At 37.5% G+C, this 57,671-nt stretch carries 62 protein-coding genes, 1 pseudogene and 3 riboswitches (1 of these 66 running past the window's edge); of the genes and pseudogenes, 6 read left to right on the top strand and 57 right to left on the bottom strand.

What is annotated here, in order from left to right; translation table 11 throughout:
• Together LRP81_RS15505 and LRP81_RS15510 are read right to left on the bottom strand one after the other, a co-directional pair.
• On the bottom strand, positions 1-527 hold a 527-nt coding region (locus LRP81_RS15505), incomplete at its 3' end, for a transposase (RefSeq protein ID WP_230502686.1).
• A gap of 239 nt (positions 528-766) precedes the next feature.
• On the bottom strand, positions 767-1,351 hold the full coding sequence (locus tag LRP81_RS15510; protein WP_230502688.1) for an ECF transporter S component: 585 nt from the start codon (positions 1,349-1,351) through the stop codon (positions 767-769).
• Positions 1,352-1,512: 161 nt separating this feature from the next.
• Positions 1,513-1,649: riboswitch (FMN riboswitch) on the bottom strand.
• 198 nt (positions 1,650-1,847) lie between these two features.
• Between LRP81_RS15510 and serA the strand changes: the two genes are divergently transcribed.
• A complete protein-coding gene (gene serA / locus LRP81_RS15515) occupies positions 1,848-3,413 on the top strand; it encodes a phosphoglycerate dehydrogenase (protein ID WP_230502690.1) in 1,566 nt (521 codons plus the stop codon).
• A gap of 79 nt (positions 3,414-3,492) precedes the next feature.
• Here the strand turns inward: serA and LRP81_RS15520 are convergent, their stop codons facing one another.
• The 20 genes and pseudogenes from LRP81_RS15520 to LRP81_RS15615 form a co-directional block, all read right to left on the bottom strand.
• Positions 3,493-4,305 (bottom strand): histidinol-phosphatase, encoded by an 813-nt coding sequence (locus tag LRP81_RS15520; RefSeq protein WP_230502692.1) that lies wholly within the window; start codon positions 4,303-4,305, stop codon positions 3,493-3,495.
• Positions 4,306-4,369: 64 nt separating this feature from the next.
• Positions 4,370-4,648 (bottom strand): hypothetical protein, encoded by a 279-nt coding sequence (locus LRP81_RS15525; protein ID WP_230502694.1) that lies wholly within the window; start codon positions 4,646-4,648, stop codon positions 4,370-4,372.
• A 128-nt stretch (positions 4,649-4,776) separates the two neighbouring features.
• Complete coding sequence (locus LRP81_RS15530) at positions 4,777-6,057, bottom strand: hypothetical protein (protein ID WP_230502697.1); 1,281 nt, start codon at positions 6,055-6,057, stop codon at positions 4,777-4,779.
• Positions 6,047-6,583: an RNA polymerase sigma factor SigX gene (sigX, locus tag LRP81_RS15535; RefSeq protein WP_230502698.1), complete on the bottom strand. Its 537-nt coding sequence runs from the start codon at positions 6,581-6,583 to the stop codon at positions 6,047-6,049. Before sigX ends, LRP81_RS15530 begins: the two co-directional genes overlap by 11 nt.
• A gap of 478 nt (positions 6,584-7,061) precedes the next feature.
• Positions 7,062-7,613 (bottom strand): ECF transporter S component, encoded by a 552-nt coding sequence (locus LRP81_RS15540; protein WP_230502699.1) that lies wholly within the window; start codon positions 7,611-7,613, stop codon positions 7,062-7,064.
• Positions 7,614-7,617: 4 nt separating this feature from the next.
• Positions 7,618-8,034 (bottom strand): DUF4430 domain-containing protein, encoded by a 417-nt coding sequence (locus LRP81_RS15545; protein ID WP_230502700.1) that lies wholly within the window; start codon positions 8,032-8,034, stop codon positions 7,618-7,620.
• 143 nt (positions 8,035-8,177) lie between these two features.
• A riboswitch (cobalamin riboswitch) is annotated at positions 8,178-8,378 on the bottom strand.
• 92 nt (positions 8,379-8,470) lie between these two features.
• Positions 8,471-10,237, bottom strand: coding sequence for an ATP-binding protein (locus LRP81_RS15550; protein WP_399207858.1), 1,767 nt, complete (start codon positions 10,235-10,237; stop codon positions 8,471-8,473).
• The gene (locus tag LRP81_RS15555) at positions 10,234-10,953 is read right to left on the bottom strand and encodes a response regulator transcription factor (protein WP_230502701.1); all 720 of its coding nucleotides are present in this window, start codon (positions 10,951-10,953) and stop codon (positions 10,234-10,236) included. Before LRP81_RS15555 ends, LRP81_RS15550 begins: the two co-directional genes overlap by 4 nt.
• A 71-nt stretch (positions 10,954-11,024) precedes the next feature.
• Positions 11,025-12,188: a c-type cytochrome biogenesis protein CcsB gene (gene ccsB, locus LRP81_RS15560; RefSeq protein WP_230502702.1), complete on the bottom strand. Its 1,164-nt coding sequence runs from the start codon at positions 12,186-12,188 to the stop codon at positions 11,025-11,027.
• Positions 12,189-12,191: 3 nt separating this feature from the next.
• Positions 12,192-13,847: a cytochrome c biogenesis protein ResB gene (gene resB / locus LRP81_RS15565; RefSeq protein ID WP_230502703.1), complete on the bottom strand. Its 1,656-nt coding sequence runs from the start codon at positions 13,845-13,847 to the stop codon at positions 12,192-12,194.
• Positions 13,848-13,859: 12 nt separating this feature from the next.
• Positions 13,860-14,390 (bottom strand): thiol-disulfide oxidoreductase ResA, encoded by a 531-nt coding sequence (resA, locus tag LRP81_RS15570; protein WP_230502704.1) that lies wholly within the window; start codon positions 14,388-14,390, stop codon positions 13,860-13,862.
• Positions 14,391-14,805: 415 nt separating this feature from the next.
• Positions 14,806-15,534 carry a 23S rRNA pseudouridine(2605) synthase RluB gene (gene rluB / locus LRP81_RS15575; RefSeq protein ID WP_230502705.1) on the bottom strand — a complete coding sequence of 243 codons (729 nt, stop codon included), beginning with the start codon at positions 15,532-15,534 and terminating at the stop codon, positions 14,806-14,808.
• 245 nt (positions 15,535-15,779) lie between these two features.
• Positions 15,780-16,313: a spore maturation protein gene (locus LRP81_RS15580; RefSeq protein WP_230502706.1), complete on the bottom strand. Its 534-nt coding sequence runs from the start codon at positions 16,311-16,313 to the stop codon at positions 15,780-15,782.
• 3 nt (positions 16,314-16,316) lie between these two features.
• Positions 16,317-16,907: a nucleoside recognition domain-containing protein gene (locus LRP81_RS15585; RefSeq protein WP_230502707.1), complete on the bottom strand. Its 591-nt coding sequence runs from the start codon at positions 16,905-16,907 to the stop codon at positions 16,317-16,319.
• The gene (locus LRP81_RS15590; RefSeq protein ID WP_230502708.1) at positions 16,901-18,055 is read right to left on the bottom strand and encodes a D-alanyl-D-alanine carboxypeptidase family protein; all 1,155 of its coding nucleotides are present in this window, start codon (positions 18,053-18,055) and stop codon (positions 16,901-16,903) included. Before LRP81_RS15590 ends, LRP81_RS15585 begins: the two co-directional genes overlap by 7 nt.
• A gap of 225 nt (positions 18,056-18,280) precedes the next feature.
• Positions 18,281-18,907 (bottom strand): annotated as a pseudogene (locus LRP81_RS15595) (superoxide dismutase); the annotation flags it as partial.
• 484 nt (positions 18,908-19,391) lie between these two features.
• Positions 19,392-19,880 (bottom strand): YpuI family protein, encoded by a 489-nt coding sequence (locus LRP81_RS15600; protein ID WP_230502709.1) that lies wholly within the window; start codon positions 19,878-19,880, stop codon positions 19,392-19,394.
• Between the two features lie 80 nt (positions 19,881-19,960).
• Positions 19,961-20,404: a hypothetical protein gene (locus tag LRP81_RS15605; protein WP_230502710.1), complete on the bottom strand. Its 444-nt coding sequence runs from the start codon at positions 20,402-20,404 to the stop codon at positions 19,961-19,963.
• A 95-nt stretch (positions 20,405-20,499) separates the two neighbouring features.
• Positions 20,500-21,078, bottom strand: coding sequence for an SMC-Scp complex subunit ScpB (gene scpB, locus LRP81_RS15610; RefSeq protein WP_230502711.1), 579 nt, complete (start codon positions 21,076-21,078; stop codon positions 20,500-20,502).
• Positions 21,065-21,847, bottom strand: coding sequence for a segregation/condensation protein A (locus LRP81_RS15615; protein ID WP_230502712.1), 783 nt, complete (start codon positions 21,845-21,847; stop codon positions 21,065-21,067). Before LRP81_RS15615 ends, scpB begins: the two co-directional genes overlap by 14 nt.
• 124 nt (positions 21,848-21,971) lie before the next feature.
• Here LRP81_RS15615 and LRP81_RS15620 point away from each other — a divergent pair, with 124 nt between their 5' ends.
• A complete protein-coding gene (locus LRP81_RS15620; protein WP_230502713.1) occupies positions 21,972-22,505 on the top strand; it encodes a DUF309 domain-containing protein in 534 nt (177 codons plus the stop codon).
• A 168-nt stretch (positions 22,506-22,673) separates the two neighbouring features.
• Here LRP81_RS15620 and LRP81_RS15625 read toward each other — a convergent pair whose 3' ends face one another.
• The 27 genes from LRP81_RS15625 to LRP81_RS15755 form a co-directional block, all read right to left on the bottom strand.
• The gene (locus LRP81_RS15625) at positions 22,674-23,036 is read right to left on the bottom strand and encodes a GNAT family N-acetyltransferase (RefSeq protein ID WP_230502715.1); all 363 of its coding nucleotides are present in this window, start codon (positions 23,034-23,036) and stop codon (positions 22,674-22,676) included.
• Positions 23,037-23,204: 168 nt separating this feature from the next.
• Complete coding sequence (ribH, locus tag LRP81_RS15630) at positions 23,205-23,669, bottom strand: 6,7-dimethyl-8-ribityllumazine synthase (protein ID WP_230502717.1); 465 nt, start codon at positions 23,667-23,669, stop codon at positions 23,205-23,207.
• Between the two features lie 52 nt (positions 23,670-23,721).
• A complete protein-coding gene (locus LRP81_RS15635; RefSeq protein ID WP_230502719.1) occupies positions 23,722-24,924 on the bottom strand; it encodes a bifunctional 3,4-dihydroxy-2-butanone-4-phosphate synthase/GTP cyclohydrolase II in 1,203 nt (400 codons plus the stop codon).
• Positions 24,925-24,940: 16 nt separating this feature from the next.
• Positions 24,941-25,591, bottom strand: a complete 651-nt coding sequence (ribE, locus tag LRP81_RS15640; RefSeq protein WP_230502815.1) for a riboflavin synthase — start codon at positions 25,589-25,591, stop codon at positions 24,941-24,943.
• Positions 25,592-25,607: 16 nt separating this feature from the next.
• The gene (gene ribD / locus LRP81_RS15645) at positions 25,608-26,699 is read right to left on the bottom strand and encodes a bifunctional diaminohydroxyphosphoribosylaminopyrimidine deaminase/5-amino-6-(5-phosphoribosylamino)uracil reductase RibD (protein WP_230502721.1); all 1,092 of its coding nucleotides are present in this window, start codon (positions 26,697-26,699) and stop codon (positions 25,608-25,610) included.
• Positions 26,700-26,836: 137 nt separating this feature from the next.
• Positions 26,837-26,987, bottom strand: a riboswitch (FMN riboswitch).
• Positions 26,988-27,307: 320 nt separating this feature from the next.
• Complete coding sequence (locus tag LRP81_RS15650; RefSeq protein WP_230502724.1) at positions 27,308-27,745, bottom strand: peptidylprolyl isomerase; 438 nt, start codon at positions 27,743-27,745, stop codon at positions 27,308-27,310.
• A gap of 419 nt (positions 27,746-28,164) precedes the next feature.
• On the bottom strand, positions 28,165-29,490 hold the full coding sequence (lysA, locus tag LRP81_RS15655) for a diaminopimelate decarboxylase (protein ID WP_230502726.1): 1,326 nt from the start codon (positions 29,488-29,490) through the stop codon (positions 28,165-28,167).
• Between the two features lie 214 nt (positions 29,491-29,704).
• On the bottom strand, positions 29,705-31,195 hold the full coding sequence (locus LRP81_RS15660) for a spore germination protein (RefSeq protein ID WP_230502729.1): 1,491 nt from the start codon (positions 31,193-31,195) through the stop codon (positions 29,705-29,707).
• Positions 31,143-31,754: a stage V sporulation protein AE gene (locus LRP81_RS15665; protein ID WP_230502731.1), complete on the bottom strand. Its 612-nt coding sequence runs from the start codon at positions 31,752-31,754 to the stop codon at positions 31,143-31,145. Before LRP81_RS15665 ends, LRP81_RS15660 begins: the two co-directional genes overlap by 53 nt.
• 6 nt (positions 31,755-31,760) lie before the next feature.
• Positions 31,761-32,111, bottom strand: coding sequence for a stage V sporulation protein AE (spoVAE, locus tag LRP81_RS15670; protein ID WP_230502733.1), 351 nt, complete (start codon positions 32,109-32,111; stop codon positions 31,761-31,763).
• A 1-nt stretch (position 32,112) separates the two neighbouring features.
• Positions 32,113-33,123 carry a stage V sporulation protein AD gene (gene spoVAD, locus LRP81_RS15675; RefSeq protein ID WP_230502735.1) on the bottom strand — a complete coding sequence of 337 codons (1,011 nt, stop codon included), beginning with the start codon at positions 33,121-33,123 and terminating at the stop codon, positions 32,113-32,115.
• 12 nt (positions 33,124-33,135) lie between these two features.
• Positions 33,136-33,591 carry a stage V sporulation protein AC gene (gene spoVAC, locus LRP81_RS15680; RefSeq protein ID WP_399207868.1) on the bottom strand — a complete coding sequence of 152 codons (456 nt, stop codon included), beginning with the start codon at positions 33,589-33,591 and terminating at the stop codon, positions 33,136-33,138.
• Between the two features lie 18 nt (positions 33,592-33,609).
• Positions 33,610-34,032: a stage V sporulation protein AB gene (locus tag LRP81_RS15685; protein WP_230502737.1), complete on the bottom strand. Its 423-nt coding sequence runs from the start codon at positions 34,030-34,032 to the stop codon at positions 33,610-33,612.
• Positions 34,022-34,642, bottom strand: a complete 621-nt coding sequence (locus LRP81_RS15690; RefSeq protein WP_230502739.1) for a stage V sporulation protein AA — start codon at positions 34,640-34,642, stop codon at positions 34,022-34,024. The genes LRP81_RS15685 and LRP81_RS15690 overlap by 11 nt, the downstream gene beginning before the upstream one ends.
• A 174-nt stretch (positions 34,643-34,816) precedes the next feature.
• Positions 34,817-35,572 (bottom strand): RNA polymerase sporulation sigma factor SigF, encoded by a 756-nt coding sequence (gene sigF, locus LRP81_RS15695; RefSeq protein WP_230502741.1) that lies wholly within the window; start codon positions 35,570-35,572, stop codon positions 34,817-34,819.
• Positions 35,573-35,584: 12 nt separating this feature from the next.
• The gene (spoIIAB, locus tag LRP81_RS15700; RefSeq protein ID WP_230502744.1) at positions 35,585-36,025 is read right to left on the bottom strand and encodes an anti-sigma F factor; all 441 of its coding nucleotides are present in this window, start codon (positions 36,023-36,025) and stop codon (positions 35,585-35,587) included.
• The gene (gene spoIIAA / locus LRP81_RS15705; RefSeq protein WP_230502746.1) at positions 36,025-36,375 is read right to left on the bottom strand and encodes an anti-sigma F factor antagonist; all 351 of its coding nucleotides are present in this window, start codon (positions 36,373-36,375) and stop codon (positions 36,025-36,027) included. Before spoIIAA ends, spoIIAB begins: the two co-directional genes overlap by 1 nt.
• Before the next feature lie 134 nt (positions 36,376-36,509).
• Complete coding sequence (locus tag LRP81_RS15710; RefSeq protein WP_230502748.1) at positions 36,510-37,673, bottom strand: D-alanyl-D-alanine carboxypeptidase family protein; 1,164 nt, start codon at positions 37,671-37,673, stop codon at positions 36,510-36,512.
• A gap of 188 nt (positions 37,674-37,861) precedes the next feature.
• Positions 37,862-39,166 carry a pyrimidine-nucleoside phosphorylase gene (locus LRP81_RS15715; RefSeq protein WP_230502750.1) on the bottom strand — a complete coding sequence of 435 codons (1,305 nt, stop codon included), beginning with the start codon at positions 39,164-39,166 and terminating at the stop codon, positions 37,862-37,864.
• A 29-nt stretch (positions 39,167-39,195) separates the two neighbouring features.
• A complete protein-coding gene (locus tag LRP81_RS15720; RefSeq protein WP_230502752.1) occupies positions 39,196-40,011 on the bottom strand; it encodes a purine-nucleoside phosphorylase in 816 nt (271 codons plus the stop codon).
• Positions 40,012-40,023: 12 nt separating this feature from the next.
• Complete coding sequence (deoB, locus tag LRP81_RS15725) at positions 40,024-41,208, bottom strand: phosphopentomutase (RefSeq protein WP_230502754.1); 1,185 nt, start codon at positions 41,206-41,208, stop codon at positions 40,024-40,026.
• Positions 41,209-41,446: 238 nt separating this feature from the next.
• Positions 41,447-42,337, bottom strand: a complete 891-nt coding sequence (gene xerD, locus LRP81_RS15730) for a site-specific tyrosine recombinase XerD (RefSeq protein ID WP_230502756.1) — start codon at positions 42,335-42,337, stop codon at positions 41,447-41,449.
• A gap of 6 nt (positions 42,338-42,343) precedes the next feature.
• Positions 42,344-42,571 (bottom strand): YqzK family protein, encoded by a 228-nt coding sequence (locus LRP81_RS15735; RefSeq protein ID WP_230502758.1) that lies wholly within the window; start codon positions 42,569-42,571, stop codon positions 42,344-42,346.
• A gap of 105 nt (positions 42,572-42,676) precedes the next feature.
• Positions 42,677-43,144: a ferric iron uptake transcriptional regulator gene (fur, locus tag LRP81_RS15740; RefSeq protein WP_230502760.1), complete on the bottom strand. Its 468-nt coding sequence runs from the start codon at positions 43,142-43,144 to the stop codon at positions 42,677-42,679.
• A gap of 128 nt (positions 43,145-43,272) precedes the next feature.
• Positions 43,273-43,914, bottom strand: a complete 642-nt coding sequence (gene spoIIM / locus LRP81_RS15745) for a stage II sporulation protein M (protein ID WP_230502762.1) — start codon at positions 43,912-43,914, stop codon at positions 43,273-43,275.
• A gap of 100 nt (positions 43,915-44,014) precedes the next feature.
• Entirely contained in the window at positions 44,015-45,190 is a 1,176-nt protein-coding gene (locus LRP81_RS15750) for an endonuclease Q family protein (RefSeq protein ID WP_230502764.1), read from the bottom strand.
• Between the two features lie 8 nt (positions 45,191-45,198).
• Positions 45,199-45,750 carry an NUDIX hydrolase gene (locus LRP81_RS15755; RefSeq protein ID WP_230502766.1) on the bottom strand — a complete coding sequence of 184 codons (552 nt, stop codon included), beginning with the start codon at positions 45,748-45,750 and terminating at the stop codon, positions 45,199-45,201.
• Between the two features lie 73 nt (positions 45,751-45,823).
• On the opposite strand from LRP81_RS15755, the gene mciZ reads away from it, so the two are divergent.
• Together mciZ and LRP81_RS15765 are read left to right on the top strand one after the other, a co-directional pair.
• Positions 45,824-45,955 carry a Z-ring formation inhibitor MciZ gene (mciZ, locus tag LRP81_RS15760; RefSeq protein WP_230502768.1) on the top strand — a complete coding sequence of 44 codons (132 nt, stop codon included), beginning with the start codon at positions 45,824-45,826 and terminating at the stop codon, positions 45,953-45,955.
• Between the two features lie 64 nt (positions 45,956-46,019).
• A complete protein-coding gene (locus tag LRP81_RS15765; RefSeq protein ID WP_230502819.1) occupies positions 46,020-46,940 on the top strand; it encodes an aldo/keto reductase in 921 nt (306 codons plus the stop codon).
• 49 nt (positions 46,941-46,989) lie between these two features.
• Here LRP81_RS15765 and LRP81_RS15770 read toward each other — a convergent pair whose 3' ends face one another.
• Both LRP81_RS15770 and LRP81_RS15775 read right to left on the bottom strand, forming a co-directional pair.
• A complete protein-coding gene (locus tag LRP81_RS15770) occupies positions 46,990-47,526 on the bottom strand; it encodes a GrpB family protein (protein WP_230502770.1) in 537 nt (178 codons plus the stop codon).
• 1 nt (position 47,527) lies between these two features.
• A complete protein-coding gene (locus LRP81_RS15775) occupies positions 47,528-47,764 on the bottom strand; it encodes a YqkE family protein (RefSeq protein ID WP_230502772.1) in 237 nt (78 codons plus the stop codon).
• A gap of 375 nt (positions 47,765-48,139) precedes the next feature.
• Between LRP81_RS15775 and katA the strand changes: the two genes are divergently transcribed.
• Positions 48,140-49,591 (top strand): catalase KatA, encoded by a 1,452-nt coding sequence (gene katA, locus LRP81_RS15780; RefSeq protein ID WP_230502774.1) that lies wholly within the window; start codon positions 48,140-48,142, stop codon positions 49,589-49,591.
• 428 nt (positions 49,592-50,019) lie between these two features.
• On the opposite strand, the gene LRP81_RS15785 is transcribed toward katA, so the two are convergent.
• The 5 genes from LRP81_RS15785 to LRP81_RS15805 all read right to left on the bottom strand — a co-directional run bounded on the left by LRP81_RS15785 (position 50,020) and on the right by LRP81_RS15805 (position 53,842).
• Positions 50,020-50,379, bottom strand: a complete 360-nt coding sequence (locus tag LRP81_RS15785; protein WP_230502776.1) for a hypothetical protein — start codon at positions 50,377-50,379, stop codon at positions 50,020-50,022.
• The gene (locus LRP81_RS15790; RefSeq protein WP_230502778.1) at positions 50,361-52,079 is read right to left on the bottom strand and encodes a WG repeat-containing protein; all 1,719 of its coding nucleotides are present in this window, start codon (positions 52,077-52,079) and stop codon (positions 50,361-50,363) included. Before LRP81_RS15790 ends, LRP81_RS15785 begins: the two co-directional genes overlap by 19 nt.
• A 203-nt stretch (positions 52,080-52,282) precedes the next feature.
• Positions 52,283-52,552 (bottom strand): hypothetical protein, encoded by a 270-nt coding sequence (locus tag LRP81_RS15795; RefSeq protein ID WP_230502780.1) that lies wholly within the window; start codon positions 52,550-52,552, stop codon positions 52,283-52,285.
• Positions 52,553-52,586: 34 nt separating this feature from the next.
• Positions 52,587-53,321 carry a hypothetical protein gene (locus tag LRP81_RS15800; protein ID WP_230502782.1) on the bottom strand — a complete coding sequence of 245 codons (735 nt, stop codon included), beginning with the start codon at positions 53,319-53,321 and terminating at the stop codon, positions 52,587-52,589.
• Positions 53,321-53,842 carry a hypothetical protein gene (locus LRP81_RS15805; RefSeq protein ID WP_230502784.1) on the bottom strand — a complete coding sequence of 174 codons (522 nt, stop codon included), beginning with the start codon at positions 53,840-53,842 and terminating at the stop codon, positions 53,321-53,323. Before LRP81_RS15805 ends, LRP81_RS15800 begins: the two co-directional genes overlap by 1 nt.
• Before the next feature lie 221 nt (positions 53,843-54,063).
• Here LRP81_RS15805 and LRP81_RS15810 point away from each other — a divergent pair, with 221 nt between their 5' ends.
• On the top strand, positions 54,064-54,366 hold the full coding sequence (locus LRP81_RS15810) for a hypothetical protein (protein ID WP_230502786.1): 303 nt from the start codon (positions 54,064-54,066) through the stop codon (positions 54,364-54,366).
• 45 nt (positions 54,367-54,411) lie between these two features.
• On the opposite strand, the gene LRP81_RS15815 is transcribed toward LRP81_RS15810, so the two are convergent.
• Positions 54,412-57,671, bottom strand: partial view of a C39 family peptidase gene (locus tag LRP81_RS15815; protein WP_230502788.1) — the 3' portion only. It continues 967 nt past the right edge of the window; the window shows 3,260 of its 4,227 coding nt (coding positions 968-4,227); its start codon lies beyond the right edge, outside the window; it ends in the stop codon at positions 54,412-54,414.

Here is a 57,671-nt window from a genome sequence, read left to right on the forward strand (position 1 = left end):
AATTGTTCTTGATAACACTTTGTTTCTACATTCACGACTTCTTTCGTAAATTTCTTTTTATTGGCGTTGGCTTTCACATGAGTCGAATCAATAAAGGCTACAGAGGGATCAACGAATCCTTCTTTCATCGCTTCATTTAAGATGTGGTAGAAGATGTTTTCAAAGATTTCAGTATCTTGGAACCGGCGGATGTAGTTCTTACCGAAGGTAGAGAAATGAGGAATTGGTTGATCAAAGTCAAAACCTAAGAACCAACGGTACGCCACATTGGTTTCAATCTCTCGAATTGTTTGTCTCATAGATCGAATTCCAAATAAATACTGAATGAACACCATTTTAATTAAGACAACAGGGTCGATGCTTGGCCGCCCATTGTCCATAGAATATTTATCTTCCACCAAATCATAAATAAAGGTAAAGTCCATGGCCTTTTCAATCTTACGTACTAGGTGGTTCTCAGGAACAATTTGATCAAGAGCTATCATGGAAACTTGATAGCGCCCTTCCATCGATTGTTTTGATAACATCTTTAACACCCCTCAAACTGACTTACTATATTTATTCGACAAAAAAAGCCTGTAGACCTGCCTAGTAACTAGACTTTGTCTACAAGCTGAACCGAGATCCTAATGGATCTCGGTTTTTATTATGTTCCAACCTGCTTAGTGGGATAATATGGACATTCCTGATGTTTCAAATAACTAAACCTTATATCCCTACTAGCAACAAGAAGCCGTACCTCTCAAAGTAAGGTACGGCTTCTTGTTTATATATTTTTCACTTCCAGCTGTCGGTCGAGCCAGATTGATAACTTTTTGTATAGTAATAAGAATAAGAAAGTAACAATGAAACCTTTAATAATATTGAAAGGAAGAATTCCTGTTACAATTCCCTTAATCATTTGAGAAGATGATTCTGCAGGTACATTCAGGAAATAAGTGAATGCCGGTAGAAACACATAGTAATTTAGGATGCTCATGAAGATAGCCATGGACATAGTACCGGCTACTAACCCAATTCCTAACCCTTTTGTTGTACGTATTTTATTGAATATGAAATACGTCGGTAATATAAATAATACTCCAGCCGTAAAGTTAGCCAGCTGTCCTACTGGAACTCCTGTCATACTACCTTGCACAATATAGTGCAAGAGATTCTTAATAGCTTCCACTGTTATACCTGCCATTGGTCCAAAAATAATTGCTGCAAGTAATGCTGGAATATCACTGAAGTCGACTGATAAAAATGGTGGTAAAAGTGGTAACGGGAAGCTCAGCCACATGAGGAGGTAGGATATTCCACTTAGCATCCCTACTGTGACCATCTTCTTGATGCGTTTTGTTTGATTCATTTTTCTTTCTCTCCTTTTTCTTGGAGATCCACCTCGTATGAAAAAAAGAGTATTCAAGTTATTGTTGACACAAAAAATCCGTTTGTTTTTCAACAAACGGGAGTTTTGAAGGCATCAACAAATAAACATTAAAAACGTTATTGTTTTTAACATTCTTGAACCTCCATCTTCTCCCATCCAGACTGTACTGTCGGCTTTGGAATCGCACCAAATCCTGCCCCCAAAAAAAGGCTCGCGGGCTTAGAGGATGTACCTCATCACCGCCGGTCGGGAATTTCACCCTGCCCCGAAGATAGATCATGTTATTTATTCATTGCTATTATACTCTTAAAATAGTAAAAAAGAAAGCCCAATGAAACTCTGTTCACTATTTATAGGAATATAGAAACAATAAGCGCTTACATTGGTTCGACCTATCAAAAAATGATTGACAGTCCTATTTCTAGATGTTAAATTATCAGAAATTTCACACGTAATGATGAAAGGGGTTATCATAATGTTTCACGTATTAGTCACTGATGCAATAAGTGCAGATGGTCTTGCTCCCTTATTAGAAGCAGATAATATAAAAGTATATCGAAATAATGAAAACTATAACCCGAAGGATATACAGGCACTGTTAGTTCGGAGTGCTACTCAAGTAAACGAAGAATTGTTAAGTACCCTTCCTAATTTACAGGTGGTAGCGAGGGCAGGTGTAGGCGTCGATAATATCGATATTCAAGCCGCAACTAAACACGGAGTGGTAGTCATAAATGCACCTGACGGAAACACTATTTCCACTGCTGAACATACATTCGCGATGATTTCTTCACTAGTACGTCATATTCCACAGGCAAACAGTAATGTTAAAGGCTTAGAGTGGAACCGTAAAAAATTTATTGGCACAGAATTGTTCGGAAAAACCTTAGGAATAGTTGGTTTTGGAAGAATTGGAAGTGAAATTGCAAAGCGTGCATTAGCATTTCGCATGAAGGTAGTTGTATATGATCCATTTTTAACAGAAAGTCGGGCTGAAAAATTAAGTGTTACTTCCCTTCCACTCGAAGAAGTGATGAAAATGGCTGATATTATTACTGTTCATACCCCGCTAACAAAGGATACTAAAGGGCTACTAAACAAAAGTAATATTCACATGCTAAAAAAAGGCGTGTTCTTAGTAAACTGTGCGAGAGGAGGAATTATTGAAGAAGAAGGACTTTTACATTTTTTAAATAATGGACATGTTGCTGGTGCTGCATTAGATGTATTTGAGATCGAGCCACCAACGAACCGAGATTTGGTGCTACATGAACGAGTTATTGTCACGCCTCACCTAGGAGCATCCACAAAGGAAGCACAGTATAACGTTTCTAATCAAGTATCAAAAGATGTACTCGCCTTTTTAAATGGACATTCTGTAAGTACAAGCATTAACCTCCCTACTATTCCAAAAGAGATTTATAATAAAATTCAACCCTTCTTTCAGCTAGGAAAAAAAGTTGGCTCCATTCTTTCTCAGGCAATGAAAACACCTGTTGAGGAGATTACTGTCACATATGCCGGTAATATTACAGAGTGGGAAACCTCGATATTGACCAAAAGCATTATCGCCGGCTTTTTACGTAATAGAGTAGACACGACCGTTAATGAAGTAAATGCAGCCGCTATTGCTAAAGAACGAGGAATTAGCTACGGAGAAAAACACATCGATGAAAGTTATGGTTATTCTAATATCATTGAAGTAGAGGCTAAAGGAAAAGATATAAGGATGGTTGTTCGGGCTACCTTCATTGAAGGATATGGAGCCAGAATCGTCCATATGAATGGATTTGACATTGACTTTTCTCCAAAAGGACATCTCTTATATGTACAACACACCGACCGACCAGGTGTTATCGGTCAGCTTGGTAATATATTTGGAAAACACGAAACCAATATTGCCACCATGCATGTTGGGCGTATGTTACAAGGTGGGAAAGCCATCATGATGCTTTCATTTGACCAAACTTTGGACAACAGGCTAATTGATGAAATTCTACAAATTCCTGATATTTCTTCGGCTATTACATTAGATTTATAATGTCTTCGAAAGAAACTGGACACTAGATTTGTTCTGAAGAAAAATGTCCCGCCTACTGCAACAGTAGGCGGGACATTTTTTAGCCTAGGTCCTTTTCTAGACGTTCTCCCTTTGAGAAGGTCATGATTTTTGTATATCCAACCGACTGTGCTAGTTTTATCGCTTGATCAAAATCCGCACCTACATGCTCTGGTACATGTGCATCAGATGAAAGAACTATTGGAACACCTTTATTAAAACACATTTGCAATAACCTTTTATCTGGATAGAGTTCACGAACTGGTTTTCTGAGTCCTGCTGTGCTTATTTCTACACATGTTTTTGAATTAGCCAATGCAGTTGTTGCACGTTCGTATTGCTCTAGAAGAAAAGATTCATCTTCAGGTACATACTTGAAAATCTTCACGAGATCTAAGTGACCAATAATATCAAACAAATCTGATTCTGCTAAGGTAACCACTTGATCAAAATATTTCTTATACACATAATATGTATCTCGCCTGTCCCATTCTTTGCGAAATTCAGCAAGATCAATTCCGAAATCTTCCACCCAATGAATAGAACCGATCACATAATCAAAAGGATAGGCTTCCATAAATTTTTTCATTTCAGCGTGTTTTCCGGGAGTATAGTCCATTTCAATGGACATTTTAACAGGGATATCTTGATTCCACGCTTCCTGAAAGAGCTGCAGGTAATCAGCCATATCATAGTATCTTCGCTCTTCTACCCAAGGATTGCTTAATATATTTTTCGTTTGATAAAAATGATAGGCATGTTCGGAAATGCCAAACTCTTCAATCCCTTTTTTCGCTGCTGTATTAGTAAATTCCTTTAAATAATCAAGTGTTAGCGTTCCTCTTTCCAAGTGATTATGGTAATCTGTTTGCAAATGGAACCACCCTCTCCTTCTTTTTTGCCTATTATATCTCAAAAGAGGGGTAAATGGAGGTGAATTATTCTTTATTTCGATAAATAGTAAACGTATTTTTCAAGGAAGCATATAAACCAACAGCTGCATTTCCATAAAAAAAGCCCATAAATATCCCACTCCAAACGTTCCCCCTATGGGCGATAAAAACAGAAAGTAATAAACCAATTATGTTAGCCGTTGTTGGAATCCAAGCTTTAGATATAGGAGTGAGCTTTTTAATTAGTTCTGTGAGTAATAATGTTAATGGGACAGCATACAAAGCATCCCATATATTTGTATGAATGATTGGTAAAGTTTCCATTCTAAGTTCCTCCTTGAATCTATCCCTAATCATTTTTTTGAATAATAGTACTATTATTCACTTCTAATGTTGGAAGTATGTAGAAACATAAAGAAAAAAGCGCACATCAATTTGTACGCTTTTTTCCTTTATTCATTGTATGGAATTGGATTTGCTGCAGCCGGAATAGGCATTTCTTCATTCAATGTAATATTGCCTATTTGGACATCTTGATTTGATTCAAATACGATACCAGCTAATTGAAATTCCTTTGCTACCATCATTATTGCCTCAAGTGCAAAAATCGTTTCATCATTATTCTCTAAGACACTTGAATCCGCTATTTTTACATAAGCTACTTGGTTATCCGTATCCATCCTTATACTTTCAATTATAATGTTTTCAGGAATGGATGGTTCCAATTTACTCATTTCTGGTTGTATTGGAGCAACTTTCATCGCTCCAAGTGTATCTTTCAAAGTAGTATACCGCGTTTGGGATGGAATTAGTAAAGGGATCGCACCTACTTCATATTTGTAGTATGCTCTTTTCGAATTTGATTCAATTGGAATTGGCTTGTCATAAACCTTATTCCCTAAATCAAATAGTTTCTCGCCATTGTTACTAAGTTGAACTTGCATATATTTCCATCTAAACGTTTCTCTCAACTCATTTTCAAAGGTACTATTTTGATGGGATGATAAGCCTACATTCATACCTGCAATATCCACCATAGGCGTAAGAACATTTCCTACCATTTCTTCCGTAACACTTTTCCCTTCGTTCATCATTGGAGGAAGTGTTCCATATCTTTCATAGTTAATATTTTGACGAACTGCATTAAAAGCATCAATATATTTTGTCCCATCTTGATTTGCTACTAGTACTGTCAACGGAGCAATATATGTTCCATCATCCCCATCTGTTTCAAGTGCACGTGCACCAACTGTTACAACATAATTTTCTTGTTCATTAATGGATGGAACGATATATGTGGTAGCATTAGGGTCAATTACATGTTGCTTTGTATAAATTTCTTCATTGTCAATACGATCTGTTTTGTCAACATCATCATCCATACTATCTTCCGCTATCCTTGCTTCTTCAATCAATTCCTTGGATTCATCCACACCTTTTTCTTCTATACTCATGGTTGCCATATCACTATCTGCATCATCATGGACTGCGTTGCTCTCTGAACCACTTAAACCAAGATTCATTTGCATATCATTTATGATGAAAGGTGTGACCATTGCCAAGATTATCAGTGCTGCCGCTAGAGCAAGCGAAGGTATGAACCTTGATTTACGAGGTTTTTTATAGAGCTCTGGTTGAATTTTTTGATATATATCTTTCGGATCCCGATCATCTTTAACTCCAGGCATTTGGTTAAGAAGCTTTTCTAGTTGGTCTTTATCTCTACGACGCATTGCTGTTACCTCCTTTCTCTTGAAGCTCCTCCATGTAAGTCTTTAAGACCTTTAAGGCTCGGTGTTGAGTTGTTTTCACCTTGCTTTCCGTCCAACCTAATACACTTGCTGTTTCTTGGATAGACAAGGCTTGTATGTACCGAAGAACCAATACAAGTCGATGATCAACTTTACATTTATCCAAACATCGGTACATTTGTTGTACTTGTTCATTTTGTAATGCAATTTCTTCCGGCAATGGAGAACAATCCTTTACTTGTTGCTTGTTCCAATCAAAGGTCTCAAGTAGTTTGTTTTTCCATCCTTTATGTTTACGGAAAGAATCGATAGCAACATGCTTGGCAATCGAAAAAAGCCAGGTTTTTTCGCTGCTCTTTCCTTCGAAACTGTCATAAGAACGCAAAACTTTTATATAAACTTCTTGAACGAGGTCCTCCGCTTGCTCCTTATTATTCACCATATAAAATAAAAATTGATATAAGTCATGGTGATATTTTTCATAGAGCTCTTGAAAAACGGTATTCATAATTTCCCTCCGTTCATATCATTAGTCGTTAATTATAGTAAAAAAGTTACATTACAAATATATTAAAAAAATTACAATTTGACTAGGTATTTTTGGAATATTTTTCATGCGTTTTTATGACATAATTCCACCATTTCCTCATTATATATATAGTACTTTAATTATTATAGGGAAAATTGTTGTGTTTTATCTAAGAACTTATTGAACTGTGTTTATATAGCCTTTAACAGTTTAATCTTATTCTATCAAAGTAAAAGTAAAGTGTTTAAATAGCACTACTGACAATATAGGTCGGAGGTAGTCGGTTTAATGACAATAAATACCTTTAAAAGTGATTTTCTTCAACTACAGCATACTCTCTGAATGAAATGTTTTTTATCCTTAACTAAAATAACCGATTTTTCCCTTCTTTGGTCCACAAATTAGTTTGCTAAAATAAAAAAGCAGGATGGAAAGTTTTCCACTCTGCTAGGTTTTGTTATTTTTTATAAGGACTATTCATTTGATAATACGGAACGGCTTCTTTTCTTTTTACCATATATTCCGCTTTAGAATTTAGTAATTTTGATAGAATCGGATATAGTACAAGAAAAAATACGACATTGCCTAATGCATGATTAATATCAAATGGAAGCCCAGCAAGGTAGTACGGTAAGAACGGAACATTAGTAACAATCATATTTTGGATGGAAAATATGAAACCAAATAGCAAGCCGCAAAGTCCAGCATACATAGCTAGAATAAAAACAGGAATTCGTTTTATCCAGATACCAATTGCACCGCTCATTAAACCAATGATCGACCAAGCAAGAATTTGCGTAAATGTCCACATACCGCTCCCTAATACCAGGTTGGAGGCAATGGTAGTGCCTACCGCTAGGATAACCCCTGCAATTGGCCCCATCCAAAACGCGCAAATAATAATGATGGCTGTAACAGGCTGCACGTTGGGAACAGATACAAAGGCAATACGTCCCACTACGCACAGTGCAATTAATACTCCTAGCAATGTAATTTTTTTGGTAGCCATTTCCCTACTCCACCTTCGTATAACTAAAGTGTACTTCGTCATTCTCCTCTAATACGTAATCACTAGCACCTACCATTAAATCTTCTCCGTTCACTTTGATGTTCCAATAATGATCTGATTCTTCTTCAGAACCGAGACCATTTATACCTACAATAAAGTCACCACCAAATCCAGTGGTAAGATCATAATTTTGCTCCATTGCATCCATCAGTGACTCGCCATCTTCAAACTCGACCGTATTTTCGCTGATCACTTCATCGCCTTCTTTGGAAAGCTTGATTGATGTTGTTAATTGGCCCTGTTCGTTATCTGTTTGCTCATTGGATGGTGTTGCATTATTATTTGTGTCATTGTTAGTTTGTGCGCAACCTCCAATTAGTAAGATAATAACTGTAAATAATGTCATAAAAATTTTTTTCATCTTATATTACCCCTATTTCAAGTTTTAGTGTTGAATGGCATAAAAAAACCTCATCCAGTTTTTAGAATGAGGGGATACTACGGCAAAAAATACAAAAAAGTACAAAATGCCGTTTCTCCTGCTCAAGCCCCGAAGCGTGGAAACTGGTTCATGATCATTGGCAGGTCTACTGACTTATGCTTCATTCTACTTTGAGCCTTCCCATATGGGGACCAAGATTATTCAGCCCTTCATACAGTGGTTTTCTCATTTCGTCCACATTTACAGTTGCGGGGACAGTTTTGGCATTTCACCAAATTCCCTTTTCAGTCACGAATAGTGACACCAATTATACATTTGCTATTCAATTTACTCTTTTATCTTACAGGAAGTACTACTTTCAAACAAGATTTTGTTTCATAGAAAACAAGATTTTTCGCTATCTATCTGCATTTCATTACAGGCTTTTTGGAAAAAACATAGAAAATGTCGTACCTTCTCCAAGTTTGGAATGGACAGAAATTGTACCGTTATGTGCTTCTACAATATTTTTAACGATAGCAAGTCCTAGTCCAGTCCCTGCCTGCCCACGGGTTCTAGCTTTATCAGCTTTGTAGAATCGTTCAAAGACAAAAGGAAGATCTTCTTCTGGAATCCCAACACCTGAGTCTTTTACACTGATTTTAACCCCATGATCCAATACTTTCACATGAATATCGATACTGCCATTATCTTCGGTATGGCGAATCGCATTGTCTACAAGGTTGGTCAGCACTTGCTCCATACGGTCTACATCTATTTCCATTGTACCGATCCCATCTACTTCAGTATGGAGTGCTATCCCCTTTTCTTTCGCAAGCACTTGAAACTTGCGAGAAATCTTCTCTATGAACGCTATGATATCTGCTTGTTCATAGTTCAAGGAGATATGTCCCGCTTCCATTCTTGCAAGGTCAAGAAGGTCATTGACCAAGCGACCCATTCTGAGTGATTCATCATAGATAACGGACGCCAGTTCCTTTTTCTCGTCTTCCGTACCTGCTATATCATCTACAATTGCTTCACTATACCCCTGGAGCATCGCTATAGGGGTTCGCAGCTCATGAGAAACATTTGCTAGAAAATCTTTACGTAATTTATCTAATCTTCTTTCTTCCGTCATATCGCGAATAACGGCAACTGCGCCGCGGATATGAGTATTAGTATAGAGCGGGCTCATCACAATTACCCATGTTCTTCCCTGATAACTTAGCTCGATACTTTGTTCTTTTTCTACAGAAACAGCGCGTTGGAACATATCCATTACCTCTTGAGGAAGGTCTTGACCGCTCGTATTCCCTTCTTGATAAAACCATGCTTGAAGGAATTTTTCAGCAGGGGGATTCGCGACCAATATTGACCCGTCTCGATTTAAGGTAATGACTCCATCTGCCATACTGCTTAAAATATTTGCCAGATGTTCTTTCTCTTGGTTTAGTGCATTGATATTAAATTTTAACTGACGCCCCATTTGATTAAAGGCCATTCCAAGTTCCCCTATTTCATCAGAGGATAAGATAGGTACTTTAGTATCAAATTTCCCTCTTGCCACTTCAAAAGCCGCTTCTCGCATTTTGCGAAGTGGAGCAGTAATTCTTGTTGATAAGAAGAAAGCAAAGATTGTAGTTAAAAAAATAGCAAAACCAGCAGCCAGCAAGATAAGCTTAGTGGTTTGTTTCGATGTTTCTTTAATTGCCAATAGTGATTGATAAACAAAGACTGCTCCCTCTTTGTTTTCATCTAAATGAAGTGGGATGCCGACAATCATTATCTCTCCTTGCATTTCATCAGAGAAATGGCTTTCAGGGAGGTATGTTTTTTTCGTAACAATCGGTTGATCCTCAAAAACTAGCGATAGCTCCCGGTCATTTAGAAAAAAATCAGCAGGCAGATGGTCTATCTCTGGATTAGGAGAATGTGTAAAATCGCCCTTTTCAGAAAAGATAACAACTCTTGTAACTTCATCTACAAGCTCCCAAGCTATTGATTGTGACAACTCCATATCATCGTGCTGTTTCATAATCAGAGAGATTTTATTTGCTGTTTGCCTAAGATCTCTTTCTGCCTCCTGAACATGGAAGTTTTCAAAAAACTCCAAAAGGAGGATTGTGAGAACAAATAATACAAAAGAAACTAAAAGCAAAATGGTAAGCCAGAGCTTACCAACGACACTTTTCCAAATCATGATTCATTGCCAACCTCAAATTTATAGCCGACTCCCCAAACAGTAACTATCATTTTAGAAGCAGGTTCTGATACTTTATTTAACTTCTCACGCAATCTTTTGACATGTGTATCAACGGTGCGTAAATCTCCAAAAAATTCATACTGCCACACTTCTTTTAACAATTGTTCTCTATCAAATACTTTATCAGGTGATTTGGCTAGAAAATAAAGAAGTTCATATTCCTTTGGTGTCAAATTCACCTCATTCCCATCGGATGTCACACGATGGGCATCATTGTCGATCGTCAGGTGAGGAAAAACGATGACATCTTTTGTAGTGGTTTCTGTTTTAAGAAACGTAGTACTGGATGAACGTCTTAATAGCGCTTTCACACGAAGAACTACTTCTCTTGGGCTGAAAGGTTTTACGATATAATCATCTGTGCCTACCTCGAATCCTTGTACTCGATTCGTTTCTTCACCTTTGGCAGTAAGCATAATGATTGGGGTAGCTTTCTTTTCCCTAATTTCTTTACACACTTCCATGCCATCCATTCCCGGCATCATGATGTCCAACAAGATGACATCGTACTCATTTTCTAAAGCGAGCTCTAACGCGGAATGACCGTTGTCAGCCTCTTCTATAATATAATTCTCTCTTTCCAAATACATTTTTAATAATCTTCGAATTCGGTCTTCATCGTCTACCACTAATATTTTCACTTCTTTTTCCATTACTACATACCCCTCTCTATATAATTCTGTAGCAAAGGCCTCCACAGCAATGTGAAGGCCTGTTATAGATGTTACATTGCGTAAGAATGAAGTCCTGCAATAATGAGGTTAACACCAATTAAGTTAAATAAAATAATCGCAAATCCGATTAGTGTTAACCATGCTGATTTCTCGCCTTCCCATCCTTTTGAAAGTCGGAGGTGGAGATAACCAGCATAGAATAAAAAGGTGATAAATGCCCATACCTCCTTCGGATCCCATGCCCAGAATCTAGACCAGGCGATTTGTGCCCAAATGGCAGCAAAGATCAAACCACCTAATGTAAATACAGGGAATCCAATTGTTACTGCACGATATCCTATTTCATCCACTAAGTCCAAGTTTACCCTTTTTACTGTTGGCTTTAATGCTTGGCCAATAGGTTTTCTCAAAATCAGACGTAAAAGTAAATACAATAGTGCTCCACTAAGTAATGACCAAATGACTGTATTTAACTTTAATGTATTTACCCAGGCAGGAAGATTTACAAGCGCATCCATTTTACCATTTGTTAAAAGTGCCCCTTCATTTGGACCAACTAAAGCAGGCATCAAGTATTCAACCTTTGCTTCGGCTCCTTTTTTGTCAATATAGGAGAACTCTGCTTGATAATCCATTGCTCCGAATACTGAGGAAACTGTAATAAATCCAAGGAATGAAATTAAGATGTAAAGAGTTAATTCCACCCAAAATGGCTTTTGTCCCTTTTTACTATAGTCTACCACTTTTACAAGATATATTAACCCCGCAGCAAAACTGACTGAAAGAATTGCGATCCCAAGTGCCACTGTAGATACATGAATAGCTAACCAATGACTTTGTAAAGCAGGAATTAGTGGTGTAATTTCTCTTGGGAACATCGCAGCATATGCAATTAACAATAATGCAATCGGTAATGTGAAAACTCCAAGTGTACTTGTTTTATAGATAAAATAAATAACAATAAAAGCTAAAACCATCATCATTCCGAAGAATGTAGTAAATTCAAATAAATTACTTACTGGAGCATGTCCACCTGCAATCCAGCGAGTTATAAAATAACCAAGCTGTGCAAGGAAGCCCAAAATCGTAATAGTAATACCTATTTTGGCAGCTTTGTTCCCCTCTTTGGCACGTATTGCTCCACCAAAGAAGGCGGTACCTATTAAATAAAGGATAAAAGCGGTATATAGCAGATTCCCACTAAGTTGTGCCATCCTTTAAACCTCCTCTTTTGTTTTTTTCTCCTGTTGTTTATCTTCTTCCACTTGGTCAACAGGAATTCTAATACTCGTATTTTCTAGCGCCTTACTTATGTCATTTTTCAAGCCAAACCAATTTTTATTCGTGTGACCAGCAACCCAAAACTCTTTTCCGTTATTTTGAATCCAAACACGGCGATGATTCCAATACATTCCCTGGATCACACCAATCATGAAAATAGCACCACCTGTACCTAGAATCCATAATGTAAGATCCCTTCTTACAGTTAGTCCTGTAACATTTCGTGTATCAACACCAGCAAAAGTCATTTTATATTCATTCGTTCCATTCGGTTCAATATTTTGTCTAATTGCAACGAGAGCAATTTCCCCTTCAGGAGTATCTGGGGTTATCATTCTGAATACAAAAGCAGGATTATCTGGAATTCTTGTCTTAGTAACAGGTTCCCCATTCACTAACTCAAAATCAGGAAAGTAGTTTACAAGTTCCACTGTATTCCCATTACCTAAATCGTAACTATTTTCTGGTTGAAGTAAATCTACTGTTAATTCACCAACACTTTCGCCAGTTTCCTTATTTTCTAGATAAAAGGACATACTTTTGAATTCATTTAATTTATAGTCTACTTGATACAACGCATAATAGTCGTGTTTTAATGGTTGGTTTACTTTAATCTGGTGCTCCTTTACAATTTCCAACTCCGGTTCTGCACCCACTACAAACTCGCCTTTTCTTTCAAACAATACGGCATTGGTTTGGAAGTTCCTAGCAATTGCTCCATCACCTGCTTGAGTGATTGCTTGGTTAAATACATCTTCGGAATTATTAGAATCATACGTTTCAAAGAGAAAGCCTTCATTTTTAAGATAGTATTGACCATTTGTACCAGGAATAAGCCTCGTTTCCCCTTCACGAACCCAAACAACCTCGTCAACATACATTCCGGGGAAAAATCTTAGCATTGCTCCAATTAGAAAAATAATAATACCGATATGATTTACATATGGACCCCATCTGGAAAAACGATATTTCTCAGCTAATAGATTACCATTTTCTTCACGAACATTATATTTCCGTTTAATAAGCCCTTGCTTTGCAATTTCCATTTGTTTTGCTGCTTCTTCTGTTGTTTCGGACGTACCGAAAACACGTTGACGCTTCATAAAGCTCTCATGTCGAGTGACTTTTTGTGTTTTCAATGATTTCCGAAGTGGAATATAGCGATCAAGACTTGCTATCACAAGCGATATTCCAAGCGCAGCAATTAATAGCATATACCACCAAGATCCATATAAATTATGGAATCCTAACGTATAGTAAAGTTTTCCGACAAATCCATATTCTTGCTCATAGTAAATTTGAGGTGGAACTGCCTGATTAATGTAATCCTGTTGCGGAAAAATCGTACCTATCGAAGAAGCTACTAGAATAATAAAGATAATCCAAATTCCCACTTTTACAGAGGAGAAAAAATTCCAAACTTTATCAATGATAGTTTTGTTATACGTTTTCGAACGTCTGGCGCTTCCTTCATATTTCATATCAAGAAGCTTTTCATTACTCTGCTCATTAACTGTAGGTTTCCCACATGCCTCGCAAAGAATCGTACCTTCTGGATTTAGGTGACCACACTCACATTTTATTTCCTTCATACGTAAAACTCCCTATTGTTTAGGTTTGATCATTTCCATGAATTCTCTCACATTTTCTTCTGACAATTCACCGGAACTTTTTTTCACGACAGTTCCATTTTCGTCTAATAAAATCGTTGTTGGCAAAGGCATTATTCCATATGCCTGTCTTACTTGATCACTTCTATCCATAGGAATAGGAAAAGTAAGGCCATGTCGGTCCCGGAATCTCTCAACAGCAAGATTTGTCTCTTGAATATTGACTGCTAAGATCTCTACACCTTGATCTTTATATACCTGATACTGATTTTCCATATATGGCATTTCACGTTCACAAGGCTTACACCAAGTTCCCCAGAAATTTAGAAATACTCCCTTTCCTTCATAATCAGAAAGCATCACTTCATTCCCCTCTAAATCAGTCAAAACAAAATTTGGGGCCTTGTCCCCCACATCTACAATCTCCTTCGACTGAAAAAAGTTTATGTACATGGTATAACCAATCGCCGCTAACATCACGACTAAAATAACAGAACGCATTACCAATCTTTGTTTTTTATTCATCTACATCTCTCCTAAAACTGAGACATTTCATCCTTGCTATTATATCATTTCCTACTTTTTGCATAGATAATAGAATATGAAGGTTTTGTGACACGAAAAGCGGAGCCGGCTCGGTCTGGCCCGACAAGCATAGGACAGTTTTCGGAAAAGGGCGCTTTTTGCCCTTTATAGAAAAATGACCTATGACCCCGAGGGGCAAGCCGGCGGAGCTAGACATCTCGAAAAGCGGAGCGGCTCGATCAGCTCCGACAAGCTTAAGGCAGTTTACGAAGAAGGACGCTTTTTGTCCTTCGTAGTAAATTGACTTAAGACCTCGAGGAGCTAGCCGCTACAGCTAGACATCACGAAAAGCGGAGCCGGCTCGGTCTGGCCCGAAAGTAAAAAGCGGAGCTGCTTAAAAAGCTCCTCCGCACACTTACTTTTTAGATTTTGAAGCTAAAACACGCATTTGTTTGACTTCATGTGGAGTTAATTCTCTTGCATCTCCGGCTGAAAGTCCTTGTAATGTTAAGAAGCCATAACGTTCTCGCTTTAATTTCATTACAGGATGACCAATCGCTTCGAACATACGACGAACTTGGCGATTGCGTCCCTCATGGATGCTAATCTCGTAAATGGAAGTGTTTTTCTTTTTCTCTATGGATAGCATTTTAATTTTTGCCGGAGCTGTTTTTCCGTCTTCTAGCTTAATGCCTCTCTCAAGCTTCTTAATTGCCTCTTTGGTTGGTATTCCTTTTAATTTTGCTACATATATCTTTTCGAGCTCAGATTTTGGGTGCATGAGGGCATTAGCAAATTCACCGTCATTCGTCATAAGTAGCAAACCTGATGTATCGAAATCCAACCTGCCGACTGGATAAATACGCTCTTTAATATACGGAAAGAAATCAGTAACCACTTTCCTACCTTTATCATCACTTACGCTAGAAATAACTCCTCGTGGTTTATATAACAGGAAGTAAACTGGCTCTTCCCTTTCCACTGGAACACCTGCAACTTCTATTTTATCGCTCGGACCCACTTTTACTCCTAGTTCCTGGACCGTTTTATCATTTACTTTAACTTTTCCTTCTTGAATTAACTCTTCTGCTTTTCTTCTGGAAGCTATTCCAGCATGCGCTATTACTTTTTGTAACCGTTCCATTACTTTCACCTCATCAACATCTTACATCACTTTTCTTGGAAAATCCAAAAATGCTTCTCTTCTAGCGTTTCCAATATTCATAAACTCTAATTATACAGGTTCTTTTTCAAAAATAATAGAGATGGTATATATGATATGGTAGGAAAATTGGATGGGAAGTGGAGGGAATATTAAAATCGTGACAAAACTTTCAAATAGAAAAATCTTTATAAATAAAAAAACGAGGAAAAATCCCTCGCACAAATCTACATCGCAAAAAAGAATGTGACAACTACAATAGAAACGATAATTCCCACTACATCCGCAAGCAATCCAACCTTTAATGCATCTCCCATTTTCTTTATGCCAACTGCACCAAAGTAAACGGTAATGACATAAAGAGTTGTGTCAGTACTTCCTTGTAGAATAGATGCTAGACGGCCCATGAATGAATCTGGCCCATATGTGGCAATTATATCGGAGGTCATACCGAGTGCTGCTGTACCGGATATTGGTCTGATGATTGTAAGGGGAACAATTTCTGCAGGAATACCAATTGCATTCATTGCAGGTCGTACTAATTCGACAATAAAATCAAGTGCTCCAGAAGCTCTAAAAATAGAAATAGAAACCAACATCCCTACTAAAAAGGGCATGATGGTTATCGCAGTTTTTATTCCTTCTTTTCCACCTTCTACAAAAGTTTCGTAAGTTGGGACTTTTTTAAATGTAGCGTAGAGGAGAATAAATCCAATTATTAATGGAATCATCCAGAGTGAGATGAGCGATATTAGGTGCATGCCTTACCTCCTTCTAGCCATTCTTCGGTAATAAAAAAAACGATCTATCGTAATGGCCGCAATTGCAGAACAAACCGTAGCAATTAGTGTTGGTCCGACTATTTCCGTTGGTGCAGCCGACCCATAATTCATTCTAAGAGCAATTACGGTAGTTGGGATTAACGTTATGCTCGCGGTATTGATAGCCAAAAATGTAACCATTGAACGACTGGCTTCAATCTTTCCTCCATTAAGTTCTCGAAGCTGCTCCATAGCTTTAATGCCCATGGGAGTTGCAGCATTTCCTAAACCAAACATATTTGCAATCATATTTGATAACATATATCCCATGGCAGGGTGGTCTGGAGGTACCTCAGGAAAAACCTTGCGAACAATGGGTTTAAAGAGGGATGCCAGCTTTTCTAACAAGCCCGCTTCTTGAGCAATTCTCATTAATCCCAGCCAAAATACCAGAATACTAATAAACCCAATGCATATAGTAACTGCTTCCTTTGCACCGTTAAATATGGCCTCATTCACTTTATCCATCGTTCCATTTATCATGGCAAAAATAATACCGATAATGGTCATGGCTACCCAAATGTAATTTACCACGGTAACTTTCCTGCCCCAATAAAGAAGGTGTTTTTGAAAATATTCCAAAATCCACCTTCCTTCTTCTGCTTTTTCTCATAGTAAACTGGAGTTTCCAGCACCGCCTCATTTTGGATAATCAAAGTGTATTCTCCTACAACGTTCGGAATATTCTCCTCATCTTCCCAACTGTCCTTTGGTTTTATAAGGGTAATTTTCACCCGAACATCCTCTCTCTCTTTTTGGGTCATTGGGTATTTAATGTCATGTGAGAGGCTTACTTTATTTTTATAAAATTTATCTTTAACTGTTTTTATTTTGCCTTCATCGGCAATATTATAAAGTTTATAATCAACAAATGCTTTATCAAACATATAAATATGATCTTTCCAATCATCAGGTCCATTTAGTGTCACTGCAATGACATCAAGCCCCTCTTTTGCAGCTGTTGTTATTAAAGTTCGTTTTGCACGCTTCGTATAACCAGTTTTCCCCCCAGTAGCATACTCGTACATGCCCGTTACCAATCTGTGTTTATTTGTCCAACTTCTATCCCATGATTCACCGGGTGCAGCTGGTGCCCTGTGGACTTTCGTACCTGATATTTCCCTAAACGTTTCGTTTTCCATGGCATATCTTGTAATCAATGCCATATCATATGCAGTTGAGTAGTGGTTTTCATGGTCATCTAAACCATGTGGATTTGCAAATTCTGTATTGGTCATCCCAATTTCAGCTGCCTTCTCATTCATCATAAAAACAAAACCTTCTAAACTTCCACCTACATGTTCAGCAATTGCAACAGCAGAATCATTCCCAGAGCGTAACATTAGTCCATATACCAAATGTTCCAGTTTTATCTTTTCCCCTGGTTTCAGGTAAATGGAAGAACCTTCTGCACGATTTGCTCGATCACTAATTGTTACTATCTCTTTCATTTTCCCAGATTCAATCGCCAATATTGCCGTCATCACTTTTGTAATACTAGCAATTCTTTCTTTGTCATGGGCATTCTTTTCATAAATAATTCTACCGCTTTCTTGTTCTATCAGGACTGCATTCCGCGCACTTACACCAATCTGTTCCGCATTTGTCTTTTGTGGAAATAGTATGGTAAATATCAGCACGAGTAATATGGCGCTGCTGACACAGTTTTTCAATCGAGACATTCAATCCCATCCCTTACCTATTTTTGTACAAGTCTATGCGAATGCTTGGCCAAAATATGTATAGTTTTTGAAGACAGGGATATTACGGCAATACTGACCGTAAAAGAGCTATTACAGCTAGACAGGAGAGTTGGGTTTCCTTTTCTTGATAATTCGGAATTGTATCATGAAGACTTGTCTTTGAAAATACTCAAAAAAAAGAGAGAATCGAATTCTCCCTCTAACTTATGCAGGCTTCCATTTTAGTTTGGATGCTTCTTGATATCGCTTTTCTACATCCTTCCAGTTGACGATATTCCACCATTTATTTATATAGTCTTTCCTATTATTTTTGTACTGTAGATAATAAGCATGTTCCCAAACATCTAAACCAAGCAACGGGATTGTATCCCATTGGGTAAAAAGTTGTTGTTTTTCGGTTTGTAATATTTCTAAGCGATGTGCTCGAGGGGACCAAACTAACAATGCCCACCCTACACCTTCCACCTTATCTGCTGCCTCAGTGAAATGCCTTTTGAATTTTTCATAGCTACCGAAATCCTGAATTATTTGTTGCATTAGTCTTCCACTCGGTTGTCCACCGCCGTTAGGGGACATATTATCCCAAAACATCGTATGCAAGTAATGCCCGGAGCCGTGAAAAGCAGCTTCTCTTTCCCAATGCTTAATTAAATCAAAATCCCCCGTTTCCCTAGCTTCCTGCATCTTCTTTTCTGCTTTATTTAAACCATCTACATAGCTTTGGTGATGTTTCTGATGATGGATCTCCATTATTTCTTGGCTAATGAATGGTTCAAGTGCATTATATGGATATGGTAATGGAGGTAGAACATGTTGCCCAATCGGAACTCTTCCATTATTTGGTGTAATTCTACTATGTTTCATTTCTTCTATCACTTCTGACACCCAATTTTGGATTTCCTGGATGTCCGATTCCTGAATGAAATCTGTTTCTTGCAATTCCAGACTACTTCGCATAATATTTCTAACTTCCCCTAACCAACGATGGTGTAATTGACTCCTTTTATTTTGATTAGTCGTCAATAATTCTAAACACCATTCCTCTACTTCTTTTAAGTATTGTTTAAAAACAAACTGATTTTGATTAATCATAATCGTCCTCCTTTACACTCATCGTGTTATCCTATGCATAAGACAGGCGGGCAGGAACCTAGATATTTTCAAAAAGTATAGCGAAAGACGCCTGGTAAAAATATTGGCAAGGAAAAGACGAGTCAAGGAGATGAATTGGTCGAGCCAAGGGATGTAGAAACGGTTTTTTCATTAAAATCAAAAAAACACCTCTACTTTAATATAGACGGTGTTTTTTCTTTGGTTAGTTACTTTGTATCATTTTTGTCCGGTAATCTGTTTCATAGTATTCAAGCTCTTCACGAATTGATTGAAAATCAGCTTCTAATCCTCTAATTACAGCTTTCATCGACTCAGGTGGATTGTGGTGGAACTGAATGGAATTTTTCCCTGTATATGCAGAACGGCTATCTTCATACCACGCATCATTTCTAGGAGCAAAGAATTCCTCAATGCATTGATGATAAATATTATATAATACTTTTTCAGCTGCGGACTTACGGAACGGTTCACTTTTTAATATTACTTGACAAGCGTTTAATCCTTCATCACAAAAAACAGCAAGACGTCTTGTGTTTAATAATAAAAGCTCGACATACTCCACTTTGGTTGAAGACTCGTCCATTAAGGTAGAAAGTGTTGTACTGTTTAAAAAGGTATTTAATTGATGTACAGTATTTTCTAAAAAACTTTCTACTTGTTCTGTTTGCGATTTAACAATTGTATTTGCCATTGAAAAATGACCCTCCAAGTATTAAATATTTGCTATTTTAATAGTTTGTTACAACATACGTTCATATTTTGTGAATATTCCTACCCTTTATTATTTGAATAAGATGGGACTAAGAATTTCAAAGGAGAGGTTAATTCGTAGAAATCATTCTTGTACAGCTCTTCAAAAACTTTTTTCAATTTATCAATCTGTATACCCTCAAAATAACTTGCAAGCTCTTCTCGAGTATTAATGTAGATTCTTTTCCTATTTCGAAATCTTGGATTTTTAATTAAACAAGTAATTGCAACGATATCTTTGAAAGTGACGCCTTCTCCTGCAACTTCAAAAATAGGGTTATGCCTGTTCTCCAACACAGGTATAAACTCTGCAAAGGTTTCATCAAAATAGCGGATATAGAGAACATGAAACGTTCGCTCCACTCCTTCGTACTCAAACGTAACAATCGACCTGTTGAAGAAATCTTCCGAAGTATTAGATTGGGCTTTTTCCAGCTCATAGCCTTTGATTTCTTTTATTCGCATTTGGTCACTCCTTATTGCTGCTCCTCTTTACAAGAACTGCTTTTATGTAAAAAGCTATGTTTCCTACTATTTTACCATAAACCTCAGAAATAGTCTTAAGATTCAAACGTTTCTTGAAACTTTTCAAAAAACAGATCTGCCTCATCCTCCACTTCATCTATAGATTCTGTTAGTGGAGGCAACTCCTTAATATCTTTCATTCCAAAATAGTCGAGAAATTCCTTAGTTGTCCCATATAATATCGCACGACCAGTCCCTTCTGCTCGTCCTACTTCTTTTATTAATGCTTTTGCAGCCAAGGTTTGGAGCGGACGTTCGGTCTTGACCCCTCTAATATTCTCCACTTCCGTTCTTGTTATCGGCTGTTTATATGCAACAATTGCTAATGTTTCTAATGCTGCCTGAGAAAGAGAATGAGAGCTAGGGGAGTCTACTAGTCGTTTCAAATAAACAGAGTGGTCTTTTTTTGTCGTAAGTTGATACGTACCAGCAAGTTCTATTAACGTTATTCCCCTGTCTACTTTTTGATAATCCTTTTCTAAAGCTGACAGGATATCTCTTGCAACAGGCTCATCCACCTCTAATACGGTTGTTAGTTGCTTTAAAGTTAGCCCTTCATCCCCAGAAGCAAATAACAGACTCTCTACAATAGCTTTCCAATTAATAATAGCCATTCTCATCCATCCCTCCTTCTTTGTAAGAAACGTAAATATCGGAAAAGTTGTTGTCTTGTTCAAGCAAAATATTATTCTTCTTCAGCAACTCTAGCAATGCCAGAAATGTCACTACGATGTATTCCTTTGTAGATTCTGGAAATAATTCGTAGAAATGTTTTCTTCCCCTAAAACTACGTAAGTCATGAAGCAATTCTTCCATTCTTTTTTCAATCGGAATTTCTTGCCGTGTTATCCTTGTCTGCAAAGGTTTTTGCAATTTTTTTCTTCTCATTAGTTTTTGCAAAGCTCCTAACATATCATAAAGGGAAACATCTAACTTGACCTCTTCTGGCTTCACTTCTTTCATAAGTTCACTTAAATCACTTGGTGGCCTTGTGTATAGGTGACTGCGTTCTTCTTCCATTTCTTTAAGGTCATTTGCGGCTTCTTTATATTTTCGATACTCAATTAATCGATTCATTAATTCTTCACGAGGATCTTCCTCAAAATTAAGAAATTCCCCTTCCTCTTCCATTAACTCCTCATCATGCTTCGGGAGCAGCATTTTGCTTTTGATTTCTATCAAAGTAGCAGCCATCACTAAGTATTCACTGGCTACATCCAACTGTAGTTCTTTCATCGTGTGAATGTATAGTAAGTACTGTTCCGTAATTTGGGCAACCGGGATATCATAAATATCAATTTCTAGTCTATTTATTAAATGTAGTAATAAATCTAAAGGACCTTCAAAGGCCTCAACTTTTACACTATATTCCTGCACAATCATTCATCCACCTAACATAATCATCAAACTATAAAATAGTATAGAGTATTCTACCAACATTTTATAGAGTTTTCATGATTATGATAAAATATTATTACAAATACATAAAGGGAAAGGGGGAAAATGATTGTATCCACAAGCCTACCTTGATTATTTATACCATTTTCATTGTGACCGTGATTATTTTGAGTGTCATGAAGTCTTAGAGGAATACTGGAAGGAAAAAGAAGCTCAAGAACGGGATATCCATTGGGTTGGACTCATTCAAATTGCTGTTGGTTTATATCACCAGAGAAGAGGTAATTTGTCTGGTGCAAAGAAAATGCTGCAAAATGCTGTTCATATAGTAACAAGCCAAAGCGATTGTATTCAATTACTCGGTCTGGATTCAGTGGCACTTGAAAAATTGTTGAATGAAAGAATACTCGATATAGAGCAAGGAAGTCCATATAGGAGCTTTAATTTGCCAATTGAAGATTCCAATCTTCTTATTTCTTGCCAAAGTAAGGCAGCTTCCTCCAATAAAATTTGGGGAGCAATTAGCGACTTGACAGATGCAGCGTTGATTAATAGACACTCCTTACGAGACCGTACTGAAGTCATCCTAGAAAGGCAGCGCCAGCTTGATGCGAGGAAAAAAAAGAAGGACTCTAACGGATGAATACCCTGATACTTTTTCGAGATAATGAGCAAAGCTCCTGAAGCAATACATCGTTGTAACTTCAAAATCTTATACATTCATAGAATAAGCTGTTTTGCAAAAATAATTGAAAAAAAGCCTAAAAAACGACGTGGAACCTTTTACCGGTACCACGTCGTATATTTCTTGCTAGTCCTCGCACGCCTCTTTATCCAAATCACATTTTTCAATAAATGCAGTTGTATATTGTGTTGTTTTCACCGCTTTGTTAGGATAGGTCTCTGTAAGTGATACCACCATTTTCTTGCCAAACCCCTGTCCTCTGTGAGATGGAATCACACTAATATGTTGGATGGTGAAACTTTCTTCCTCCAACTCGATTCCAATCAATCCGATAATATCATCTTCTTTCCAGAGGAAAAGCTGCCAATTGTCTTTCTCTTCGTAGTCTTTCATAGATTGCTGCAATTTTTTTAGCTCTTTTTCAGTCGGCATAAAGGACATTAAACCCATAGCAATTTTTTCAAAGCTCTTCTTATAACGAATTAACATATATTACCCCTCATTATTGAAAAACTTTCATCCGAAAACAATCAGCATTATTACTAATGTCAGTATAGGGAGTTTTTTCAAAAACGTTCCCGCTTGAAAGAATTTCATACTCTTAGATATACATTCTATCCAATTAGTACTTTAAAGTACACCCTTTTAGAGTAAATATTACAATTCACGTAGCAGGTTTGCCATCTCTATTGCTGCTACAGCAGCTTCCCAGCCTTTATTTCCAGCTTTTGTTCCCGCTCTTTCAATGGCTTGCTCAATGGTCTCTGTCGTTAACACCCCAAAAATAACTGGGATTCCAGATTGCATAGATGCTTGAGACACCCCTTTGGCCGCTTCGTTACAGACATAATCAAAGTGTGGTGTGGATCCACGGATTACTGTACCAAGTGTAATAACCGCATCGTATTTTCCTGAATCCGCCATCCTCTTTGCTACAAGAGGGATTTCGAATGCACCTGGAACCCAAGCAACGTCCACCCCTTCTTCTTCAACACCGTGACGCTTCAAAGCATCCTTTGCGCCACTAAGCAGTTTCCCTGTAATAAATTCATTAAACCTCCCTACTATAATTCCCACCTTTAGTCCAGATCCTACTAAATTTCCTTCAAAAACCTTTGCCATCTTTATTTCCTCCTCTATTTATGAATGTATAAAATACTGTTCGCTACATCTACTAAAAGTGCAGCATATGACCGAGCTTAGTATGCTTTGTTTTTAGATAATTTTCATTGTCCAATTTTGTTGGCATTTGTAAAGGAATTCTGTCGACTACTTCCAACTCGTATCCTTTTAGACCTGCAATTTTACGAGGGTTATTGGTTAGTAACTTCATTTTAGTCACGCCAAGGTCGCGAAGGATTTGTGCTCCAATCCCATAATCACGTAAATCTGCACCAAATCCAAGTTTCTCATTGGCTTCAACAGTATCGTAGCCCTCTTCCTGAAGCTTATAGGCACGCATTTTATTTAACAAGCCGATACCTCGCCCTTCCTGCCTCATATACAACAACACACCATTTTTCGCTTCTTCAATTTGTGATAAGGCTGCATGAAGTTGTGGACCACAGTCACAACGATTTGATCCAAATACATCCCCTGTTAGACATTCAGAGTGAACCCTTACAAGAGTAGGAGTATCGGGGTTTATTTCTCCTTTAACCAAGGCGATGTGCTCTTTTCCATCTACCACATTTGAATAACCAATTGCCTTGAATTCGCCAAATTCAGTAGGAAGTTTAATTTCTACCTCTCTATGAACTAACTTGTCTTTTCTATTACGGAATTGAATTAAATCTTTGATGGTAATCATCTTTAAATGAAACTTATCGGCTATTTTACGAAGTTCGGGTACTCTTGCCATCGATCCGTCTTCATTCATAATTTCACATATGACACCAGCTGGAAACGATCCGCTCATTTGCGCAAGGTCAACAGCTGCTTCTGTATGTCCAGCTCTTCGCAACACTCCACCTCTTTTTGCAACCAATGGAAAAATATGACCTGGCCGTTTGAAGTCACCCGCTGAAGCTTTTGAGGATAAGAGCTCCAAAACGGTAGTCGATCGTTCATATGCAGAGATACCAGTAGTCGTTGATTTGTGATCTATACTCACGGTAAATGCCGTTCCATGGGAATCTGTATTATGATTAACCATTGGAACAAGTTCCAGTCTATCCGCTACATCCTCTTGAATTGGGACACAGATCAATCCACGACCATGTGTTGCCATAAAATTTACGATTTCAGGGGTTGTTTTTTCAGCCAGAGCAACGAAATCCCCTTCATTTTCTCGATCCTCATCATCGCATACAATAATAACTTTTCCTTCTTGTAGATCTGACAATGCTTCTTCTATTGTGTTAAAAACTATACTCACCCTCACTCACCCCACCTTATCTAAAACCATTCTCTTCTAAAAAAGAAAGAGTCATTTCTTTCTTTTTTGTCGGAGCCGATTGTTGATTCAATAAATGATCCATATATTTTGCCAGCATGTCCACCTCAATATTAACGATATCTCCTATTCCCTTTTCTCCAAGAATTGTTTCCGTTAAGGTATGAGGAATAAGAGAAATAGTAAAAGTTAAATCAGCTGTTCCAAATATCGTCAAGCTGGTTCCATCTACTGTTACAGATCCTTTCAACATCAGGTACCTTGCCAAATTCTCATCTACATTAATATGGTAATATACCGCATTAGAAATTTGTTTTTTATGAATAATTGTTCCAATTCCATCTACATGTCCGCTTACAAAATGACCACCAAAACGACCATTAGCCATCATTGCACGCTCTAAGTTTACTCTACTACCTACATCTAAACTTGAAAGAGATGTTGATTTTATTGTTTCAGGCATGACGTCTACAGTAAACTTATTAGAGGAAAAGGATGTTACTGTAAGACAAATACCATTTACTGCAATGCTGTCGCCAAGTTTAACATCCTCTAATACTTTCTTCGCCTCAATTGTTAGAATTATAGCTTGGTCACTTTTTGTTATTTGTTTTAAAGCACCTATTTCTTCCACTATGCCTGTAAAAATATGATACACCTCCCATTTATTTTTTAGGAACAGAAACGATTTTGAGGTCATCTCCAACCCTAGAAAATTCCCTTACTTCTAATTCCATTATTTCTGACATTGCGGCATAACCATCTCCACCAATTATTGTTGGAGCGTTTTTACCACCTATTAATTTCGGAGCAATATAGGTAATCACTTTATTAATGGCATGAGCTTTGAGGAAACTCTCATTAACAGTTGCTCCACCCTCCACAAACAAAGAAGTAATCCCTAGTTCTCCTAGTAAATGTAGTACCTTTTCGATATCTACCTTTTCTGTTGCTAAAGGTAGTACTTTTACTCCCTTTAGTCCTTGCACCATTTTTGTTTTGTTTGCAGGAGGGTTGCAACCGGTGATAATCCATGTTAGTGCTTGCTGATCTGTCAATAATTTGCAATCAATGGGTATCTGTAACTGTGTGTCTAAAACTATTCGAATCGGGTTTTTACCTCCATTCGGTAATCTCGTCGTCAGACTTGGATTGTCCGCAAAAACAGTTCCGATTCCTACTAAAATAGCATCATGTTTATGTCGATATTGATGTACATCTAATCGAGCATCCTTACCTGTTATCCATTTACTTTCACCTGAAGAAGTTGCTGTTTTTCCATCCAAGCTTGCAGCCGTTTTTAGCGTAACAAATGGTGTTTTTGTCTTAATAAAATGGAAAAATACTTCATTTAGCAAGTTTGCTTCCTCTTGACATATGCCTGTTTCCACATCAATCCCAGCACTTCTAAGCTTTTCAATTCCCTTTCCAGCAACTAACGGATTCGGGTCAACAGAAGCTATTACAGCCTTTTTAACTTTTGAACGTATAAGTAAATCTGAGCAAGGTGGTGTTTTCCCATAATGACTACACGGTTCAAGCGTGACGTATACAGTAGATCCTTCTGTTTTTTCTAAACCAGCCATCTGGATAGCATTCACTTCCGCATGATGTTCACCAGCTCTTAGATGAGCTCCAAAACCAACAATCTCTCCATTTTTTACAACCACTGCTCCAACAACAGGATTAGGAGAGGTTTGCCCTGCCACCTTACTGGCAAGGTCAATGGCAAAATCCATAAAATACTTATCGTTCATAAAACACTCCTCCCCCTAATAAATTCACATATAAAAAAACCTCTAAGAATCATTCCTTAGAGGTTTGGTGGATTAAAATTGCGTATAGGAAAATAAACAGTGTCCGAAACGGAAATTTTCACTGTTTTTCTTGGCAATTAATCCTTCTCCCATCCAGACTTTCACTGTCGGCCCTGGAGTTTCACCAGATCCACCGCTTTTCTTTTTTAAAGAAAATCGGGTCACGGACTAAGAAGCAGATGCTTCATCACCGCCGGTAGGGAATTTCACCCACCCCCGAAGGACATTATATGTAATTATGTAGCTATCTTAATTATCTTAGCATATCTTTTGGAAAAGTGAAATTTTCTGATTCCATTTACACGATAAATATCCAATAGATGAGTCCCCAAACTAAAGCAAGAGCAAAGAGAATCCCTAGTAGAATCCAGTTTTTTTTCATGTTGGCTTACCTGCTTTCTATTTCTAGTCAAACGGCTATGTAAAAATCCTGTGTTAACTTTAAGCAAACAGAGCTTACTCAAGTAAAGGTCCTGTAAAACAGCGGAGGTACAATTTAAATCAACAGAGCCACTAAAAAAAGAGAGAGCATTTCTGCTCTCTTCGTTTTATGCGTCCTTTACTTCCACTTTTTCCATAACATCGCCATTTTTCATATTTCTAGCAGTTTCAAGTCCAGAAGTCACTTTCCCGAATACAGTATGTACTCCGTCTAAATGCGGTTGTGGCTGGTGAACAATAAAGAATTGACTCGAACCAGTATCTCTACCGGCATGTGCCATAGAGAAAACACCAGCTTCATGCTTATGAGGGTTACCTTCTGTTTCACACTTAATTGTTGTACCACTTCCACCAGCACCTGTACCTGTTGGATCTCCACCTTGACTCACGAAACCTGGAATAACACGATGGAAGGTAACTCCGTTGTAGAAACCTTCGTTAGCTAGCTTTTCAAAGTTAGCCACAGTATTTGGTGCTTCGTTTGGGTAAAGTTCAAACTCAATTTTCTCGCCATTTTCCATTAGTATGTATCCTGTTTTTGCCATAGTTAACACTCCTTTTTGTATAAATCAACCATGTCTTATCATACATGAAAATAACCGGAAAAGGAAGTAAGAGGGATATGAATCAGCTTAGTCATTTTTTTGCTTGATAGAAGATTATGATTAATGGTACTCGCTCCGTGTAAGTTCGATTAATTTCTATTGGTATATAGGCTAAGTTTCTTCCCTATGCTACTGAGAGCTTTTTCTTCTGTAATAGTCTAGCTCTTTTGAAATTCCATTCCGGTGGTGAGGATATTTTCTGCACCTTTTCGGACTCTTTTTCGTTATTATACTGCCGATGAGGACCCTTTCTCCCTAGGACTTGCTCTTTTCTACCTTCATTATTACTATTGCATAATATCATTGTTCCGTATCAAAAAACCGCCGAGATACTAATCCTGGCGGTTTTTGGTAATTAATTACTTTGTGACCTTACTCTTACTTTGATAAGGTACATCTAATCGTACGAGATCTTCGAAGGATTCTCGTCTGATTACTAGTTGCGCTTCTCCATCCTCGACGAATACAACTGCTGGTCTTGTAATACGGTTATAGTTATTTGCCATTGCATAGCCATAGGCGCCCGTACAAAATACTGCCAGATAATCCTTGTGATTTGCTTTTGGTAAAGGAAGATCCCAAATAAGCATATCACCGGATTCGCAGCATTTTCCAGCAATGGAGACCTTATCATCTGCCACATCATTCACTCGATTGGCTAGGACCGCTTCATATTTTGCCTGATAAAGTGCAGGTCGAATATTATCTGTCATTCCCCCATCCACAGCTAAGTAATGACGGATATTGGGAATCTCTTTTTTTGATCCAACTGAATAAATCGTTGTACCGGCATCTCCTACTAGCGAGCGGCCAGGTTCTATCCAAATTTCAGGCATGTTTAATGCATGATCGGTAACAAAAGCTTTGACATCAGCAATAATTTCTTCCACATATACAGATGCTGGGAGTGGGGTGTCCTCTTTTGTGTAGCGAATTCCAAATCCGCCACCCAAGTTTACAACTCTTGCTTCAAACCCTTCCGTTTCCTTCCAATCTTTTAGGGTTTCGAAAAGCTTTCCAGCCGCAAGTTTAAAACCTGTTGTTTCAAAAATTTGTGAACCTATATGGCAGTGTATTCCGAGCAAATCCAAATTAGAGGCTGAAAAAGCAATTTTCATTGCTTCATGAGCCTGCCCACTTTGAAGGTCAAAGCCGAATTTTGAATCTTCCTGACCAGTTAAAATATAGTCATGCGTATGTGCATTGATACCTGGCGTTACACGCAGTAAAACAGGCATCATATAATCATGTTTTTCACAGATTTCATTTAACATGGAAAGTTCAAGGAAGTTGTCCACTACTACGCATCCGATTTTGTTTTTCACAGCCATCTCAAGTTCTTCTTCGCTTTTATTGTTCCCATGAAAATGGATACGCTCAACGGGAAAGTCTGCGACAAGTGCGGTATAGAGCTCCCCACCAGATACCACATCCAAAGATAAACCTACTTCTTTAACAAGTTGAAACATGGCAACAGACGAGAATGCCTTACTTGCATAGGCAACTTGCGCTTGTACTCCAAGGTTTTGAAATGTTTTTTGAAAATCTCTCGCACGCTCACGAAAAAGTGCAATGTCATAAATATAGAGAGGGGTGCCGTATTGATTTGCCAGCTCTATTGTATCCACTCCACCAATTTCAAGATGTCCTTTATTGTTTACTTTGCTAGTTCCATGAAAGTACATATTCCCTTTTCCCCTCTTACCGATTATTTGAATATAATATTACCTTATTCTTTACCCCTATAAATTGGGTGTGTGATAGCCTTGATAAGAAAAATAAAGGCTACATTTGAACAGAAAAAACAGCTAAACAGAATTAGCCGTTTTTTCTTGCTTTTATCCTGTACTTAATTAAAATAAACTCTACCATAACTGTCATGGTCTATCAAGCGAATATTCATTCAATTGAATTATCTTGAGGTTGTCTAAAACGATTTTTGGGATGAACAATACTTGGACGGATTTTTGCTCCAGGAGTACTTCTTCTTATTAATATCATTAATAAAGCTTTCGGACTAAACGGAATGAACGGCCATAAGTAAGGGGTGTTAAGTGATCTTGTTCCTACCAGCAATAATATGAACAACGTTATTCCAATGACAAGCCCCTGTACTTTGAATAATGCAACACTAATTAATAAAAGTAACCTGACTATTTTATTTGCCACACTCAATTCATAACTTGGAGTCGTAAAAGAACCAATTGCAGCAACGGATACATACAGAATTACTTCTGGTACGAATAGACCCACGTCAATTGCTATCTGTCCTATTAACACAGCTGCTATTAAACCCATTGCAGTTGATAGGGCAGTAGGCGTATGAATAGCTGCAAGCCTTAAAAATTCCACACCAATATCTGCTAAAAATATTTGAAAGACTATCGGAATATTTGACTCTTCATTTGGCCCAATAAAGCTAATTGGTTCTGGTAAAAGTTGTGGTTCTAATATCATCAAAAACCATAATGGCAATAGAAATAATGATGCGAAAATCCCACAAAATCTGACCCACCTTACAAATGTTCCGACAGCTGGAGATTGTCGATATTCTTCCACATGCTGTACATGGTGAAAAAAAGTAGTAGGGGTAATAATTACACTTGGCGAAGTGTCTACCATTAGAATGACATGACCTTCTAAAAGGTGTGTAGCTGCAATATCAGGTCGTTCTGTATATCTGACAAGAGGAAAAGGGTTAAATCCTTGTTTGACGAGAAACTCTTCCACCGTTTTATCGGCCATGGTCAGTCCATCAATGTCAATGCTTTTTACTTCTTTGCGAACGACATCTACTAGATCTGTATCAGCAACATCCTTTATGTATGCGAGGCAAATATCGGTTTTCGACCGTTCGCCTACTTGGAAAATTTCATAACGAAGCCGTTCATCCCTTATTCGTCTGCGTGTAAGTGCTGTATTAACAATAATGTTTTCCACGTAACCGTCACGAGCTCCACGTACAACTTTTTCTGTATCGGGCTCTTCAGGGTTTCTCCCAGGATATGAACGGGTATCAATGACAAATCCGCTTTCTTCCCCTTCAAGAAGAATTACTATCAATCCACTAAGTACTTGGTCTACCACTTCGTCCATATATTCGATTGTTTCCACTTGTTGGTTAACAAGACGATTGAATATGATTTCTTTTACCTTATATGTTTTTCGCTCCACATCATTAATATGAAGGAGTTCCTCCATAAGTTCTATAATGAACATGGTGTCACATAATCCATTCACATAATAGATGTTTAGCTCTCTTCCTAATACGGTTATTTTCCTAACGCCAAGGTCAAAGCTAACGTCCAGTCCCACTTCGTCTTTGAAGAATTTTTCATTATTCGTCAATTTCGGTGATATCGGAACTTTTTCCATTCCATTGTGAGACATTATACCCATTCCTCTCTAAAATAATTTCGACGGCTTTTCTAGTAATCGGTGCACCTATTTTTACATCATCTCTTCTGGCCATCTTTCCTATATCGCCTATCCCAACTATGAGCGGAATATGTAATTCATCCAGACAATATACGGTATCACCGTTTATTCTTCCAATATCCATTTCTTGTATTCCACTTTTATCAACTCCATGGGAAGATACTTGCAGATCTCTGTCCACCGTTACATGTACTTTTGTCCATTCGGATTGATGTGTTTTGGAAGCAACAGCAATGACACCAAGCACTTCGATTTGTTCATGCGTCACTACATATCTTAACGCCTGCTCTCCAGCCCCTTCCCCTAAAAATCCACTATCATCAAACATAACAAAAACGGGTTCACTTTTAGCTTTGAGAATTAGTTTTACTAGCTCCGACCCACTTAGAAGGGTAGGGTTTCCAAAGGATGCCGAAATGCATCTCCCACCATAATACTTCGCAACATATTGAATGGTTTTCTTTGCATATACATCTCCATCAGTTATTAATATGACCCGTTTTTTTATCATGTGGACCTATCCTTTCGGCTTAAAAATAAGCGCTACAAGAAAAGAGAAAAGTATTGCCGCTGATATTCCCGCTGAAGTTAACTCAAAGATCCCCATCCCTATTCCTATAAATCCATGTTTTTCAGATTGATGCATTGCCCCATGGAGAAGGGAGTGTCCAAAGCTAGTTATCGGCACTGTTGCACCTGCACCTGCAAAATCAATTAATTTATCATATAAGCCAAATCCGTCCAATACCGCTCCTGCAACGACAAACGTACTCATTACATGTGCAGGTGTAAGTTTGGCAAAATCCAAAAGTAACTGACCAATTACACAGATAATTCCACCTACTATAAAAGCAATAAGATACTCCATGTTATGGATCCACCCTTTCAAGTACCACTCCATGTGCAATTGTTGGAATGGATTCCTTTTGTTGAATCATCGTAGGGCTTAAAAGGGCACCAGTAGCAACTACAAATATCTTTTTCAGGATGCCTGTTTTCAGTTCATTCATGAGATGAGCATATGTGACTACTGCACAACAACCGCAGCCGCTTCCCCCAGCATATATGTTCTGATCAGGTCTGAATATCATCAGCCCACAATCACTGTGCTTCTCCGAAATATCATAACCATCTTCCTTTAATAATTCTTTTAAAATCGGACTTCCAACACCTGAAAGATCTCCGGTAACAATTAAATCATACTGATCTGGATGTTCATTTAAATCCTCAAAGTGTTGCCAAATAGTATTAGCGGCTGCCGGCGCCATTGCAGATCCCATGTCAAACGGATCCGTTATGCCCAAGTCCATTACTCTGCCAATTGTTGCAGAAGTTATTCTTATTGGACTTGGCTCTCTACTAATAAGTGCTGTCCCAGCCCCAGTAACAGTAAATGTCGCTGAATCCGGCTTTTGCCCACCATATTCTGTTGGATAACGAAACTGTCTTTCCGCTGTTGCATTGTGACTGCTAGTAGTTGCAAGAACCCTATTAGCAAATCCGCCATCCACTAGTGCAGATCCAACCGCCAATGTTTCCATCGATGTGGAGCATGCGCCAAACATACATAGAAATGGAATTTGGTTATGTCTTGCTACATAATTTGCAGTAACATTTTGATTCAATAGATCTCCAGCCAAAAAAAGGTCAATATCAGAATAGTCTAATTCCGCTTTTCCTAAACACACATTAATCGATTGCTCCATCAATCTTCTCTCTGCAAGCTCCCAACTGTCCTCCCCACAATGAAGCTCAGGATAGGCTTTATCAAAAAGGGAACCGAGCGGCCCTTTTGCCTCTTTAGGTCCAACTACTGTTCCACTTGCATTTATATAAACTGGATTTTCAAATACCCAACTTTGTTTGCCAACTAATCTCATCAAAAAACCTCCTCACCATGTAATGCCATGGAGTAAGTACCTGATCATCCCTACTATATAGGCTGCTACAACGCCGAATACAATGACACTTCCTGCAAGTTTGAACATATTTGTCGCAACCCCAAGTACAATTCCCTCACTCCGATGCTCCATCGCTGCACTTGTCATGGAGTTGGCAAAGCCAGTAACAGGTACAGCTGAGCCTGCTCCAGAAAACTGACCAAGTTTATCATATAAACCAAACCCAGTAAGAAGTGCTGAAAATAGGATTAGTGTAGCTACAGTCGGATTTCCTGCGTTTTTCTCAGAAAAATGAAAAACCGACATGTAAAAATTTTGAATCCCCTGTCCAATCAGGCAAATAGCTCCACCTACCAAGAAGGCTTTTATGCAATTCATAACATAGGGTGGTTTTGGCTGAAACTTTTTGATGCTTTCTTTATAGTTATCTTTTATTTTCTCGCTCAACACTTTCACACACCTTTTTTACAAATTGACAAACACTAACCAATGATAAAGGGAGCCAATTATTTTTCCAAATACAATCGCCATTAATAGAATAGCCATGTGACCGTCTACACCAATTCTTTTAGCGAGTATTGGTAAAACATTTAAAACCTCTGTTAAAGCTGCAGCCAATAATCCAATAAAGATGCCGCAAAACATACCGATCGGAATTGCAATAATGGATGGTAGGTGAAAGGATACCGAATTCAAACTGATCCAACTGCCAAATAAGGCACCACAAATTACTCCCCATTCATAGCCATGTAAGTATTTAATTGTTTTAGTAAGCTGTGTTAGTCTCGGTATAATGCCCAAAACTGCAAGGAATGCTACAAAACCAGAACCAACTGCGAGTCCACCAGCCAAACCTAGAAATACGACAAAGACTATATTAATTGTCATTTATGTTTTTTGAACTCTCCTTGTTTTCATTCATGATGACATACTGATCTAAGTCTTGCTGATAGTTAAACATTTCTACTTCTAGTGGACTCGGTTCTTCGTTAATTCTTTTCCTGAAAACATGATTAAAAAAGAGAATCATTCCTAATCCTAATCCAATGGAATAGGGAATTTGTAGTAACAGTGGTTTTTCGTCATCTAATCCTGTTATGGTTTTAAAGATTTTTTGATGTACAACTCTCATGCTGACATCTTCGTGGAAGTTCATAATCGCAAGTGCAGCCCCTAAAAACAAAAGCAACCAAACTGCAATAAAAAAAATGGGCTTGAACTGTTTTTTTTTATAAACTATTTCAACAATTGTTTGGGCAGGTCCGAATGTTTGAATATCGATATTTTTATCAATAAGATGGATTTCCTCTATAATCCTCATTACATCAAGTATTTTAATTGATTTATCATTCACATTTACATGGTATATTTCCATTTGGCGAACCTTATCGATTGTTCTCGAATCAGCAACCAGTTGTGCGACATCTTCTAGTCTGACTATTTGATTAGGATTTACTTGTATTCGATGACGAAGGCGCAAATATAATGATTTGTCCATCTTGCAAACACCTCCTGCCAAAAATGGGATTGTCCCTTTAGTATGTATTAGTGGGAGAATTACCATGCAAAGGAAAAAAGGAGTCCAACAATTACCATTTCGGCGAAAAACGATGCAATTATTGATGGAGTAGACTTGTTAGGCTCCTGCTAACAGAAAAAAACCGTATAGACATCACTCGTCCATACGGTCTTTCATTTGCTGCAATATTTTCTTTTCCAACCGACTTACTTGTACTTGAGATATCGCTAGTCGCTGGGCAACTTCGGTTTGGGTTTGATCTTTATAGTATCTGAGATAGACAATAAGTCTTTCACGTTCATCTAATTCTTCAATGGCTTCTTTTAGTGCAATTTTATCGAACCACCGATGTTCCGAGTTATCTGCTATTTGATCTAGTAAAGTTATAGGGTCTCCATCATTTTCATAGACCGTTTCATGTATGGAAGACGGAGCTCTCGCCGCTTCTTGCGCAAGGACCACTTCCTCGGCAGTTATTTCTAAAAATGTAGCAATTTCATTGACGGTCGGAACCCTTCCATTTCTTTTAGAGAGTTCGTCCTTTGCTTTTCGAATTTTGTTTGCCACTTCTTTTAAGGATCTACTCACTTTTACACTGCCATCGTCACGAATAAAGCGTTGTATCTCGCCAATTATCATCGGAACGGCATAGGTGGAAAATTTTACATCATAGGAAAGATCGAACTTATCGACGGACTTTAATAAGCCGATACAACCTATTTGGAACAAATCATCAGGTTCATAGCCTCTATTCATGAAACGTTGAACAACAGACCATACAAGCCGCATATTTTTTTGGACAATTAAGTCCCTTGCTTCTTGTTCCCCTGATTGACTGCGGTGAATCAATTCTTTTACTTCGTGATCTTTTAAGTATGTTTGTGCTTGGTTTTTGACCTCGACATCCATAGGCTTAGCTCCTTAATTACAAAGCGCTTTGCTCGTAGTTAAATACTTGGTCATACGGATTGAGGTGCCGGTTTCTCTTGATGATTGAATGTCTACATAATCCATGAAGTTTTCCATTATGGTAAACCCCATACCAGAACGCTCGAGCTCAGGCTTAGTAGTATACAATGGCTGTCTAGCTTCCTCTAAGTTTTCAATGCCCTTACCTTTATCTCTAATTGTAATATGGGCAGCTCCCTCTTCTAACTCAACTGAAATATACACAACAGCATCAGGGTCATTTTCATACCCATGGATAATGGCATTTGTAACCGCTTCTGAAACAACTGTTTTAATCTCAGTCAATTCATCCATTGTCGGATCCAATTGCATGATAAATGCCGCTACTGTCACCCTTGCGAATGATTCATTTTGGCTTAGCGCAGAAAACTGCAGGTTCATCACGTTTTTCATTACGCCACCCCCAATTTTTCAAGGGCATTTTGTTCACTTTCCTCTAGACGGATTATTTTAAATAATCCTGACATTTCAAATAAACGCTTCACAGGCGGTGAAATGGAACAAACCACCATTTCGCCTCCATTATTTTTAATTTGTTTATACCTGCCCAAAATTACCCCAAGCCCAGAACTATCCATGAACGATAATTGCTTTAAATTCAAAATAATGTGCGTGATTTGATGCTTTTCAATGATTCCTGATGCTTTCTCTCTCAAGTTTTCAGCAGTATGATGATCCAATTCCCCAGCTAAACGGATACATAGGACATTTTGTTTTACTTCCAATTCAACGGTAAGACTCACTGCACTTTCCTCCTTGTGGAAACTTTGTTCAGTGAGTCAATTTCGATAAAGAAATTCCGATTTCCTGCCTGCAGACAAAACTAGTGGTATTTCGCTAAAATGTATAAGGAATCTGCTCACTCTCATTCAAACCCTTACTCTACTTTAGTGAAACTTCCCATTGAACGCTTGAACAGCTGCCACCAGTTTGCTTCTTTGCTGTCTTGCCCAGCAACCAAATTACTTTGTGAAAGGATTTTCCCGTCTTTCTTCAGTACGATGATTCCAACTTTATCTCCCTTTTTTACGGGAGCTTTTACTTTGTCATCGACTTTAATTTCTTTTACAACATCATCCACATTCTCGCCCTTTTTCGTCAGAATGGAAATAGGTTCACTTGTCACTGCGTCTACTTCCTTTTTGGAACCTTTACTAATATCGACTTTTTCCAAAGCAACATTTCGTTCATACATTGGATGGGTCTTATAATGGCTGAAAGCAAAATCCAACATGTTTGTAATTTGAGCATTTCTGTCCTTTGGTGTTGGTGCCCCAAAAACAACTGCAATTACTCGCATATTATCTTTTTTTGCTGTTGCAGTTAAGCAGTATTTCGCTTCAGAAGTAAAACCTGTTTTTACTCCATCTACTCCTGGATAAAATTTAACTAATTTGTTCGTATTAACTAACCAGAACTTTTTATCTGTGTTTTGACGGAGGTAGTCTTCATATTGACCTGTATATTTAGTTATTTTTTCGTACTTTAACAGCTCTTTCGCCATGACAGCCATATCGTTTGCTGTGCTGTAGTGGTTTTTATCCGGTAAACCTGTTGGATTTTGAAAAAGTGTATTTTCAAGCCCAAGTTCTTTTACTTTTGAATTCATCATTTCAACAAATGCTTCTTCAGATCCGGCAATTCTTTCCGCCATCGCAACAGATGCATCATTTCCGGAAGCAATAGCAATACCCCGAAGCATTTCATCGGTAGTCATTTCTTCTCCTGCCTCGAGGAATATCTGTGAACCTCCCATGGATGCAGCATATTCACTTGTTCTTATTTTTTCATCCCAAGATAGTTTGCCTTTATCGATGGCTTCCATTATTAATAGCATTGTCATTATCTTTGTCATACTCGCTGGTGGTAGCTTTTCGTGTCCATTTTTTTCATATAACACTTGTCCAGTGTCACGTTCAATTAAAATCGCAGATCTTGCATTTTCTGTAAGTTTAATCCCTTTTTCTTCAGCCCCTACAATCGGACTATACGCGGAAAAAGTAAAAGCAATGATTATTATTGCAGCTAAAAACTTTTTCATCATGAGACCTCCAATCATATTCCATACTTCCCATTTTTTCCTATTTGTTTCTTTTTATACGAAAATTTGGAAATGAAAAGAAATTTCCTTCAGCTGCGAGTTTGATTTACAAATATGATTATTATTCACGTCAAAGCCAAAAAAAATAGCAGCCCCACTCTTCTGAGGGACTGCTTTTAATTACTATATTACTCTGAAATAGTATCGTAAACTAGTGGTGGAACAGTTACATCACTATTTACCACTTTGATGCTTTCATATAACGCTTCTTTCACTTTCGTAATATCTTTTTGATTGCTGTGAATAGTTGCTAATGATTCGCCAGCCTCTACTCTCTCACCGATTTTCTTCCTAAGTACGATTCCAACTGCAAGGTCGATTTCAGAATCCTTTGTTGCACGCCCTGCACCTAATAGCATTGCAGCAGTACCAACCGAATCTGCGACGATTTCTGAAACGACTCCAGCTTCTTTCGCTTCTAGCTCTAAAACATATTTCGCTTGTGGTAATTTTTCTGGGTTATCAACAACTGATGCATCTCCACCCTGTGCTTCAAGGAATGTTTTTAACGTATCGATTGCTGCGCCTGAATGAATTACTTCCTCAAGCATGGCACGAGCTTCCTCAAGAGTAGATGCTTTTTCTGCTAATAGAACCATATAACTACCAAGAACTAAGCATAATTCCTCTAAATCTTTTGGCCCTTTTCCACGCAAAGTATCAATTGCTTCTTTAATTTCAAGTGCGTTGCCTATCGCATAACCTAGAGGCTGACTCATATCTGATATAACAGCCATCGTTCTGCGGCCAACATTATTTCCGATATCTACCATTGCTTTTGCAAGTTTCTTCGCTTCATCCAAATCTTTCATGAAAGCTCCGGCGCCAGTTTTCACATCAAGTACTATTGCGTCGGCACCAGCTGCGATTTTTTTACTCATAATGGAGCTAGCAATCAATGGAATGCTATTGACCGTTGCAGTTACATCGCGCAGTGCATAAAGCTTTTTGTCGGCAGGAGTCAGGTTTCCGCTCTGTCCGATGACTGCCACTTTGTTTTTGTTCACATAATCAATAAACTCTTGGTTATCGATTTCGACGTGGAAGCCAGGTACTGATTCTAATTTGTCAATCGTTCCACCAGTGTGGCCGAGACCACGACCACTCATTTTTGCAACTGGTACGCCTACAGCTGCTACAAGTGGGGCAAGAACAAGTGTAGTTGTATCACCTACACCACCAGTACTGTGCTTATCTACTTTAATTCCCTCAATTGCAGAAAGATCAATTGTATCACCAGAGTGGACCATAGCCATGGTGAGATCTGCTCTTTCCTGATCGCTCATTCCTCGGAAGAAGATAGCCATTGCAAAAGCACTCATTTGATAATCTGGAATTGATTCATCTGTGAAGCCTTTAACGATATGTTGTATTTCCTCTGTAGTTAATTCTTTTCCGTCACGTTTCTTTTGAATAAGGTCTACCATTCTCATCCTGAAACACCTCTTCTCGAAATATTAAATTACATGCTTTTCACAATTGTTTTTACAAATTGAAGGAAGTTAGCTTTTACCATTTCTGTTGTCTCCATTACCTCATCATGAGTTAATGGCTGATCAAGTATTCCAGCAGCCATGTTTGAAATACATGAGATTCCTAAAACTTTCATCTCACTATGACGAGCTACAATTACTTCAGGGACTGTCGACATACCTACTGCGTCACCACCTAATGTACGAAGCATTCTTACTTCTGCTGGCGTCTCATAAGATGGACCAGTATTTCCAACATAAACTCCCTCTTGCACTTTAAGTCCGATCTGTGCCGCTACGTCTTTAGCAAGCTTACGAAGTTCTTTACAATACGGTTCAGACATATCTGGAAAACGCGCACCTAATTCATTATTGTTTGGCCCAATCAACGGATTCGTACCCATGTTATTAATGTGGTCCGTTAATATCATAAGGTCGCCAGCTTCAAAACTTTCGTTTACCCCACCAGCAGCATTGGTCACAATTAATTTCTCCACACCTAAATATTTCATTACACGCACTGGAAAAGTTACTTTGTCCATTGCATACCCTTCATAGAAGTGAAAACGACCTTGCATGGCGATTACAGTTTTTCCTTCTAATTCACCAATAACAAGCTGTCCGGCATGGCCTTCTACAGTAGATACAGGAAATTCTGGGATTTCCTGATACGGAATAACCGTAGGATTTTGGATTTCTTCAGCTAATACGCCAAGGCCAGACCCTAAGATGAGCCCAATTTGTGGTGTATTGGATAGTTTTTCCTTGATATAATCTGCTGATTTTTTGATTGCTTCCAAATTCATTTTTATCTCCCCTTAATTTAAGTCTGGTAAAAAGCTTTTTCCGTGCGTTGGCATTTTTATGTTAAAGTTGTCCGCGATTGTCGCACCAATATCTGCAAATGTTTTACGAGTTTCTAACGGTTTGCCTTCTTGATGCTGCGGTGAATATACTAATAACGGAACAAACTCACGAGTATGATCAGTACCAGGGAATGTTGGATCATTCCCATGATCTGCCGTCACGATTAACAAATCTTGATTAGTAAGGTTCGCAATAACTTCAGGGAGTCGTGCATCATATTCCTCTAATGCTTTCCCATACCCTTCTGGATCCCTTCTGTGTCCATAAAGTGCATCGAAATCCACAAGATTTAAAAAGCTAATACCTGTAAAATTCATCTCTGTTGTCTCGACAAGTTTGTCCATGCCATCCATGTTAGATACGGTGCGCATTGATTTTGTAACACCTTCTCCATCGAATATATCAGAGATTTTCCCTATGGAAATAACATCATATCCACTATCTTTTAATTCATTCATAACAGTACGTTCAAATGGTTTTAGTGCATAGTCATGTCGATTAGAGGTACGTTGCCAATTTCCGGCCTCACCTACAAAAGGACGTGCTATGATACGTCCAACCATGTATTTTTCATCGAGAGTAAGTTCACGAGCAATTTTACAAATCTGATAAAGTTCTTCAAGTGGAACAACTTCCTCATGTGCGGCAATTTGAAGGACGGAATCTGCGGATGTATACACAATTAAGGCACCCGTTTCCACATGTTCTTGGCCAAGCTGATCAAGAATTTCGGTTCCGCTAGCAGGAATATTACCAATTACTTTTCTACCTGAACGTTCTTCAAGCTCTTGAATTAGTTCAGCAGGAAATCCTTCTGGAAACACACGGAATGGCGTATCAATCCTTAGCCCCATAATCTCCCAGTGTCCAGTCATGGTGTCTTTTCCGCTTGATGCCTCTTCCATTTTAGTATAAAAAGCAATCGGTTTTTCTGCTTTAGGTACCCCTTTTATATTTTCTATATTACTAAGTCCAAGCTTAGCCATATTTGGCATGTTCAATCCTTTTAGATGATTTGCTATATGCCCTAATGTATCTGCTCCTATGTCACCAAACTTGTCTGCATCTGGAGCCTCACCAATTCCAACAGAATCCATTACAACAAGGAATACTCTTTTATATGTATATGAACTCATCAAACATACCTCCTGCAATTTCGATCTATTTTTACTTTTCGTATTTTCCCCTTTTTCGTTGAGGATAGTCATTCAAGATAGACTTTCACTTGTCAGAAGTCTGACCTCTATTACTAGTATAAACAAGCGCTTTCAAACTTGCAATTATAAATTAGAAAAAGTCCATACTTTAATCAGCAAAAAAAGACTGTTCCACAATTTTTATATGTAAACAGTCTTTTCCATTAGCCAATTATTTTTATGCTCTTGGATGGAATCTAGAATATACATCTTTCATTCTATTTTTTGTTACATGTGTATATATTTGTGTGGTAGATATATCAGCATGTCCAAGCATTTCCTGAACTGCCCTTAAGTCAGCACCGTTTTCCAAGAGGTGCGTAGCAAAGGAATGCCTTAACGTATGAGGAGTTAATTCTTTTTCTATTCCTGCTTCCTTGGTCAACTTTTTGAGAATTTTCCAAAATCCTTGTCTCGATAAACGATTTCCGAGATGATTAAGAAACAGTGCATCCGTAGTTTTCTTCTTTCTTAATTGTGGACGACTTTCTTCTATATATATTTGGATGGCTTCTTGAGCTAATTTTCCTAGAGGAATAATCCGTTCTTTATTTCCTTTTCCGATACAGCGAATAAATCCCATGGCTAAATGAACATCACTTACATTCAGTGAAATCAATTCGGATACTCTTATTCCGGTCGCATACAAAAGCTCCAACATAGCTTTATCCCTTTTCCCGTACATTTTATGAACATCAGGAACTTCCAACAACGCTTGAACTTCTTCCACCGCTAGAACTTGAGGAAGCTTTTGTTCTTGCTTTGGTCGATCGATATGTACTGTTGGATCTTGATTGGTTACCTTTTCCCGAAGCAAAAATTGATGAAAGGAACGGATAGATGCAATGTGGCGTGCGATGGTCTTAGATGACTTTCCATTTTCATTCAAAAATTTCAAGAATTGAAGAATGGTAGTCCTAGAGACTTCATCAAGAGTGTGGATTTCCTCCACATTTTTAATAAAAAGAATATATGATTTCAAATCTCGTTCATAAGAAACCACTGTATTATTCGCCAGGCCTTTTTCTACCATTAAAAAATGAATAAAGTCTTTTAATTGATCACGCAATATTTTCTACTCCCCGTAATGGTAGAAAAACAATAAGCGTTGTAGCCAACCCTCATCTCTTTCTTCCACCATTTTTGTCACTTTAACCGCCGCTCCTTCAGGTTCATCGTAGCGATGGTAATTTTGGTACTCCTGATTTATCCACAAGATTCCATAATAAAATAACACTGTACAGCCTGTAAATAAAATAAATACCTTTATTGTATTATAGCATGAATCCAAAAAATTCTTCATGAGAAACTCCTCCAAACTTGTCTTAGTAAAAGCTATGACAATTTACAGAAGTTTTATACCTGATTTGCAAAGAAAAAACCTTTTCCAACTTTGTTTGGAAAAGGTTTATGTATTCTCACTATCATCATCTTTTTCAGAATCTTGACAACGATGACAAATCCCATGAAATGTCAATCTATGATCTTTTATTTTAAAATTCCAATCTCGTTCAACGATTGCTTCCACATCTTCAAGTAAATCGTCTTGAATTTCGTCCACAGCGCCACACTCTATGCAAACTAAGTGATGATGAAAGTGTTTGGCACCTTCTTGGCGTAAATCATATCGTGATACTCCGTCACCAAAATTAATTTTATCGACAATTTTGAGTTCTGTTAGCAGTTCCAGCGTACGGTATACCGTAGCAAGTCCAATCTCTGGTGATTTTTCTTTAACGAGGAGGTATACATCTTCCGCACTCAAATGATCCTCTTCATGCTCAAGTAACACTCGGACGGTGGATTCCCGCTGAGGAGTAAGCTTGTAGCTTGCAGAATGCAGCAGCTTTTTTATACGATCTATTCTATTTTCCAACTATCGTCCCTCCCTCGCTCTACCACTATATTTTAGCGAATGGGAGAAGAACTGTCAAAGAAAAAATAATCATTATAAATAAGGGGAAGTGAGAAGTGATTTTTTCAATAATTATTATTAACTGATTATTAATCCAATAAAGAAACAACTGATTTCATGAATACAGGGGAAGCGAATGCCTCTATTAGTGAAGCAGCAACAAGCAACATTAGAATCACTCCCATTGCCATACTGTAACGGATAAATTGTTGAAAAAATGGTTCTTGTATCCGTTTAACAAATTGTTGTCTTATCATTTTCAAGGTGAACGCAACTGACAATGCCCCAATAATGATATACGCTGGGATAGAAATCATATTTTGGGGCAGAATCGCCACAAAGGATAATAAAAACCCTTTCCAACTTAATTGGTTTACAAGGAAACCTACAGTAAAGCCCACTACTACCCCTTTTAAAAAGAGCAGTACCAAAATAACAGGGAGTCCAATGATAGAAATTCCTAGTACCCACATTAACAGAACGTATTTTATATTATGAAAATAACTTTGAAAAAATATATCCTTTTGGTTAGCTATGTGTCCTTCTTCGACTTGTCCGAAGAACCGGCTTATATAGACAAACAGATCCTGTTTTTGTGAAAAATTCATACTATTGACGACTATTGCCCCAAAAATTACTCCCATAAAAAATAGCACCACAATAAATAAATACAATGATGAATGCTCTTTTAAATGACCTAGTAAAACGGTGAACCGCGACTGTTTTTTCATCTCTCATTTCCTCCTATCATACACATACTAGATTGTATGATAGAGTCAGAGAAGTATGACTGCTTGAATAAAGAAAAATGAGGAATATATCCATTGCTTTTTAGTTACCCTTAATACTACCGAACTTTCCCCCACCACCTGCCTGAAAGGATAACTTTCCATTCCTGGCAGCAATAATTAAAGAGGCTATCTTTTTTCCAGCTACTTCCTCAAGTTCCGCTTGAGTAGCTTGATGTAAAATCCCCATCTCCGTGCCAAAAACGCTTCTTAATTTTGCCAACGTTTTAGGGCCTACCCCAGGAATAAAATCAAGGGGTACTTGATGAATGTATGGTGGTCTTTTTCTTATATTCTCTGATGTTACGGCACGATTTGACAATTCAATAATCCTGCTTGAAACCCCTTTTACAAACCGGGTATTTCCGCAGTGTAAACAAGTTCGGGAAGTAATATCAAATTGGCCAAAACACTGGTCACAAACAGTTGTAAAATACTTTCCTAGCTTTGGACTTAGCCCAAAATTCGCAATAACTTTCCGTCCTTCTTTTTCCTGTAATGCTAATCGAAATTCCTCAAAACTCGGATCTTTCATTCGTACTTTCTGATATTCACGTGCTATCTTTCCGACTGAATGTGCGTCAGAATTTGAAAGAAAAGAGTATGAATCAAGTTCACTTAACGCATTAGCCATGGAGGTGTCAGCACTTAAGCCCAGTTCGATTCCATCTATTAATGCTGGATCAAATACTTCCGTTAAACTCTTGTTAACCCCTTTCCCATACAAGCTTTTAAATGGGGTAAAAACATGTGCTGGGATAAACAATCCTCTAAGTTCTCTTACTTTCTGTTGGACATTTTTTGCAGATTCATACACACGCTGTGTGGATAGAGTAATATTCTTCATTCTTTTTCCCAACCAGTTCGAGAAATCTATCATTCGTTCAACAGTCGGCATATAACAGAGGACATGAATAAGTCCCTGACAGTTTTCATCGAAGATTTCAATCTCTGCACCTAATATAAGGGTAAGTTCGTTAATACGGACACCGCCACCTTCTAGTTCAGTAATATCACTATTTGCAAGTCCATGACGTAGCTCTATTAACACCTCAGGCACTTGGCAATCAATCACCCCTACCATATCTAGACCCTTTTTGTTTTGTGCCTCATCTAGAACAGCCTCTAATGTCATTTTGTTGGAAGCAGTAATTTTGACTGGCTTACCACTGGTTGTTCTGCCCAAATGAATATGATAATCTGCAAAATAATCCTTCATGTTAGTACCTACTTTCCAAGCAATGTTTTCATTTGCCAGTACTGAACTGCGTATGCAGTCTTTGCATCATAAATATCCTTTTTCTCAATGAGCTCCAACGCTTCCTCTAGTGTTACCTCAAGAAGTTCAACAAATTCGTCTTCGTCTAGTTGATGCTCCTCGGTATCTTTTCTCAACCCTTTAGTAATGAACAAATGCACTAGCTCATCAGCAAATCCTGGTGATGTGTAAAAAGAAATTAATGGTTCAAGCTCATCACAGGTATAGCCTGTCTCTTCCTGAAGCTCTCGCTTTGCCGTCACCATTGCTTTTTCCCCTTTTTCTAGTTTCCCTGCCGGAATTTCAACTAAAATCTTTTCCATCGCTTTTCGGTATTGACGAACCATCACCATTTTGTTTTCATCTGTTATTGCAATAATCGCTACTGCACCAGGATGTTTAATTATTTCACGTTTGCTAGTTTTTCCATTGGGAAGCTCTACATCTTCTAAATATAATTCAATAATTCTGCCTTCAAATAGTTTTTCACTATGTAATGTTTTTTCTTCTAATTGATCCATTGTGAACACTCCTTGTTCTGATATGTCGCAATTCTTCATACATTCTACCATACAATGAGGAGGAGGAGACAAAGTGAAGATTTATGTCCGTCCTAACAATATTGTAATGGTAGGAAAAGCTTGGGAAATCAGAAGCAAATTAAGAGAATTTGCACTTCATCATGTATATGTGACAACTTGTATTAATGCTCTTAAAGAAGAATAAGTGTCATCATTTGTAGCTTGGCCCTACTTTTCGATAAACTATCTAAAAAGGAGGGCTTTTTTTGATACAGAAAAATCGTCTCGGTAATTCAGCTTTGGAAGTAAGTCAGATTGGCTTAGGTTGTATGTCCCTTGGTACAAATGAACATAATGCGAGAGATATTGTTAAACGAGCACTAGAGCTTGGTGTTAATTACTTTGATACCGCTGATTTATATGATTTGGGAGAAAACGAAAAAATAGTAGGAAATGCTTTGAGAGGACAGCGAGACAACGTTATCCTTGCGACAAAAGCGGGTAATCGTTGGATTCCTGGTCAGGATGGCTGGGAGTGGGATCCCTCTAAAAAACATATCCATTCTGCCATAAAGGATAGTTTGCACCGCCTTAAAACGGACTATATTGACCTCTATCAACTACACGGAGGAACAATAGAAGACCCAACTGATGAAACTATTGATGCATTTGAGGAACTAAAAAAAGAAGGATTAATCCGAGAATACGGCATTTCTTCTATTCGTCCAAATGTCATCAAAAGGTTTATCGAAAATTCTTCGATCATATCAGTTATGATGCAATTCAGTATGCTAGATAATCGACCAGAGGAATGGTTGGAGTTATTTCAAACACATAATGTAGGTATCATTGCTCGCGGACCACTAGCAAAAGGATTGCTTTCTGATGAATGGAATGAAAAACTAAAAACGAAGTATGCCGGAAAAGGATACATGGATTATTCTGACAAAGACCTTTCCGAGATCCTCCCGAAATTGAAAGATATAATTGGTGATAGGTCACTGGAAGCTGCTGCATTCCATTACTGTTTATCACAGCCTTCTGTTGCAGCAGTAATACCAGGAGCTAGCTCCATTGAGCAGCTTGAAGCAAATGTACGTGCCATTCAAAAATATGAATTTTCCATAGGTGAGATGAAACAACTACAAGGATTGTTGAAGCAAACTGTTTACAAAGAGCATCGTCAGTAAATATATGTGATTCACACACATTGTCTTCTTCAAAGGGAACAAAGGGGAATTAATCTTTTTCCCTTTTTCTTTTGCTGTTAATAAGCTGATTCACTTTCTCATCAATCATTTGCACAAACTCATTTTTACCTTCTACATAACCATGGGGGTCCTGAAAAAATTTGATAGATAATTCCTCTTTTAATCTGCTGTATTCGAGCGCACGATTAAGATGGGTTCTGAGATAATCTCGAAACAATATATGCCGTTTCACTTCAGGATTCCCTTTTTTATAACAGTGCACATGATGGGTACGGTTATCTCCCCCTTTTTGGAAAAACCGACGATCAGGTATTCCATTTTCCCCTTTTCCAACATACCCCAGATTCGATAACTTTATTTCCATTTCATCGACCTTTTGCAAAGAATGAACTTCTATTAGGATATCAATAACAGGTTTTGCTTTTATTCCAGGTATCGCTGTACTCCCAATATGATGTACAGCTAAAACATTGTCAGTCATAATCTCTTCTAAATGTTTCTTTTCGATATGAAACAACTTTGACCATGTAGGATCATAATCCACTACCCTCATCTTCCTTGACATATTATTTAAAGTTCCGCCAATTTTGATTACTTTCTTCAAATAGCTCAGCAAAAGATTTATTTTTTTCTTTCATCCGCTTCTCTTCCCGTGCTTTTATAGCAGCGTCTTCTTTTATTTTTTGCTCAGCTTCTACTAATTGATTTTTCATAGATTTCAACTTGGAAAATACTTCCCCTTCCAATTGATCTTTTAATGTAAGTTTATCTTCGCACTTTATGTTTTTTTTATTTTTTTTCATAACCATTTTCCCTCCATCATCTATTTTTCTAGTAGTATAGCAAAATCATTCTATTCGAGGAATAAAAATTAATAATTAGTATCGTTGACAAACACATTTTTTAGTCTTTGCATTGAACTGTTGCTCTTCGTTACAGACGCTTCGCTTTCCGCGGGCGGACTGGAAGCCCGCCACTACAATCTACGAATCTTCCCAAAATAAGAATCTTTGTCTACATATTACTATAAGCAAGATGATTTTTTTTTGTACTATTAATTTTATGATATAAGTTATCACTTTATAATAATTATAAAAAAGTATTGATTTTTCTTTGAGAAATGTTATTATTAAAAACGTATTATTAATCTACTAATTTCTGAGGTGAAGAAGTTGAATATGAAAGGTAAGCAATTAACCACGAGCTGGGGAGCTCCTGTCGGAGATAATCAACATTCCATTACTGCTGGATCTAGAGGTCCTACACTAATCCAGGATGTACATTTACTTGAAAAACTAGCTCATTTTAACCGAGAGCGTGTTCCAGAACGCGTTGTACATGCTAAAGGTGCAGGTGCACATGGTTATTTTGAAGTAACGAATGATGTGACTGCATATACAAAAGCAGATTTTTTATCAGAGGTTGGCAAAAAAACTCCTCTCTTTGTTCGCTTCTCTACAGTTGCCGGTGAGAATGGATCAGCGGATTCAGTTCGTGATCCAAGAGGGTTTGCCATTAAATTTTATACAGAAGAAGGAAACTATGATCTTGTAGGAAACAATACACCTGTATTCTTCATACGTGATGCCATCAAGTTCCCAGATTTTATTCATACACAAAAGCGCCACCCAAGAACACACTTAAAGGATCCGATTGCTGTTTGGGATTTCTGGTCCCTTTCACCTGAATCACTTCATCAAGTAACCATTTTGATGTCTGATCGAGGAATACCAGCTACATACCGTCACATGCACGGATTTGGAAGTCACACTTTTAAATGGGTTAACAACGATGGCGATGGAGTATGGATTAAATACCATTTTAAAACGGAACAAGGAATAAAAAATCTATCCGAAGAAGTTGGAACGAAGATTGCAGGGGAAAATCCAGACCATCATACACAAGACCTATTCCATGCCATTGAGAAAGGTGACTATCCTGCTTGGAAGTTATATGTGCAAATCATGCCTTTGGAAGATGCTAATACTTACCGATTTGATCCGTTCGACGTTACAAAAGTATGGTCCCAAAAGGACTACCCATTAATTGAGGTTGGTCGTATGGTCCTTAATAGAAACCCGGAAAACTATTTCGCGGAAGTGGAACAAGCAACATTCTCCCCTGGTACATTAGTGCCTGGAATTGATGTTTCACCAGACAAAATGCTACAAGGACGTTTGTTTGCTTATCATGATGCTCACCGTTATCGCGTTGGTGCTAATCACCAGGCACTACCCATTAACCGTGCAAAAAATGAAGTGCACAATTATCAACGTGATGGACAAATGCGCTTTGACAACAATGGCGGGGCTTCTATTTATTACGAGCCAAATAGCTTCCAAGGTCCAACTGAATCACCTGAAAACAAGCAAGCTCCGTACACTGTCTCTGGTGTAGCAAATAGTGTGGGATACGATCATCAAGACCACTACACACAAGCAGGTGACCTATATCGCTTGTTGAGTGAAGAGGAACGCATCAGACTAGTCAAGAATATTGTGGATGCAATGTCACCTGTTGAGAATGATGAAATCAAGTTGCGACAGATCGGTCATTTCTACAGGGCGGATTCTGAATATGGCACACGAATTGCTGAAGGATTAGGCTTTCAAGTACCCCAAAAAGCTTAAGATACTCTAAATATTGAACATAACTAATTCTCGATTATTCTCACTTCTGTCAAAAGCAGCAGGTACTCTTACAAGTATCTGCTGCAAATATAAGAAAGGGTGTTTATAAAATGATAACTCAGAAATGTAAAATATGTGATAAGCCACAAAAAACGTTGAAGCATACGGTTTTATGTGGTTGTGGAGTTAGGATACAAAGAAAAAAATAGCAAAAAAGTGCCTAATATGAATCGAGCACTTTTTTCTTTTCATTTTAATCAAAGAAAGCCTGTGGATACTTTACAATTCCTTCAGCATCCTCTAATACTCTCGTTTTTTAACTCTAAAGCCAAAAAGCAAACGGAGCTCGAATACCCCAATTGGAAGCAACTTTAAACCGATAATAGTCTGGGTGTCTAAGGATAATAATGGAAGTAAAATCCATAGCTTTAGCAATTTTTATTGCTTTGCTTATCAATTCTTGACCTATCCCCTCTTCTGATTAAAAGGTAATACCGAAACTGGAGCAAGCGCATGAGATTCAATTTCTTTTTTTCTTGTATAACGATCTTCCTTAATAAGATATGCCCAATCACGTTATTTGCCTTTACAGCCACTAGTGACAACCCACGTATATACCCTGTTGAATTTCGCAGTTTAGCTACTAAATGCTGCTCCTTTTCGCTAAATTCCATCTTTTTAAATGCTGACTCCATTCCTTTTTCGGTATGAGATAAACATTTTTGTTCTCCTGTCTTATTATTTCTGTCACCAAACACACTCCTACCAATTAGTGAAACGATCTCCAAAATACTCCTCTTTTATCTATAATATTATCTATCTCTTTAAAAGGAATTTCAAAGGTAGGGAAGCCAGCTGCATACGGTGCAATTTCGTACGGGCTAAAATAAAGGAAAAGCGCGTCATTTGACACGTAAAATGGCTGATTTGCGGTTATGCCTTTGTAGGCATCCGGAAAATAATTCGCTGGATTCTCCGAAATTTGTTTTCCAACTATCTCACTAAGTACCTTTACATAATCACTGTTTGGCTTAAACAAATTCTTCAATTGGTAGTTTTGACCGGTTTTTATATCAATTGGCACCATGATTTTAGTGGGCATACCATGGGCCGCACCGAATGGATAGTGGTAGCCATCAAGTTCTAAAATGATCAAGTTCTTTTGGAAAAACTGTACGGAAAAATCACCTGTATATTGATAATCTAATTGTTTATCATTTGGTATGGGAATTATTTGCGACTGAACCTTAAGGTAGTCATTTACCTTCGTTTCAGCCTGTTTATTAGCTATTCCCTGCATTTGTGGATAGTACACTAAATAATCCATATTTGGACGATACTTTTCCTCCAAGACAGACGCATTCCTTGTCAATGGAATCTTTGTATTCTGAGTCCAAATCAGTTTTCCATTTTTATCATAATAGGATAACCGTTGATCTACAAATGCCTTAATAAGTTGCCCTTCCATGGTAAGTGTTCCTACTCCATCTACAATGGGCAAATCTTTTACTTGACGACCATTATTATCAATAAAAAATGTCTGTACTCCCTTTGTGACTGAGCTATATCCCCGTTGGAAATTAGAGACATTTCCAAAAACAAACTCACTTAATAATTGTCCAGTGGAAGCATCCGCAATGGCATAAATTGATCCTACATATGGTTCATTAGGATTGATTGCCTTCCCCACAGCTACCCGGTTTGCCCCAATTATTAGAATATCGTTATAATTTGGAGGGATAACGAATTTTCCTGTTCTATCTATTAATCCATATTCATTTTTATAATCTGAGGATAGGTTGACTACTGCTCTTCCGCCTTGAAAAGGTAAGGCCATCCCAAACTGTGGTGCAATCACAATTTGTCCTGTTTCATTTACATATCCTGCTTTATCCTGAAGTGTTTTTTTAAATGAAATTAACCCTTCACTCAGTCCATTCATTTGTTGAAAAGGATACGTTTGCAAAAGAGCTCCCGTTGAATCCAACAATGCGTATTGCCCTTCATTAACCTGTACTAACCCTTTACCAGTTTTAAAATCAAATGCATATTGATACTTTGCCGGAATGGCCACTCTCCCATTTATATCTAAATAACCATAAAGCAAGACACCATTCTTTTTTTCTTGAAAAACCGCTCGTCCCCCCTGATACGGGCTAATAAAAGAATAGGTTTTTTCCGTTAATACCTTCCCCTTTTCGTTTATTACAACCGAACCACCCTCATTTAACATTGCGATGGCACGTCCCTCTGTAAAAGGAAAGATAGAGCTGTAAATAGGCTTTACAACAAATTTGCCTGATTGGTTTATTACACCAGTACCTCCTTTACTAACAATTGCAAGACCATTTTGCTGAAAGTCACCTGCGTTATCAAAAGTTGGCTTTAAGACAAACTTTCCATTCGCATCAATATATCCCCATTTTGTTCCCTCCTTTGTTTTTACTTCCGCAGGAAACAATCTTGCTCTTACAACCCAACCAAACATAAAAAAATCACCCCGTCAGTTTTTCATATCTTATGGAAAACTAACAGGGTAGGTGATTGCCCCTAGCTCAAGAACTCGTAAATCTAAATAGTTGAAGTGAGTTTATTTTGTTTTTTTGTCAGGAACTTCTTCAAGAAATGAACGAATCCAAATAATTGATCCAGATAAATTCAACCTGTTTCTATTGCCAGGCTAAAATATTCCTATTCTATTTTTTTTGCTACTGTTTGCAAGAATGCGATCGTATCATCTGGTCGAATATGTGCTATGCTTACCTTCTTCTTCACACCAAATATGTATTCAACTGCTAAAGGTCTTTGAAAAACAATCTCAATTGAAGGCTTCTCTTTTTCAAAATCTGCCACTACTCCATCGAATCTATCTCTTTTATCTAAGTTGCTCCTATCTTCTAGATCCTTGTAAGGATGAATACTTTTAATATCCTTAAACGGAATAGCTATTTTTTTAGTCATTCCTACCCTTAAATAAAGATGGTCTCGTTCTATTTTAAAAGGAAATAAACGAATAGCCTGTATTTCTGCCAAAATAAATTACTGTATAAATGTTAACAACAAGCACTATATAGGCAACTTTTTCATTCAAAGTATGCAAAAAAAAGTGAATTCCTGCTGTCTCTAAAATAATTGCATGGATAAGCATAATTTGAATCGCTATGTAACTGGATTTTTTATGAAAAGAATAAGTAGAAATTTGATCATTCGAACAACTCTTATTCTTCCATGAAAAAAAAGCGTAATATATCATACTTACATGAGTAGCTAATATTGTGAAAATGGAAGACCCCATACCATTTTCTTTAAGCGCTATATCGAGCCTTTCTTGAAGAAATGAAATGGAGATTTGGTGATTTTTGAGGGAATGATTAATAGCTATTATTTTCTTAATCAATTGATATAAAATAAGTAATACCAAAGAGGCAAAAGAGATTCTCCCTGCAAAGCCTAACAGCGAAGTAAAAGCATAGTTCACTAACATTTCAGCAGGAATGATTAAATACAGGGCACTAAGCCCCACGAGTACAATGAAGGGAAAAGCAGAGAATTTCTTATTAGACAAGTAGAAAATAAGTATCGGTACAATTACCATTAAATCTATCAAACTCCCCCATATTATCTCTTTAGGTAATGGAGGTATTGCTTCTAAACGATATATGATGTAATTAAATAATAATATTATTCCAATAATCACAGAACCATTAAGCTTATTTAAGCCCATTTTCATTATTTTATTTCCCCTCCAACTAATGATTTCATAGATTTATTAATGGTGGAAATATACATAATCTTTTTTGATTGCATAATATCAATAGGCGTAACATCACCTGTCACTAGATCCTCTACTAAATCAATACCAATATGTTGAAATGCTTTATCAATTATCTCAGAGCATATGTATTTGTCTTGCTCATGTATAATAATGTTCCAACGAAAATATTTTTTCATGCAAAGTGATAGTAGTCGCCACCAATCATATCCTTTTGAAGTTGCAACCTTTTTGTGTAAAAATAGCAATAGCTTCTTTTGTTGATTGTCCGTTAGTCGTTTTTTTAAACGATATAATTTATATTCCTCATAGGGATTTTGTATTATCTCCATTTTTCTATGTAAATCCACTTCACATATTTTTTCATGATCCACAGCGATTGTAACATGTGTATATGGTGATTTTAGAAAAAAACGAATGAATGGACTAACATAGCAATTACCCTTAACAAAGAGCAAGTCACCTAATTCCATTTTCATAATCTTCCTCCGATTCATTAACTTTATAAGTAAATATACCTAGTTTATTGATTTAATTATATACCATATGTATCGTGTGTTGGTGGTGAATAATATTTTTTTCAGTAATAATACTACTTTTTACCTGATTAGTATTTTTCACCATCAAACTATCAATTATGGAAACATAATATACAACGTTTTATAATGAATACAGGAGTAGATAGAAAGGAAGTTATTATATGAATAAAAGCGAAATGGAAAAAGCAATTATTGAAAACTATCAAAAAGAAGAAAACATGATGATTCTTGTTTTCGCACAATGGTGTATTAATCATGGTCTGGATCCGAAAACTCTGTACAAAAAAGCATATCCAAACCAGTTGAACAATCCAGCACTTGTTCAGGCACTTGAGTTGACAGTATCAAGAGAAGAAGCTGGCGATATCCCTGATCAAACGGTTCTTGGCGTTTTATCAATGTTCGGTAATGATGATTTGGCTTTTGTTGTGACTGAAGCTATAGACAAACGGAATACAAACTAAATACCAAAAGGGTATGTGCCACATATGCACATACCCTTCTAATTATTACACTGTAAATTCCAATGGAAACATACCAGCTTTTTTTAATGGAATAAAGTCATCATCCTCCAATGCCATTGCTGCAAATGCCCCATCTTCTTCTGCCTCCAACACTTCTATGAGAAGGTCAGAGGCTTCTTCCTCCCTCTTTAATAGGGATAGATAACATGCTCTGTTATAAAGAAAATGCAATTCTTCAGGATCTATTTCTATGGCAGAATCAATTAATTCAAGTGCCTTTGTAAATTGACCTGCTAATCTATACGTAATACTTGCCTCGTTCATTATCCACGCATTAAAACCGTCAAGCTCAACCGCTCTGTTCATATGTTGCATTTCTTTTGTTGCTTCACCTAAATCTCGATAAATTACTCCAAGATGATAATGAGCAGATTTATTATTACCATCCAATTCTAGTATTTCTAAAAATATATTTTTAGCATTTTCGTTTTCCTCTAGTAATCTCAATACATATCCATAATGATTAAGATTTTCAATGGAATACTCTTCTTCCAGACATTTTTCAATAAGTAGCTTCGCATCGCTTAAATAGGATGCATGTTTTTTCTCAGGCAAGTATTCAATATAATTAATATAAGTAGTAACAAGAGAAGAAGCCACTGCTTCTGTCCATTGTACCTTGAGAGATTTTTGTTTTAGTTTGACTGCGTCTGTTAGCATATCCATTTGTAAGTAAAAATCCCCAAACAATATGACTGCATCTGTATTTGTTCTATCAAGTTTTATAGCATTTTCGTAAAGACTTCCTAGCACTCCAAAGTCGAGTGTAGCTTTTCCAAAGTTTTTTATCTTTCCAATCCAGCCTTTGTCAGAGGCATCATATGCATCATTTTCCCTTTGCTCTAATAATAACTTCTCATATTCAACTGCCGAGTACATAAATAATAAACTCTTGATAGATGCCTCGACTCTTAATTTATTCAAATCTTTTTCCAAGGAAAGCATCGAGTTGCTTTGTTTATATAGGTCAATTAGTAGGGGGTAGAGGTGTCTTTCCTCGACATCCTTTTGTATTTGTTTATACCATTCATTTTTTGCTTCTGAAAATCTTTTTCTTTTGATAAGTACTTTTATATAATGGGTGATAAAGTTTGTTTCTTCTTTATCCAGTGCCAAAGCTTCCTGTACTAGTTCCTCTTCTTTATCAAGTTCACCCAAATACCCATAGATATATGCCAAGCTGTCCTTAATAAACCCAGCATTTTCTTCTGTTTCCATTTGCAATAATTGATCCATTAATTCTTTTAGATCTTGCTCTTTTAAAAGAGAAGCAAAATAATCAATATTCAATACATATGGATCGATCTGGAAAGCTTTTTTTAGGTAATAGACTTCTTGTACTTTATGATTCAAACGTTCACTTATATCAGATAAACGTATGAATGCCTGCAAATGTTCCTGATCTAGTTCAATCACTTTCTTAAAATAACGCTTAGCAGTTTTATCATCCGATAGTTTAACGTATGTTTCACCAAGGCGATAAAGTGGGAAAAGGTCATAGGATAAAGTAAGTGCTGTTTCAAAATAGTGAATCGCCTGATAATATTCTTCATTTTCCTCCAAGATCCAACCAATATAGCTTGGATAGAGGTAGTTGTCCTCGTCTTCCTCCATTAATTGATGAATAAATGATAATGCTCTTGTGTAATATGGGGTTTCTATCAAAAGTTCCACATAGACATCTAAGGCGCCCTCTAAATTCTCAACTTCTAGTTCAATTCCCTTTTCTATATAGGCAAGTGCCTGCTCTCTTTGGCTTTGTTCAGCTTCCATCTCTTCACAACAATGCCACATATTTTTCCCTGCGTTTATTAAATATTCACTTTCGGATTCAAACTGTCCATATTGATCGTTAAACCATCGATATGCTTCCCTATGTTTTCCTTCTTCCATTAATAGTTGCCCGAGACACAGCCACGCAGTAGAATCATTCGGTTCCAATTCAGTCACTAGCATGTACGTTTTTCTTGCATGCTGTAGATCCTCTTGTCTCCAATAAAATGCAGCTAGTTCCATCATGAGTAGTGCATTTTGGCCGGTATTTTCCATACCATCCTTCAAGGTATCCTCTGCTCTTTGATTATCTCCATGAATATTCTCATAAAGCCCTGAAAGTTCTTTATAAGGTATGGCAATGGTGGAATCCAAGTGAATGGCAACCTTGAATCCTCTTTCAGCGTGACGATATCTTGCCATTTCCATATCACATCTTGCTCTTTCGAACCAAGCATGGGCATGGTGTTTATCTTCTTTGATTAACTTTTGAAACTCACTACGTGCATCCTCTACATAATGGTTTTCAAGCAAAATAATTCCATGATTCATTCTTACAAAAGTATCTAATGAATTGATGTCCATAGCAATAGTAGAATAAGCAAGGGCCATATCCATTTGTTCTGAATAGTAACTGGACAATGCCAGATAGGACCAAGAAACAAAATCTTCTGATTCATGAAGAATACTGTCGTAAAAATACTCCCCTGCTTTTACATAGTCGTCTTGATCAAATTTTATTCTTCCTCTCCAATAGGAAATGGCAGATTGATAGGCGTTATTTTTAATTAAGTCTATCGAGTTCTCCGCTTGCTCCCAGTCTTTCAATCGGATATAAGCCATGGCGGTAATGAAATGCTTATAATCATCAGGTAAAGATGATTTCGTAACTACTTCTATTGCTTTATGAATAAGATCCTTGTCATCTTCGCTTGCTAAATATTTTAAATAGGTAGACGCTACTATTTCATCATCTAGATTCTCTTTAATATACATTATTTCTTCGTCTGACGTATTTTTTTGCCCATTCTCACCCATTGATTGTATTCTAATAGACCTTTTATGAAAATGATCATCTAAAAATGATAATTGCTGCGACTCTTTATTTGGAAGAACTGCAATTGCCAAGCATTTACTGTTTCCATATTCTTCTGAGAACTTCTCGTAATCTAGTCGATGCATCTCTGGAAAGTTTGGATCTTGAATAAATAATGTATTCAAAATATCGTCATAACCAACTACCAGCTGAACATGGGAGGAAGATGGGTACTCTACATTCATTATTATTGCTGCGCCAACATCAAGAAGCTGTTTCACTAATTCGACATTCGCCTGAAAATAACGACTTGTATATCCATTTCCCTTTAAATATCCTATTGTCTTTATTAGACTAGATCCTGAAACCGAGAATACTTTTTCAGCAATTTCTTCTTGTGGAACACTTTGTCCATACATACTAAAAACCATAGAAA

The sequence above is a fragment of the Sutcliffiella rhizosphaerae genome, assembly GCF_917563925.1.
GTDB classification, from domain to species: Bacteria; Bacillota; Bacilli; order Bacillales; family Bacillaceae_I; genus Sutcliffiella_A; species Sutcliffiella_A rhizosphaerae.

Coding starts and splice junctions, on each gene's coding strand:
- LRP81_RS15510 (WP_230502688.1), bottom strand. CDS start 1,351: ATGAATCAAACAAAACGCATCAAGAAGATGGTCACAGTAGGGATGCTA.
- serA (WP_230502690.1), top strand. CDS start 1,848: ATGTTTCACGTATTAGTCACTGATGCAATAAGTGCAGATGGTCTTGCT.
- LRP81_RS15525 (WP_230502694.1), bottom strand. CDS start 4,648: ATGGAAACTTTACCAATCATTCATACAAATATATGGGATGCTTTGTAT.
- LRP81_RS15530 (WP_230502697.1), bottom strand. CDS start 6,057: ATGCGTCGTAGAGATAAAGACCAACTAGAAAAGCTTCTTAACCAAATG.
- sigX (WP_230502698.1), bottom strand. CDS start 6,583: ATGAATACCGTTTTTCAAGAGCTCTATGAAAAATATCACCATGACTTA.
- LRP81_RS15540 (WP_230502699.1), bottom strand. CDS start 7,613: ATGGCTACCAAAAAAATTACATTGCTAGGAGTATTAATTGCACTGTGC.
- LRP81_RS15545 (WP_230502700.1), bottom strand. CDS start 8,034: ATGAAAAAAATTTTTATGACATTATTTACAGTTATTATCTTACTAATT.
- LRP81_RS15550 (WP_399207858.1), bottom strand. CDS start 10,237: ATGATTTGGAAAAGTGTCGTTGGTAAGCTCTGGCTTACCATTTTGCTT.
- LRP81_RS15555 (WP_230502701.1), bottom strand. CDS start 10,953: ATGGAAAAAGAAGTGAAAATATTAGTGGTAGACGATGAAGACCGAATT.
- ccsB (WP_230502702.1), bottom strand. CDS start 12,188: ATGGCACAACTTAGTGGGAATCTGCTATATACCGCTTTTATCCTTTAT.
- resB (WP_230502703.1), bottom strand. CDS start 13,847: ATGAAGGAAATAAAATGTGAGTGTGGTCACCTAAATCCAGAAGGTACG.
- resA (WP_230502704.1), bottom strand. CDS start 14,390: ATGAATAAAAAACAAAGATTGGTAATGCGTTCTGTTATTTTAGTCGTG.
- rluB (WP_230502705.1), bottom strand. CDS start 15,534: ATGGAACGGTTACAAAAAGTAATAGCGCATGCTGGAATAGCTTCCAGA.
- LRP81_RS15580 (WP_230502706.1), bottom strand. CDS start 16,313: ATGCACCTAATATCGCTCATCTCACTCTGGATGATTCCATTAATAATT.
- LRP81_RS15590 (WP_230502708.1), bottom strand. CDS start 18,055: ATGTCTCGATTGAAAAACTGTGTCAGCAGCGCCATATTACTCGTGCTG.
- LRP81_RS15600 (WP_230502709.1), bottom strand. CDS start 19,880: ATGGCAAATACAATTGTTAAATCGCAAACAGAACAAGTAGAAAGTTTT.
- LRP81_RS15605 (WP_230502710.1), bottom strand. CDS start 20,404: ATGCGAATAAAAGAAATCAAAGGCTATGAGCTGGAAAAAGCCCAATCT.
- scpB (WP_230502711.1), bottom strand. CDS start 21,078: ATGGCTATTATTAATTGGAAAGCTATTGTAGAGAGTCTGTTATTTGCT.
- LRP81_RS15615 (WP_230502712.1), bottom strand. CDS start 21,847: ATGATTGTGCAGGAATATAGTGTAAAAGTTGAGGCCTTTGAAGGTCCT.
- LRP81_RS15625 (WP_230502715.1), bottom strand. CDS start 23,036: ATGTTAATTCGTTATAAGAAGAGCTTTGAAAAAATTGCTATGGGTTTA.
- ribH (WP_230502717.1), bottom strand. CDS start 23,669: ATGGCAAAGGTTTTTGAAGGAAATTTAGTAGGATCTGGACTAAAGGTG.
- ribD (WP_230502721.1), bottom strand. CDS start 26,699: ATGAACGATAAGTATTTTATGGATTTTGCCATTGACCTTGCCAGTAAG.
- LRP81_RS15650 (WP_230502724.1), bottom strand. CDS start 27,745: ATGGCAAAAACAGGATACATACTAATGGAAAATGGCGAGAAAATTGAG.
- lysA (WP_230502726.1), bottom strand. CDS start 29,490: ATGTACTTTCATGGAACTAGCAAAGTAAACAATAAAGGACATCTTGAA.
- LRP81_RS15660 (WP_230502729.1), bottom strand. CDS start 31,195: ATGTCTCACAATGGAATGGAAAAAGTTCCGATATCACCGAAATTGACG.
- LRP81_RS15665 (WP_230502731.1), bottom strand. CDS start 31,754: ATGATAAAAAAACGGGTCATATTAATAACTGATGGAGATGTATATGCA.
- spoVAE (WP_230502733.1), bottom strand. CDS start 32,111: ATGGAGTATCTTATTGCTTTTATAGTAGGTGGAATTATCTGTGTAATT.
- spoVAD (WP_230502735.1), bottom strand. CDS start 33,123: ATGAGATTAGTTGGCAAACAAAGTTGGGTATTTGAAAATCCAGTTTAT.
- LRP81_RS15685 (WP_230502737.1), bottom strand. CDS start 34,032: ATGACAATTAATATAGTCTTTGTCGTATTTCTAGGTTTGGCTGGTGGA.
- LRP81_RS15690 (WP_230502739.1), bottom strand. CDS start 34,642: ATGGACAAATCATTATATTTGCGCCTTCGTCATCGAATACAAGTAAAT.
- sigF (WP_230502741.1), bottom strand. CDS start 35,572: ATGGATGTCGAGGTCAAAAACCAAGCACAAACATACTTAAAAGATCAC.
- spoIIAB (WP_230502744.1), bottom strand. CDS start 36,025: ATGAAAAACGTGATGAACCTGCAGTTTTCTGCGCTAAGCCAAAATGAA.
- LRP81_RS15710 (WP_230502748.1), bottom strand. CDS start 37,673: ATGAAAAAGTTTTTAGCTGCAATAATAATCATTGCTTTTACTTTTTCC.
- LRP81_RS15715 (WP_230502750.1), bottom strand. CDS start 39,166: ATGAGAATGGTAGACCTTATTCAAAAGAAACGTGACGGAAAAGAATTA.
- LRP81_RS15720 (WP_230502752.1), bottom strand. CDS start 40,011: ATGAATTTGGAAGCAATCAAAAAATCAGCAGATTATATCAAGGAAAAA.
- deoB (WP_230502754.1), bottom strand. CDS start 41,208: ATGAGTTCATATACATATAAAAGAGTATTCCTTGTTGTAATGGATTCT.
- LRP81_RS15735 (WP_230502758.1), bottom strand. CDS start 42,571: ATGAAGAATTTTTTGGATTCATGCTATAATACAATAAAGGTATTTATT.
- spoIIM (WP_230502762.1), bottom strand. CDS start 43,914: ATGAAAAAACAGTCGCGGTTCACCGTTTTACTAGGTCATTTAAAAGAG.
- LRP81_RS15750 (WP_230502764.1), bottom strand. CDS start 45,190: ATGAAGGATTATTTTGCAGATTATCATATTCATTTGGGCAGAACAACC.
- LRP81_RS15755 (WP_230502766.1), bottom strand. CDS start 45,750: ATGGATCAATTAGAAGAAAAAACATTACATAGTGAAAAACTATTTGAA.
- LRP81_RS15770 (WP_230502770.1), bottom strand. CDS start 47,526: ATGTCAAGGAAGATGAGGGTAGTGGATTATGATCCTACATGGTCAAAG.
- LRP81_RS15775 (WP_230502772.1), bottom strand. CDS start 47,764: ATGAAAAAAAATAAAAAAAACATAAAGTGCGAAGATAAACTTACATTA.
- katA (WP_230502774.1), top strand. CDS start 48,140: ATGAAAGGTAAGCAATTAACCACGAGCTGGGGAGCTCCTGTCGGAGAT.
- LRP81_RS15790 (WP_230502778.1), bottom strand. CDS start 52,079: ATGTTTGGTTGGGTTGTAAGAGCAAGATTGTTTCCTGCGGAAGTAAAA.
- LRP81_RS15795 (WP_230502780.1), bottom strand. CDS start 52,552: ATGACTAAAAAAATAGCTATTCCGTTTAAGGATATTAAAAGTATTCAT.
- LRP81_RS15800 (WP_230502782.1), bottom strand. CDS start 53,321: ATGAAAATGGGCTTAAATAAGCTTAATGGTTCTGTGATTATTGGAATA.
- LRP81_RS15805 (WP_230502784.1), bottom strand. CDS start 53,842: ATGAAAATGGAATTAGGTGACTTGCTCTTTGTTAAGGGTAATTGCTAT.
- LRP81_RS15810 (WP_230502786.1), top strand. CDS start 54,064: ATGAATAAAAGCGAAATGGAAAAAGCAATTATTGAAAACTATCAAAAA.